The organism is Streptomyces sp. NPDC053426 (genome assembly GCF_055585405.1).
Map to the genome: position 1 here is coordinate 1 of NZ_JBVJKE010000008.1, position 57,671 is coordinate 57,671.

Below are 57,671 nucleotides of genomic sequence, written 5' to 3' on the forward strand. Positions count from 1 at the left end.
CGCATCGACGTCCTCTTCGCCATGCTCCGAGACGGCACTTTCTACCAGCCACCTACTCCGGCCACCGCTTGACGAAAACCATAGGGGCACCTTTTAACGCCCTGACGTGGGAGGAGTCGACCACGCAGCAGGACCAGTCCAGCCGTGAGGCCGCGTTCAGCTCGGCGAGCAGGACTTCGTGCAGCCGCTGCCACACGCCTGCCTCGTTCCAGTCCCGCAGCCGCCGCCAGCAGGTCATGCCCGAGCCGAAACCGAGCTCCTGCGGCAGGTACTCCCACTGGATCCCGGTGTGCAGCACGTACAAGATCCCGCACAACACCTCCCGGTCCGGCAACGGCCTGCGCCCGGGATACCGGAACCTGCGCTCACGCTGCGGCAACAAGGGCTCCGGGCGGTCCCACAGTTCATCCGACACGTTCCATGGCGATGTCCCCACGCAGGTCTGAACGTTCAACTTCCGCCCCGGACACGGTCATCAACGCCGATCCACCTCTTTGTGTTAGCCGCTGTAAGAAGCTCGTATTCCCTTCGGGTAGTGGGCGATGTGCGCCGTATGACCAGAAGCCTGCCGACCCTGGCCGACCGAAGCGAACAGGCCAGAGTCATCCTGCTGCGCTGCAGGCTGCTCCGAAACGTCACTGAGTTATGAACCTGAACTGCATCGGTACGACGAGTCGGCCATGTTTCGTTGTCCCGTTTTGTCATGATCTATTGGCGTGCCTTATGGTGGCCGGCAGTTTAATTCGCGCCAGTGGTTGAATTTTGACATTTAGGGGAGCGTGGCGTCGAATACTCGCCAAGTGTCGGTAGCTGATTGACTCGTCTTTCATTCGTCACATAAGTTAGGTGAGCCAGTTCGACGTAGGGGAATCGAACCGAGAAAGTGAGAATCGAAGTGCGTCCAGCGATACGAATTTTTCTCGCAGTGCCTGCAGTAACGGGCCTGTTCTTCTCGGCGCCTTCTGTGGCCTCAGCTGCTGCTCAGGGCTGGCCGACGGGGTGTTCGTATGAGGTCGTCGACTCGAAAATGACTGTGGCGAGGTGCGCTCAATCTAATGGAGGGCACTACCGAGCTCAGGCCATGTGTAAAGATCCGGACACTGGAGCCTTCCGATTCTTTGAGGGTGATTGGCGGAATAATGGTTCGCATTCCAGGGCTTATTGTCAAGGGTCGACCAGAACTGTGTCTGCCGGTATAACGACCAAGGCGTCCTGAATTTTGCAGCCTCCGTGAGGGTGTGATCGACCGACTAGCGAAAGGGTGTAATTCAATGAAGAATAAGTCATTCCTGGTCACAAGTGGTGTGATAGCCGCCCTTGTTCTTGGGATTCAGGGGGAAGCCTCCGCGGCGCCCACTGGAGCCCAAGGGTGGCCCACGGGGTGCACCTATCAGAGCAACTTTAACAACGGCGCGATGGCAATGTGCGATGAGAGCAACGGTGGTCACTACAAGGCTGCAGTTGACTGTACGCGCTGGGATGGTGGCGGTGTTGTTACCATGGAGGCGCCCCGATGGCGTACCAGTGGATGGTCGCAGGTCTATTGTCCGGCACAGACGACCTTCCGCTCTGCAGGGATTACGACCAAGGCCACGTGAGGAAACCTTCTGGAGTGGCCGAGTCGTTGCACGTTGAGATGCAACCTCGACGCTAAGCCAGGTCGGTTCTATATGACAACGGTCCGCCAACTCTGTTGACGGACCGTTGTGCGTTCTACGGCATTACTGACCTTGAATGCGTGATGTCGTCATGATGGTTTGCGCAGGCCGGTGCCAGCGAAACAGCCGTCGAGGACGTCGTGTCGGTACTGGAGCTGGCGTAGGCCGCGGCGGACGGCGGTGATCAGGTCGTCAGGGCTGGCGAAGGCCCGGTTGGCTGTGGTGGTTCGCCGCAGCACGGACCAGATGCCCTCGACCGGGTTGAGGTCGGGTGCGTACGGCGGCAGTTGGAAGACGGTGAGCCAGTCGCGGTCGGCGATGTAGCGGCGCATGTCGGCGGTGAGGTGGGTGTTCAAGTTGTCCCAGACCAGTACGATCGGTCCGACGAGTTGCTGGTGGGCGGTCTGGATGAGGTCGCGGTAGTCCTTCTATGAGAAGCTTTTGCGTCCGTCGGGCCGGACGTCGGGGCAGGGTCGATAGATCAGCCTCGAGGGTTCGCCGGCTTTGTAGCAGGCCAGGGCGGCGACCGATAAGCGGCGGCGGGAGCGGCCTCTGACGCGGATGACGGGGGTATGGCCGCGGCGGGACCAGGTGCGGGTGGTCGGCGGCGTCATCGAGAGGCTCTGCCAAGATTTCCGTGAAGCAGTGACGGAGAGTCATGCTGGGCTGGCGTGCACGGTCTGTGCTGTGCTGCGCCGGTCGGGGCAGCGGGACGCTGCGATCGTGTGAGGCGATGCTGCAGTAGCTCCTCCCGTACCTGGCCGCGGTGCTGGTGGAACAGGTGCGGGTAGAGGAGGGAAAGGTACTGATCGTCGCGTGGACCCGGGACGGCACGATCGTGCCCTGTCCCGACTGCGGTACGCCGGCTCGGCGAGTCCACAGCCGCTACCAGCGGCGCCTGGCCGATGCCGCCCTGGGCGACCGCCAGGTCGTCGTCGACCTGTGGGTCCGGCGTATGTTCTGCGACAGTGCTCGCTGCGCTCGTCGAGCCTTCACCGAGCAAGTAGCGGGGTTGACCGTGAGATACGGGCGCCGCACGGCCGCCCTCGTCGAGATCGTGCAGGCGATCGCTCTGGCATTGGCGGGGTGGGCCGGTGCCCGGCTCGCGGCCGTCCTTCACGTCCCGATCAGCCGGGCCACCTTGCTCAACGTGGTGAGGGCGCTGCCGGATCCGCCCCAACCTGCATTGCACGTGCTCGGCGTTGACGATTTCGCGGCCCGCCGGGGCCGACGTTACGGGACTGTGCTCGTCGCCCTGGACTCCCATCGTGTCGTGGATCTGCTGCCCGGCGGTGAGAAAGCACCCCTGGTCGCCTGGCTGGCCGATCATCCCGGCATTGAGATGGTCTGTCGGGACCGGGCTGGCGCCTACGCGGAGGCGGCAAGCGCCGGAGCACCCCAGGCCCGCCAGGTCGCCGACGCCTGGCACCTGTGGGACAACCTGGCCCACACGGTCCAGTGCACCGTGATAACCCACCGGTCCTGCCTGACGCCACCGCCACCGGAGCAGGCCGAATCTGTGTCGGCGAAGACGCCCGACCCCGCCCTCAACCCGGACACCGGCGCTGAGAAGTGGCTGGTCACCCGCACCCGGGAGCGCTACCGAGCCGTCCAGAACCTGCTGGCCCAGGGATGGACGATCAGTGCGATCGGACGTGAACTCGGACTGGCTCGCCACACCGCCCGCCGCTATGCACGCTGCGAGAGCCCCGAGGCCCTCGCCGACCGCGCCATCCGCACCACCCGGCTGGACGCCTGGCGGCCTTACCTGATCAGCCGCTGGAACCAGGGCTGCACCAACGCCTCCGTCCTCTTCCGCGAAATCCAGGCCCAGGGCTATCCAGGCCGCACACCGCAAGCCGTCCGCCGCTTCCTGCGTCCACTGCGTGACACCGCAAAGGCGGCGCCTGCACCGCCGCCCAAGCCTCAGGACCTCACCAACTGGATCACTCGTCACCCCGGCCGCTTACGAGCCGAGGAGGAACGACAACTCGACGAGATCCTCTCCTGCTGCCCCGAACTGGCCGCACTGCGCACTCACGTCCACACCTTCGCCCGCATGATCTGCGACCGCACCGGCACCGACCTCCCCGCCTGGATCTGCGCGGCCCGCGCCGACGACCTACCCCAGCTGCACGTTTTCGCCGACGGACTCGAACGCGACTGGGATGCTGTCCTGGCCGGACTCACCCTGCCCTGGAGCAGCGGTCCGGTCGAAGGTCACGTCAACCGGATCAAAATGTTCAAGCGACAGATGTATGGAAGGGCCTCGCTTCCACTCCTACGCAAACGAGTCCTCCTCACATGACGTTCCGTCACCGCTTCACGAAAATCTTGGCAGAACCCATCGAGAAGCCGGCTTCGTCCTCGAAGACGAGCCAGGCGTCGAGCGCCGCCACGGTCCTTCCACCTGGGGTCAGGTCTCCTTCCCCCAGCCGGCCACTACGGCCTCGTCCCGCTCGATCGCGCGGCGGGCGGGGACCTGGCAGCTCCAGCCGTGCCGCTTGAGCAGGGCGGCGACGCCTTGCACGGTGTAGCTCTTGTGGAACCGGCGTCTGATCAGAGTCTTGATCCGTGACAGGGGCCAGGTCTGGTCCGGCCAGCCGTGTGCCATCGGACCCTTGAGCAGCTCACGCTCCAGCACGGCGAACAGGTCGTCGCTCAGCAGCGGCAGCGACGCCGGGCCCTTCGAGGCCAGGGCCCTCGGCCCGCCCTGTGACCAGGCTTTGCGCCAGCGCTGCACTGACCGGGCACTGACCCGTAGGTCGTGCGCGATGACCGTGTTGTCGTCGCCGTGCCGGAACCGCTCGGCCGCCTCCAACCGCAACTTTTCGCGAAAGGCCCGGCGTTCGTCGGTCAGGCCACCGCCCTGGGCATACCTCATCTACTCGGGATACCGCAGGGATCATGGGCCGTCAGCCCTCCGACACCACGCTTTGAAGGTCAGTAGGTTGATCTGCTGCAGCGGCTGCTCCAATGATGTGGCGTGATCGGCAGGCGAAGAAGGACGGCGGCGAGGTTCTTTTCGCCGACCAGGTCGGTATCCGGTCCGACCAGGTCACCGGTCGTACCTGGAGTGAGAAGGGGAAGACCCCTGTGGTGCGTCGGAGCGGAAACCGGTTCTCGGTCAATGCGATGTCGGCGATCAGCACTAAGGGCCGGATGCACTTCATGGTCTTCACCGAGCACTTCACCGTCGAGGTGATGTGCCGCTTCCTTCAGCGGATCGCCGGCCACTTCGACCACAAGGTCCACCTCGTAGTCGACGGGCACCCCGCCCACCGCTCCAAGAAGGTCCGCGACTGGCTCGCCGCCCACTCCGACGACGTCGAGCTGCACTTCCTGCCACCGTACTTGCCCGAGCTGAACCCCGACGAGGTGGTCAACGCCGACCTCAAGCACAGCCTGTCCAGGCAGCACCGGGCCCGGAACCAGGCCGAACTCGCCGCCGAGACCCGCCACTTCTTCCGCAGACGACAGCGACAACCGCACATCGTCCGCGGCTACTTCGGCGGTCCACACGTCCGCTACGTCCTGGACGAGAACCCCATGAGTTTCTGATCAATAGTGGGCGCAACGTATATTCATTCCGCTTCCGGCTCGAATTTCTTCACTTCTAGGGCTGGCAGTAGCGGTGGCAACAGTTGGGGAAGGATCGCGTCACTCACCCAACACAAGCTGGCTGATATTCGCTTTCTTGTGTCCCTTTCCTTTAATATGGTTGTGGCCCGCCGAGAATCGGCGGGCCACAACCATGCAGAGCTTTAGGCGCGCGTCACTTCTCCGCACCGGTCCCGAACGTGCCACCGACCTCGGCCGCGTTGAGGTCGTCGACGTCCTCCACGCCGAGCACCGCGCCCGTGCTGCGCTTGCTGCGGCGCAGCCGTCCCTCGAGCCAGGAGGCGAAGGAGGTGAGGATGAAGTTCAGGACGATGTAGATGACCGCCACCACGATGAAGCTCGGGATGACGTTGGCGTAGTTGGCCGCCAGCGTGCCGCGAGAGTTCAGCAGCTCGGTGAAGCCCAGCATCACGCCGCCGAGCGCGGTGTCCTTCACGATGACGACCAGCTGGCTGACGATCGCCGGGAGCATCGCCGTGACCGCCTGCGGCAGCAGGATGCTGGTCATCGTCTGGCTCTTGCGCAGGCCGATCGCCTGGGCCGCCTCCGACTGCCCCTTGGGCAGGGCGAGGATGCCGGCCCGGACCACCTCGGCGAGGACCGAGGCGTTGTAGAGCACCAGGCCGGTGACGACCGCGTACAGCGGCCGGTCCTCGCTGGTGACGTCCGTGGAACGGGCGAAGAACTCGTTGGCGAACAGCATCAGCAGCAGCACCGGGATGGCGCGGAAGAACTCCACCACCACGGCGGCCGGGATCCGTACCCACCGGTGGTCCGACATCCGGGCGATGCCGAGCACCGCGCCCAGCGGAAGCGCGATGACCATGGCCAGCGCCGCCGCCTTCAGCGTGTCCGCGAGGCCGGGCAGCAGATAGGTCGTCCACGCCTCGGACTGCGTGAACGGCTTCCACAAGGACCACTCGAGCTGGCCCTTGTCGTCCATCGTCTTGTAGACCCACCACAGCAGGAGGGCCAGGAGGGCCACGAAGACGACCGAGAGGATGACGTTGCGCCGCTTGGCCCGGGGGCCGGGGGCGTCGTACAGAACGGAGGTCACCGCTTCACCGCCAGTCGCTTGCTCAGCCAGTTGAGGATCAGGCCGGTGGGCAGGGTCAGCACCACGAACCCGAAGGCGAAGACCGCGCCGATGAGCAGCGTCTGTGCCTCGTTCTCGATCATTTCCTTCATCAGCAGGGCGGCCTCCGCCACACCGATGGTGGCCGCCACCGTCGTGTTCTTGGTCAGCGCGATCAGTACGTTCGCGAGCGGTCCGATGACCGAGCGGAACGCCTGCGGCAGCACGACCAGGCTGAGGACCTGGGTGAAGTTCAGCCCGATGGCGCGGGCTGCCTCGGCCTGCCCGACCGGCACGGTGTTGATGCCGGAGCGCAGCGCCTCGCAGACGAAGGCCGCGGTGTAGGCGACCAGACCGAGCACCGCGAGGCGGAAGCCCTGGAGCGCGAAGTCGTCCGGCGCTCCCATGGTCATGCCGAAGATGTCGGCGAGACCGAGCGAGGTGAAGACGATGATGACGGTCAGCGGGATGTTCCGGACGATGTTCACGTAGGCGGTCCCGAACCACCGCATCAGCGGGACGGGGCTGACCCGCATCGCCGCCAGCAGGGTGCCCCAGATCAGGGAGCCGACGCCCGAGAACACGGTGAGCTTCACCGTCATCCAGAACGCGCCCAACAGCGTTGGGTCGTCATAGTCAGAAATAAAGTCGAACACGATCTCCCGCGCTTCCGGGTGTGTGGCCTACGGGGCGGACGCGGCGCGCCGCCGTCCTGATCGCGACGGACGGCGGCACGCCTTCTGGACCCGCGTTGCGGTCCTGGGCTTACTTGACGATGTTGCCGATCTGCGGGGCCGGCTCGTTGTTGTACTCGGCCGGGCCGAAGTTCGCCTCGACCGCCTTGTCCCAGGACTTGTCGCTGACCATCTTCTCCAGGGCGTCGTTGATCTTGTTGACGGTCTCGGTGTCGCCCTTCTTGACGCCGATGCCGTAGTTCTCGTTGCTCAGCTTCAGGCCGGCGAGCTCGAACTTGCCCTTGTACTGGTCCTGCGCGGCGAAGCCGGCGAGGATCGAGTCGTCGGTGGTCAGCGCATCCACGGCGCCGCTCTGCAGTGCAGCGACGCACTCCGAGTAGGTGCCGACCTGCTTGAGCTGGGCGTCCGGAGCGAAGTCCTTCTTGACGTTCTGCGCCGACGTCGAGCCGGTCACCGAACAGAGCTTCTTGTCGTTCAGGTCGGTGGCCTCGGAGATGTCCGAGCCCTTCTTCACCAGCAGGTCCTGGTGGGCCAGCAGGTACGGGCCGGCGAAGTCGACCTTCTCCTTGCGCTCGTCGGTGATCGAGTAGGTCGCCGCGATGAACTTCACGTCCCCGCGCGAGAGGGCGTTCTCGCGGTCGGCGCTCTTGGTCTCGACCCACTCGATCTGGTCGGGCTCGTAGCCGAGCTCCTTGGCGACGTAGGTCGCCACGTCCACGTCGAAGCCGGAGAACGAGCCGTCCGGCTCCTTCAGACCGAGACCGGGCTGGTCGTACTTGATGCCGATCTTGATCTTGTCGCCGCCGCCCCCGGAGGAGCCGTTGTCACTGCTGTCGTCGCCGCCACAGGCGGTGGCGGTCAGGGCGAGGGCGAACACGGCGGCCGAGGCGGCGGTGACCTTGCGGAGCTTCATGGTGCACATCCTTTGACTGGTGAAATGGTGCGCCCGGTCAATGGCCGGTGACGCAAGTCGTCGGGGCGCGGGGTGCGCCTCAGTGGTGAAGGATCTTCGACAGGAAGTCCTTGGCGCGGTCACTGCGCGGATTGCTGAAGAACTGATCCGGCGAAGCCTGTTCGACGATGCGACCGTCCGCCATGAACACCACGCGATTTGCCGCCGAACGGGCGAATCCCATCTCGTGCGTGACGACGATCATGGTCATGCCCTCGCGGGCGAGCTGCTGCATGACCTCCAGCACCTCGTTGATCATCTCCGGGTCGAGAGCCGACGTCGGCTCGTCGAAGAGCATGACCTTGGGCTCCATCGCCAGGGCCCGCGCGATGGCGACACGCTGCTGCTGACCACCGGAGAGCTGCGCGGGGTACTTCTCGGCCTGCGCGCCCACGCCGACCCGGTCGAGCAGGGCACGGGCCCGCTCCTCGGCCGTCTTCTTGTCCTTCTTGCGGACCTTGACCTGGCCCAGCATCACGTTCTCGAGCACGGTCTTGTGCGCGAAGAGGTTGAAGGACTGGAAGACCATGCCCACGTCGGCCCGCAGCCGGGCGAGCTCCTTGCCCTCGTGGGGCAGGGGCTTGCCGTCGATGGTGATCGACCCGGAGTCGATCGTCTCCAGACGGTTGATGGTGCGGCACAGGGTGGACTTCCCGGACCCGGAGGGTCCGATGACCACGACGACTTCGCCACGGGCGATCGTCAGGTCGATGTCCTGGAGTACGTGCAACGCGCCGAAGTGCTTGTTGACGCTCTTCAGGACGACCAGATCGCCGGTCGCGGCCACATCTTCCTTGGCCACCGATACTTCGGTCATCGCTCTCAGGCTCCGTCCTCCTCGGTTTCGGAGGACAGTAGTAACCCGTTAGACCTGCGTCATTACATCTGAGGGGAATCTGAGCATCACGATCCGATAGCAATCGGACACCTGTCGTAGCACTTGTGAGCAGGGGTGATTTCGGCCGGGTAACGGTACGGAAGAGCAACCGGAACCCTCTTGACGCCGTCCTCGTTCATCGGCGTCACTGCAAGGTGCACGCGCGCGTGCACGCGTTTTCATACACATGGAGAGCGTACGGCCGATGAACCGAAGGGGGCCCTGGTGAGACTGCTTCTCGTCGAGGACGACAACCACGTCGCCGCCGCCCTGTCGGCGGTGCTGGCGCGGCACGGGTTCGACGTCACCCACGCGCGCAGCGGCGAGGAGGCGCTCCGGGCGCTCGTTCCCGAGGGTGACGGCTTCGGTGTCGTCCTGCTCGACCTGGGGCTGCCCGATCAGGACGGCTACGAGGTCTGCGGCAAGATCCGCAAGCGCACCAGCACGCCGGTGATCATGGTCACCGCGCGGTCCGACGTGCGTTCGCGCATCCACGGCCTCAACCTCGGCGCCGACGACTACGTGGTCAAGCCGTACGACACGGGGGAGCTGCTCGCGCGGATCCACGCCGTCAGCCGGCGCACCGTCCACGAGGAGGCCACGGGCGGTGCGGGCGGTACGGAGACCGGGCTGCGGCTCGGTCCGGTCCGCATCGAGCTGTCGACCCGCCAGGTCACCGTCAACGGTTCGGTCGTCCAACTGACCCGCAAGGAGTTCGATCTGCTCGCCCTGCTCGCCCAGCGGCCGGGGGTCGTCTTCCGCCGGGAACAGATCATCAGCGAGGTGTGGCGCACCAGCTGGGAGGGGACCGGGCGCACCCTGGAGGTGCACGTCGCCTCCCTGCGCGCCAAGCTCCGCATGCCCGCCCTCATCGAGACCGTGCGCGGCGTCGGCTACCGGCTCGTCGCGCCCACGGCGTAGCGGGGCCGGGTGCACACACGTCTGCTTCCGCTGCTCATCGTCCTGATGGCGGCCGTCCTGCTCGCCCTCGGCGTTCCGCTGGCCGTCAGCCTGGCCGGCGCGGAGCAGCAGGACGTCATCGTCGACCGGATCGACGACACCGCGCGCTTCGCGGCGCTCGCCCAGTTCGTCACCGAGCCCACCGACCCGACCGGCGTGGACATCAACGAGCGTCGTGAGACGCTCAGCAGCGAGCTGCACAGCTACCACAGGGTGTACGGCATCCGCGCGGGTGTCTTCTACCTCAACGACTCGCCCATGGCGCACGCCCCGGACGACTGGTTCCTGCCCCGCGAGGGCGAGGTGCGCGACGCCTTCGAGGAGTCGCTGCTCAGCCGCCGCAGCCACGACCCCGAGCAGGTGTGGCCCTGGCAGCGGCGCAGCCTGGTGGTGGCCTCACCGGTCATCCGGGACGGCGACGTCGTCGCGGTCGTGGTCACCGACTCGCCCACCGGGCAGATGCGCTCCCGCATCCTCCGGGGCTGGCTGGTCATCGCCGCGGGGGAGGCGGCCGCGATGCTGCTCGCGGTCGGCGCGGCGCTGCGGCTGACCGGCTGGGTGCTCAAGCCCGTACGGATCCTGGACGCCACCACCCACGACATCGCCACCGGACGGCTGAAGTCCCGGGTCGCGGCGGCCGGCGGGCCGCCGGAACTGAGACGGCTCGCCCGGTCGTTCAACGAGATGGCCGACAACGTCGAGAGCGTGCTGGAGCAGCAGCGCGCCTTCGTCGCCGACGCCTCGCACCAGCTCCGCAACCCGCTCTCGGCGCTGCTGCTGCGCATCGAGCTGCTCGCCCTGGAGCTGCCCGAGGGCAACGAGGAGATCGCCTCGGTGCAGGCCGAGGGCAAGCGCCTGGCGCAGGTCCTGGACGACCTGCTCGACCTGGCGCTCGCCGAGCACAGCGAGGCCAACCTCCAGGTCGCCGACATCGGCGCCCTGACCGCCGAGCGCGTCGCGGCCTGGTCGCCGACCGCCGAGGCCAAGGGCGTCCGCCTGACCGGCACCTGCCCGCCGACCACCGCGTGGGCCGACCCGGTGGCGCTGTCCAGCGCCCTGGACGCGGTCATCGACAACGCGGTGAAGTTCACGCCCGAGGGCGAGGACGTCGAGGTGACCGTCGCCTCCAACGGTGACATGTCCACCGTCGTCGTCACCGACAACGGCCCGGGACTGACCGAGGAGGAGCTGACCCGCGTCGGCGACCGCTTCTGGCGCAGCGGGCGGCACCAGAACATCAAGGGCTCGGGCCTCGGCCTGTCCATCACGCGGGCGCTGCTCGCGGCGGGCGGCGGCTCGATCGCGTACGAGCGCCACGAGCCGCACGGACTGCGGGTGACCGTGATGGTGCCGAGGAACGCCCCGCCGACGGGTGAGGCGGCGGCTCAGGGCTTGACGGACCGGTAGTACCGGCGGGCGCCCTCGTGCAGCCGGAGCGGGTCGGTGTAGATCGCGGTGCGTACGTCGACCAGCTGGGCGGAGTGGACGTGCGCCCCGATGTTGTCCCGGCTCTTGAGCACGATGCGGGTCAGCCACTCGGTGAGCCGGGGATCCGCGTCCGCCCGGGTGATCAGGAGGTTGGACACCGCCATCGTCGCGACGGGCGCGCTGGGCCGGCTGCCCGGGTAGGCCGACTCCGGCATGTTGGTGACGCGGTAGTGGCGCGTGGCGCCGCCCTGTTCGTGCAGCTTGGAGACGAGCTCGGCGTCGATCGGCACGAACCGGAGCGCGGACTGCTCGGCGAGTGTCCTCAGGCCGTCCGTGGGCAGTCCGCCGGACCAGAAGAAGGCGTCCAGGCCGTGCCCGAGCCGCTCCGGGCCGTTGTCGATGCCGTCGGAGGAAGGCTCGATGTCCGTCTCCGGGTCGATGCCGGCCGCCCGGAGCACCCGGTTGGCGATGAGCCGGACGCCCGACTTGGGCGGCCCTATGGCGACGCGCTTGCCCCGCAGGTCGTCGACGGTCTCGATGCCCGAGTCGGGCGCGACGGCGAGCTGCACGTAGTCGTCGTACAGGCGCGCCACCCCGCGCAGCCGGTCGGCGCCCGGCCGGTCGCTGAGCCGGTACGTCTCCACCGCGTCGGCCGCGGCGATCGCGAAGTCGGCCTCCCCGGTCGCCACGCGGCGCACGTTCTCCTGCGACCCGTCACTCGTCTTCAGGCGTACGTCGAGGTCGGGCATGTGCTTGCCGAGTGAGCTGCGCAGGAGTACGCCGTACTTCTGGTAGACCCCCGCGCGGGTGCCCGTGCTCAGTGTGATCGTCCCGCCCGGTGGTTCCTCGTCCCAGGGCGCCAGCCACCACAGCAGCAGTCCGAGTACGACGAGACCGGCGGCGGTGCCCCGCAGGGCCCGTCGCCTGCCGATCCGGGACAGCGTGTGGGACATGCGCGCGATCCTGCCAGTCGGGGTGGCCGCTGACCAGGGCGGAGCTCACAGCGGGCCGGGGAGTGTCCGTGGTGGCCGCTACAGTCGCGGGCATGAGTTCTTCGCCCGCCGATCTGGTCCGTGACTTCCACCGTGCCTTCGGGCTGGACGCCCGCGACATACCGTCCGAGGTTTCGCCGGAGCTCGGCGCGCACCGTGGTGAGCTGCTGGCCGAGGAGGCGCGGGAGGTGGCGGAGGTGTCGGTGGCGGGGCCGCTCGATCGGCTGGCGCACGAGCTGGCTGATGTGGTGTACGTCGCGTACGGGACGGCGTTGGTCCACGGGATCGACCTCGACGCGGTGATCGCCGAGGTCCATCGTTCCAACATGAGCAAGCTGGGGCCCGAGGGGGAGGTCAGTCGTCGTGCCGACGGCAAGGTGCTGAAGGGTGAGCATTACGAGGCGCCGGATGTGGCGGGGGTGCTGCGGCGGCAGGGGTGGGTGCCGGGCGGGGCGGCTTGAGCGGCGCCCCGGGGTACGTCGTCCGGCGTTGGTGCTGGGCGGGGGTGGGTCGCGCTGCCCGGCGCTTACGGGGTGCCTCCGCGCCCACCCGTGCCGCCCCAGCGGCACGACTGCCCGCGGTCATGCGGTGGTGACCACGCTGCGGCCTGTCTCGTGGGCGTAGAGGGGGGTGCGGTCGTGGAGGGCGGCGTGTACTGCCATGTGGGCGTCCCTGCGGCGTTGGGCGGGGCCGTCCGGGAGGTGGAGGATGCCCGCGTTGCCCCGTGAGCCGCGCTGGATCTCGGCGGTGCGCGGGATGCGCAGGGACTCGTAGCGGGCCAGGCGCTCCGGGATCTCCGGGGCGGGGGCGTCCGACAGGCAGGCGGCCAGGTCCATCGCGTCCTCGATCGCCTGGTTGGCGCCCTGCGCCATGAACGGCAGCATCGGGTGGGCCGCGTCCCCGAGGAGCGTGATGCGGTCCGTGGACCAGGTGCGCAGCGGCGGACGGTCGTACAGGGCCCACAGGTGGGTCGAGTCGACCGCCGCGACGACGTCCGCGACGAGCCCCGTCCAGCCGCCGAAGACCGCGCGCAGCGCGTCCGGGTCGCCCGGCCGGGACCAGGACTCGCGCGGCGGGGCGCCGGTGGTCAGCGGCACGGTCGCGGCGTAGCTGAGGTACGCGCCGGACGCCACGGGATAGCAGACGAAGTGCCCGCCGGGCCCGAGCCACAGCCGCACCAGCCGCTCGCGGGCCCCCGCCGGCAGCGCGTCCGCCGGGACCAGGCCGCGGTAGATGCCCAGGCCGGAGAAGACCGGTGCGTCGGTGCGCAGGGTCTCGCGGACCGTGGAGTGGATGCCGTCCGCGCCGATCACCACGTCCGCCTCGCGGACCGTACCGTCGTCGAAGGCGAGCCGTACGCCCGTACCGTCCGCCGTCTCCTCCGCCGCCCGCAGCCGTTCGCCCAGGCGCAGCCGGTCCCGGTCGGTCAGGGAGAGCAGCGCCTCGTGCAGATGCGCCCGGTGGATCGTCAGGTACGGCGCCGCGAACATGCGTTCGCACTCCGCGCCGAGCGGCGTGCGCGCGATGGGCCGGCCGTTCCAGCCGCGCACCTCCATCGCCTCGACGCGCACCCCGTGCTCCTCCAGCGCGGGTCCGAGGCCCAGCCGCAGCAGCGGACGGACCGCGTTGGGCGAGAGCTGCACGCCCGCGCCCACCTCGGACAGCACGCGGGTCTGCTCGTGGACCACGTACGGCGTGCCGTTCGCGGCCAGCGCGCCGGCCAGCGTCAGTCCGCCGATGCCGGCGCCGACGACGGCGACCCGCGGTCGCCGCTCCTGGCCCGAGACATCCCCGGCGTTCCCGGCGTACCCGGAGTCGCCGGGCCGCCGCCGCGCTCCGCTCTCGCTCTCCAACCGCACGTCTGGGACCGCCTTCCGCGTCTTCGCGCCACGCCCGTTCACCGTCGCGATGGGTGCGCGGCGTGAGCGCACTGTCATCGGTCGTGTGCCGAGCATGTGCCGCGCCGCATCGCGCGGCAACGGCCCGCCGGTCCGTCACTGACAACTGTCGCCGCTTGCGTGACGGACGTCATCGGTTCCCCCGCCGGCCCTGCTGCCGCACCCCCGGACGGACCTAACTTCCTCAAGGAGACAGCCGGTTACGCACGACACCCTTGGAGGCACGCGGTGACACGGGAACGACGACGGGAGCGACCGCGGTGACCGCGGTGGCCGTTGACGGCCTGCTCAAGAAGTACGGGGACCACGAGGCCGTGCGCGGCGTGGACTTCGCCGTCGAGGAGGGCGAGATCTTCGCGCTCCTCGGACCGAACGGCGCCGGCAAGACCACCACCATGGAGATCCTGGAGGGCTTCCGGCAGCGGGACGGCGGCAGCGTACGGGTCCTCGGCCGCGACCCCGGCGACAAGGCCGACGGGCGGTGGCTGCGCGGGCAGATCGGGCTCGTGCTCCAGGACATCGCCGTGGAGCCGTACCTGTCGGTGCGCGAGACCATCGCCCGCAACGCGGGCTACTACCCCGCCCCGCGCGACACCGACGAGGTCATCGACCTGGTGGGGCTCCGGGAGAAGGAGGGCGCGAAGGTCAAGGACCTGTCCGGAGGGCAGAAGCGGCGGCTCGACCTCGCCCTGGGCGTGATCGGCGACCCGAAGCTGCTGTTCCTGGACGAGCCGACCACCGGCTTCGACCCGGGCGCCCGCCGCGGCGCCTGGGAGGTCGTGCGCAACCTGCGCGACGCCGGTACGACCATCATGCTGACCACGCACTACATGGACGAGGCGCAGGCGCTCGCCGACTCGGTCGCCGTCATCGCCGGCGGGCGGATCGTCGCCTCCGGCACCCCGGACACCCTGGGGGGACGCGACAGCGCGCTGGCCCGGATCCGGTTCGCGCTGCCGGCCGGCGCCGCCATCGGGGACCTGCCGATCCCGGTCAGCGACGCCGAGGACGGCCTGGTCACGGCCGAGGCCGAGGAGCCGACCGCGGTCCTGCACCGGCTCACCTCCTGGGCGCTGGAGCGCGGCACGCCGCTGGAGCGGCTGACCGTGGAACAGCCCACCCTGGAGGACGTCTACCTGGGGCTGACCAGTTCGTACGCACAGCAGGACGCCTCGTCCCCGTCCGCCGAACGGGGCCAGGCCCCCGCCCCGGCGGCCCGCGGGCGCCGTGGGCGCCGACCCGGACGGAGCAGCCGATGACCAGCACCCTTCCTCCCACGACCACCACACCCGGCCGGCGTTCCGCGCGCCCCGACACCGAACGGCCGGACGAACGGGGCTCCTTCGCCCTGCTCGCCCACCAGATCCGCTACGAGCAACTGTCGTTCTGGCGCAACCCGCAGTCGATGGTGTTCACCTTCGTCCTGCCCGTCGTGATCATCGCGATCTTCGGCGCCGTGTTCGGCGGCGGCCAGGGCGAGGACTTCTTCTTCGGCATGAGCGGCATGCAGTACTACACGCCGACCATCGCCGCCGTGTCCGTACTGGGCGCCTGCTACGGCCAGTTGGCGATCGTGCTCGCCATGCGCCGGCAGACCGGCGTCCTCAAGCGGCTGCACGCGACCCCGCTGCCCGCCTGGGTGTACTTCGCGGGCCTGCTGGTGCACTGCGTCGTCGTGAGCATCGTCGACGTCGCGCTCGTCATCGGCATCGGGCGCCTGTACGGGGTGCCGTGGCCCACCCAGTGGGCCGCGCTCGCGGTCACCCTGGTGTTCGGCGCGGCCAGCTTCTGCGCGCTCGGCGTCGGGGTCGCCTCGCTCATCCGCAACTCCGAGGCGGCGCCCGCGGTCGTGCAGTTCATCCAGTTCCCGCTGGTGTTCATCTCCGGCAGCTACTTCCCCATCCACTCCGGCGTCCTCAACGAGATCGCGGGACTGCTTCCGGTGAAGCCCTTCAACGACGCCATGCTGGCGTCGTTCGCGCACGGCGCCGGCTTCCAGTGGAAGGAGCTCGCGGTGCTCGCGGCCTGGGGCGTCGTCGGCGCCCTGATCGCGGTGCGCCGCTTCCGCTGGGACCCGCGCCCCGAGTAGAGCCGGACGACCGCTCCGGACCACCACATCGAGGGGGCCTCGCAGAGGCCCCCTCGCGGCTCTCCAGAAACCCCCACGACGTCGAAAGGACCCCCATCATGTCCACGACCCACACCACCCACCCGCGGACCGTCGACGCCCCGGCCGGCAGCTGGCACCTCGAACCCGCGGACTCCACCGTCGAGTTCACCGGCCGCCACTTCTTCTTCCTGCCCGTACGCGGCTCACTGCCCGTACGTTCCGGCCGCGCCGAACTCGCCGCCGACGGCACCCTGGCCGGCCTGGAGGCCGCGGTCGGCGTCGCCGGCTTCGAGAGCGGCGACCCGCGGCGGGACACGGCCGTGCGCGGCCCGCGGTTCCTCGACGCGGAGCGCCACCCGGAACTGCGCTTCACCGGCGAGCGTCTCACCGCAGGGCCGGGCGTCACCGGACTGCTGGAGGTCAAGGGCCGCAGGACGCCGGTGACGTTCACGGTCGACGAGCTGACCACCGACGGCGAGCGGGCCACCGTACGGACCACCGCCCGCGTCGACCGGCACGCGTGCGGTGTCGGCGCCCTGCGGGGCCTGGTCGGAGCGGAGCTCCTGGTGCGGGTGCGGGCCGTCTTCGTACGCCGGTCATGAGCCGTACGGCGCACGCACACGGAACGAGGCCCGGCCGGAGGGGGAATCCGGCCGGGCCTCTGCGTCGGCACCCACGGGGCGCGGGGGTCACCCCACGGGTGCCAGGCCGGCTGCCGGCTGCCGCACCGGGAAGACGTGGGACAGCCAGGCGTAGGTGCGCAGCTCCTCCAGCAGGCTCAGGCCCAGCCGGTTGTGCAGCATGTGGGCGTGGGAGAAGAGGATCATTCCGGGGTGGGTCGTCGCATGCCGCCGGACGTCGTCGGCATGGGCCGCCAGCGCCTCGTACCAGCCGGTGAACGGGCCGTGCGCCTCGGGCGTGACCCGTACCGCGTCCGGGTCCTGGCCGACGTGGGTGATCCGGTCGAGCAGGGCGTCGGGATGGCCCGCGTCGGACGCCCAGGCCCGCCAGGCGTCCAGGCCCCGCGCGAAGTAGTGGGCGCGCTCGACGGGACCGCCGAGGGCGACGGCGGCGGACAGGGTGCCGCGCAGCGCCAGCCGGGCGCGCCGCGCCTCGTCGGTGACGCCCGGGGCGAGCCGCAGCACGAGTTCGCTGGACAGGTGGAACAGGGACTCGGCGGCCGGCATGAGGGCGTGACCGCCGTAGCGTTCGAACTCGGGGTCGTAGTCGGCCCGGTGGACGCCGGGCGGCAGCAGCGCCCGGACGGTGGAGTTGACGCCGGTCTCGCCCGCGGCGGCGAGCCGGGCCGCGCTCTCCTCGTAGGCGTCGGCGGCCAGCGGCTCCTCCCCGGGCGCGAGCCGGCCCGCCGTGGCGAGCCGGTCGCGCAGGGCGTCCTCGACGTCCGCGCGGGCGTCCGGGGCGAGGTCCGCGATCCGCAGCCGCAGATGAGGACCCGACTGCCAGTAACGGATGAAGAACCACTCGGTGCCGGGCGGCAGTGCGCGGACCGTGGGTCCGATGACATCGGTGAGGACGCGGTCGTGGGCGCCGCGGGCGGTGGTGGCGAGGTGGAGGTGCCAGGCGCTCCAGCGCCGCGGTGTGGTGGTGGGCTCGGTCATGGGCGGGTTTCCTTGTCGTCCGGAGGGCGTGCGGAGGATCGGGCTCAGGTACGCAGGTCGAGCTGGTCGCCCCCGGTCTCGCGCGGTACCCCCACCACCGCCGACAGGACGATCGTCTCGTCCTCGGCCAGGCCGATGACCTCCTTCGTGGGGATCTCCTTGAACGCCCGGACGGGACGGGCGAAGAGACCGGCCGCTGCCGCCGCCAGGCACAGCCCGTGGACGGCCCAGCCGCAGGCGGTCTGCGCGGCGCCCCAGCCGGTGGGGCCGAAGCGGGCGAACAGCTCGCGGGGGCGGACGGAGAAGAAGACGGTGAGCGGGGCCTTGGCGATGCCGCAGCCGTTGACGGGCGACAACCCGTAGCCGTAGTTCGCCTCCAGCCCCGCGGGGGCGGTCGGATCGGCCTTCCGCAGGTGCGCCGCGCCCTTCTCGAAGCGGTGCACCCCGGCCGCGTACCCCTCGACGTGCTGCACCACGGCGGTGACCGTGACCGCGTCGAAGGCGGCGGCCAGCACCGGGTGCGGTGGCGGGACACCGAGCCAGGCGAGGGCGGCGGCCAGGTGCCGGGCCGGGACCGGGGCGGGGCGCGGTGCCGAGTCCATGCCGTGCAGGGCGCGCGGCATACGGCCGGAGTGGCGCCGCCACAGCAGCTCCGCCCAGTCGGGCACGACGGGGCTGTCCGGCAGGCCGGCCGGGACGGCCGTGGTGAGCGGTGCCGCGCCCGCCGGGTACGTCTGCTCCCGGTTGGCGCGTACGACGTCCGTCAGCGAGGGGTCGCCGTCGGGCACCGGCGCGTCCCGCCCGGCCCTCGCCACGGGACCGGGCTCCGCCACGTCGACGAACCAGGGCAGCGACCACTCCCAGGTCCGCTCGAGACCCAGCTCGCGCAGCGGCCCCGCCCCGCCGCCGGCCGGCGGGGTGAGCACCGCCGGCACCCCGAACAGTTCGAGGCCGAGGCTCAGCGCCCGCAGCACCATGCCGATCTCGATGGAGACGAGCGATCCGCGGAACCACTGGTACGCCACCGGGATCGCGGTGTAGCGGCCGGTGAGCGCGACGCGGGTGGGCGGCGCCCCGGTGTCCGGCCCGGTGAGGGCGTGGCGGGCCGGCTCCAGCAGCCGCCACGCCGAGCCGTCGCCGCCGCCCACGAAGGCGTGGACGGGGAAGAGGCAGCGGGGCGAGGCGTACGGCCGGTGCTCGTTGTACGGGTTCTCCGGTTCCCGGCGCACGGGACCGAACGTCGCCGTCAGGGCGTGTGCCAGGGCGTCCGGCGCCGCCGGACCGGAGGCGGCGGGGACCCGCGGATACGCGAGCGCCGACAGCCGCTCGGTGGTGCCCGTCGGCAGCACCCTGCCCGGTCCCGCCGGGCGCGGCGGCTCCGGCGGTACGTGGCTGTCGGGCGGGGGCGTCTCCGCCCAGGTCCAGGGCGGCGGCTCCGGGCGGTCGTCGCCCGCGCCGTACGCGTACCAGAGCGGTTCGCGCGCGATGCTGTTGTCGCCCTCGGGGCCCGGCAGGTCGACCGGGGCGCGCCGGGTCCACTCCGGGGCGGGGGCCGTCACGGGAACGGGTGGGGGTCGTAGGGGATCGCCCGGTGCTCCTGGTCCGTGCCGCGCAGCGCGGCACGGAGCCGGGGCAGTCCGTCCAGGCGCTGCTGGGCGTGGCCGAAGCACATCGGCACGATGCCGGGGACGACCGCGCGGGCGACCGCGATACCGGCGTCCGCGTGCTCCCGGCTGGTCTGGTCGACGACGACGATGCGGTCCAGGCCCGCGTCGGCGAACAGCGAGGCGACGTACTCGAGGGTGCCGCGCACATCGCCGCCCGCGGCCCGCTCCAGCCGGCCGGGCCAGTCGGGGAAGGCCTCCTCCAGGGTGACGGCCGGGCCGCCGAGCCCCGCCAGGGCGCGGTCGCGGGTCTCGGGGATCGAGGAGAACCGCACATGGTCCTCCAGCTCCTCCACCAGCCACGGGTCCTCGGCCATCCGCTCGGCCTGCTCACGGGTCCAGTCGACCGGGTTGGTGACGAGCTGGGCCACCTCGCGCAGCGCGCCCCGGATCGCCGACTCCGGCTCCGCACCCGAACCGGCGGAGGAGAAGGTGGCGGGGAACGGGTTCTTCTCGTTGACGGCGATGACCCACACCACCGGCAGGCCGATGTCACGGGTGGCGACCAGCAGGTGGACGTCGAAGCCGCGCGCCCGGATCAGCTCGACCATGGCCCGGCTGGTCGGGTCGGTGAGGGAGGCGACCGGGACGTGGGGGAGCGGCGCCGCCCGGTACCAGGACGTCAGGAACGCGTCCCGCTCGGCCAGTTCGAACAGCGAGTGCAGGGCGGCCTCTTCGTAGTTGGCGCCGACCGCGCAGCCGCTGGAGCAGTCGAAGAAGTAGTGCCGCCGGTTCGCGGCACCCGCCACGCGCGCCGCCCGGCGGTCCCGGCGGAACGCGTACTCGTACTGGTAGAAGGCGTGGTCCGCCGGGACCAGGAGCGGACGGCCGTCGGCCAGGTCGTGCCCCCAGGCCCAGTCCATCGGGGTGTCGGCCGTGAACGGCGTCGCCCTGCTGGTCGGATGGGCGAGCTGCTCGGCGGTGTAGCGGCCGAGGCCGTCCGGGTCGACGGCGTGGCCGGCGACCTCGCGGTAGGAGCGACGGGTCACCAGGGGGATGTCGTAGGGGTAGCCGCCGAGCCGTTCGTAGGCCTCCAGGACCGCGACCGGCTCGGTCTCGGCGAACGTACGGGCCCGGCCGTGGCCCATCGCCGGGGCGTCGGCGACGACGGCCATGCTCATCGCGAACGGGGCGTGGGACTCGCGCAGGATCGCCCGGACCGGTCCGAAGCGGTCGTCGACCAGGCGGTCGCGCAGGAAGCCGGGCTCGACGAGCCGGCTCGCCGCGGTGCGGGTGGCGTCACCGGGGACGGCCGGACGCGAGCGGAGGGTACGGGGCGGCGGGGCCCCGGTGCTGACCAGGTCCTCGGGGGCGGGGCCGCACGCCGGGCAGTGGAAGCTGCGCGCGATGCGGTGGCGGCGGGTGCCGCGCACGGTCACCGAGTACGCCTCGCCGGGGGCGAGGGGGTGGTCCGCCAGGTGTTCCAGGCCGGTGCGCAGGAGTTCGGGCAGCAGCGGCGCGGGGGCGGCGGGGACCCGCGTGGCCTGGGTGAGGTCGCCGACCAGCGGGTGGTCGAGGACGGTGCGTTCGCGCACCTCGGCGCAGGCGGCGCAGCCGGACGCGGTGCCCGGCACCCACAGCGGGCCGACCATCACCTCGTCGTCGTACAGACGTACGGAGAGGTGGGGGCCGTCCGCCGCGACGACCGGGCCGCGTTCCCAGGCGAGGTCCCAGCCGAGGTTGACGGAGACGGTCGCCCCGGTGGCACGGGCCAGTCCCGCGAGGGCGGGCAGCCAGTCGTCGTGGGCCGTCGCGGGCAGCGCGGGGCCCGCCTGGACCGGGTTCTCGGTGGTGGTCGGGTCAGTGGTCGGCATCGGTGGGCTCCTGGGCCGTCCGGGCGGTCACCGGGCCGTGCCAGAAGGGGAGTCCGCCCAGCACGGGGTCCGTGCGGCGGGCCTGTCCCCGGATCGTGGCGAGCGCGGTGAGCTGCCTCCTCAGTGCGGTGCGGGCGGTGTCGTCGGCGGTGAGCAGGGCGTCGGTGGACAGGGCGGCGACGGTGCCGTCGGCCTGGGCGGCGGCGAGTGCCGTGCACAGCGCGGCGTACGTCGCGTCGGCGGCCGTGGGTCCCCAGCCGGCGCCGAGCGGCCGGCCGCCGGCGGTGACCTCGGCCAGCGGCCAGTCGACTCCGGCGGTCCGGGCCAGGGCGAGTACGGGAACGGCCGGCCCGAGCCGCGCGCGCAGGGCGGCGAGGATGCGTTCGCCCTCGGCGTGCAGCGGGGGAGCGGTGTCGGTGAGCTGCTCGAACCGGTCCCGGCGCTCGGCGAGCCACCGCAGCGCGCCGTCCAGCAACCAGTGTTCACGGGTGAGGCCGGCGGCACCGCCGTCGTGGTCGCGCAGGGCGGCCAGGGCGGCGGCGACGGTCGCCGTCTCCTGGTGCGCCGCCCAGGCGGTGACCGTGTCCGTGCGGTCCGTGCGGTGCTCCGCCGCGCGCAGGGCGAGGGGCATCTGCGGCAGGTGCTCGCCCTGCGCGGAGGCGAAGAGTCCGGTCCAGCGGGCGGTGAGGGCGGCGGCCTCCTCCAGTGCGGCCGCCGGTTCGGGGAGGGGTTCGGCGGGGGCGTCGTCGAGCCGGACCACGACCGCTTCGTCCACGGGGCCGCCCGTGACGGTGACGCGGTCGGCGGTCAGATCGGGGCCGTGCACGACATGGGCCTCGCCGGGCTCCGCGACACCCGTGAGGGTGTCGGCCAGGAGCTGGGCGGCGAGGGCTCCCGCGAGGGAGTGGGCGACGGGCCCGGCCGCGGGCTCGACGCCCTCGGCACCGGCCCAGACCCTGGCCCGGTCCCGGAACGCCTCCCAGGCGGCGGGCGACACCCCGACCGGTCCGACGAGGACCGGCCCCGGGCCGAGCAGCACGGGCACGTGAAGCGTCCCGTGTCGTTCGGTCCAGGTCCCGTCACCGGTGAGGAACTCGATGACGGCACGGGACGGACCGCCGGCCTCGGGGAAGTCCACCGCCGGGCCGCCGACGGGAACAACTGCCTGGTCCCTGCACACCGTCGGGTCGCCGACGGGAATCGAGGGTTTGCGCACCGTCGGGTCGCCGGCGGGAGTCGAGGTTCCACGTACCGCCGGGTCGCCGGCGGGGGTGAGGGTTTCGGACGTGCGCGCCGCCGGGTCGCCGGCGGGGGTCGAGGGTTCGTGCACCGCCGGGGCGCCGGCGGGGGTCAGGAGGGCGGGGTCCGCGTACATCGCCGGGTCGCAGACCGGGACGAGGGGGGTCGCCGTTCCGGTGGCCGGTGGCGTGGTGGTCACGCCGGCCCGGTGCAGGCCGCGGCGGGCCGGGGCCGTCGCCGTGGCCGGGCCACGGAGCTCCACCCGGGCCCGGCGCAGGCGGGCGAACGCCGCGTACGGGTCGTCGAGGCGGGCGGTCAGGCGGGCCAGGGTGTCGGCGTAGCGGGCGCGCACCCCGGCCGGGGGCTCCGGCTCGGTGAACGCGGCCGGGTCGAGCAGCAGGCCGTTCTCCCGCAGCCGGGCGACGAGATGCCGTACGGCCGGCCGGGCACGCTCCGTGCCGAACTCGGCGACCAGGGCGTCCTCCGTCGTCCCCGCCTCCAGCAGCGGTACGCAGCCGTCCGCCACCGCGTACATGAGGTCCGAGCCGCTCAGCACGAACTGCCCGCGCGTGCCGCTGAAGTACACGCCCCCCGGCACCGGCGCGTAGTGCAGCCCGGGCCGGGCCCGCAGCGGGGTGTCCGTCCCCGGAGCCGTCGTGGCCGGGGCCCTGTCCAGATCGGTCACCGTCACGACCGAGCTCCTTCCGCTTCCGTGTGGTTGGACGGGTCGTACACGAACCGTCCGCCGGCCGTGCGCCCGACTTCGAGCACCCATTCCGTCGCGTGCGTGCCGTCGGTGACGCCGGGCAGCGCCTCCTCCAGGTAGCTCGCGCCCGCCCCGCGGCGCTCCAGCATCCGCGGCAGGACCCGCACCGCGAGGGCGCTGGACAGGTCCACGTACTGCGGCTTCTGCTGGAGGCGCTTGGACTGGACGTCCGGTGCGCCGACCGACAGCGGACCCTCGTCCTCGGGCGCCGACTTGATGACGACCTCGTCGGGGACCCCGTGCCGGGCCCGCCACGCCGTCAGCGCGAGCAGCCGCTCGTGCTCGTCGGGCCCGGCGGCCACCGCCGTGTCCAGCTCGGCCCCGCCGTACCAGCGGCGGCGGCCGACGAGGACGTCGCCGACCGCCATGCGCGGCGCGGTGCGGGTGTGCTCGCCGTCCCACGGGGTGGCCGCGTGCCAGGAGTTCGGCAGGCTGTTGAAGAGCCGGCCGCTGATCGCGAGGCCGGAGGCCACCGACAGCGGGGGCGGGAACAGGCCCGGATGGCCCGTGCCGAGCGGCAGCACCCTCAGGGGCGCGCCGTCCGCGTCCTCGACCCGCAGCGAGTCCGTCTCCGGGTCGTGGGCCAGCCGCAGCGTGAACCAGTCCTCCGGGGTGAGACCGCCCGGCAGCACCGGCGCGTGCGCGTTGACGTTGAGGCGGTGCAGACCGAGGTCCTCGGTGACCCGGGCGCCGTCGTGACCGTAGAAGCGCCGCAGGTGGGCGGCGAGCCGGGGCAGCGCCCGGCCGCCCTGGCGGCGGTCGGCCTCCAGGAACCGCGCGTACAGCATGCCGTGGCCCGGCAGGCCGTCGTTGAGGACGAGTTTGCCGCCGGCCTGCTGGAGCAGCACGCCGTAGATCAGCGGGTCCCGGCGGAAGCGGTCGGGCAGCGACCGGGTCAGTTCCGCGACGTCCGCCGCGGTGAGGCTCAGGGTGTCCTCGCCGGCCCGGGCGGTCTTGGTGAGGAGCGCGTGCACCTCCTCGGACAGCTCGCGGCGCAGCAGGTACATGCGCTCCAGCGAGCCGTCCGCCGGGCCGATGCCGGTCAGCGCGGCCGGCTCGCCCGAGCCCTGCGGCCCGTACACGGCGGCCATCGCGGCGGCCCGCCGGGAGACCTCCCCGACGACGAACGGCGCGTGCTCGGCCAGCGGCACGTTCGCCCCGGCCCCGAACCGCTCCGTGAACGCGGCGGTCATCAGGACCCGTACGTCGTGCAGCCAGTCGAAGACCGACAGCAGTTCCACGGCGGGCCCGAGGTCGGTCAGCGGGGCGTGCCAGTCGGAGGTGGCCACCTTCAGCGGCGGCATGACGTAGTCCTCCTCGACCGTGATGTGCGCCGGGCGGCCCACGGCCTGGCTGAACCGGCCGAGGTCCCCGCGCAGTCCGGCCAGGACCGCGCCCCGCTCCCCGGCGGGCGCCCCGGCCACCCGGGGCAGTCCGGCACGGACCCGCTCCGCCAGCTCCCCGGCGGCGGTGTCCCGCCCCGTCGGGAGCAGGTCGTCGTAGTCGGCGGAAGCCGCGCGCTCCTCCGGCCGGGTGAAGGTGCACAGCACGCCCTGCCCGAGCGCCTGCCGTACGCGCCGGTCGGCGTCCTCGGCCGGGCAGCCGGCCCGCGCGGCGACGTGCGCGACCACGGCGGGGAAGCGGCGCGGACCCATGGACAGCGCGTCGAGCAGGTCGGCGACGGGCCCGTCGAGCGGCAGCGCGAGCCGGTGCATGCCCTGTTCGGAGAACTTCAGGAAGAACAGCTTGCCGCTCTCCGGGTCGGGGGCCGAGGTCGGCGGCAGGCCCACCCACAGGTCGGTGAGGTCGGCCTCGTCGGCGGTGGGCAGGCCGCCGAGCACGTAGTGCAGCATCACCCGGTCCAGGCCCGGTACGGCCAGCGCGCCGGTGAAGGGCACGTCGCCGGGGCGTACGGCCTCCGGGTCGCCGGCGGGGGCGGGTTCGGCGATGCCCACCGCGGTGAACCGGGAGAGCGGGCTGGTGCGCACCATGGACCGGGTGACGTACTGGATCAGTCCGCGTTCCGACTTGCGGGTGCGGGCGTTGACCTTGCCGGGTCCCTCGACCGCCGCGCGGTAGCGCTCGGCCTCCTGGTGCACCTCGGGGGCGACGAGGGCGAGCGAGCGCAGCAGGTCGTCGTCGCCGAGCAGGCCCGCCAGGACGGTCCGTTCGCGGTCGGCGGCGGCCGGGTAGCCGGCGGTGATCGTGGCGCGCAGCCGCTCCCGCTCGGTCTGGACGGCCAGCCAGCGGGCCACCGACGGGAGCTCCGCCACGCGGCCCTCGGGGGCCTTGCGGGGCGCGCGGCCGTTGTGGATGGCCCGGCGCAGCGCGATCAGCTCGCGGCGCTCGGCGTCCGACTCCACGGCACCGATCCGCTCGTACAGCTCCTGCGAGCAGACCTCGGCGGCCTCGGCCAGTCCGGCCTCGGCGGCGGCGAGTTCACCGAGCAGCCGGCGCAGCTCCGGGTCGGCGAGGCGGGCCCTGCGCAGTGGGTTGACGCGCAGGAACCACTGGGGTTCGGGACTGGTCATCGCGGGGCTCCCGTCGGCTTCGTGGTGCGGGCGGTGTGCGGGCGTTCCAGACGCTCGCGCCAGCTGCTGCCGAGCACGTCGTCGACCGTCTCGGCGATCGCGAAGCACATGTAGTAGCGCTGCATCGGCGACACGGTGAGCAGGGGAAGCTGCTGGTAGAAGAGGTTGGTCAGCAGGCGGAACGCGGCGAAGAACGGCGAGGGCGTGCTGATCGCCCCGGACCCGTGCACGGTGCGGTGGAAGTCGGTGTCCGGCTGCTCGCCGCGCGGCACCGTGGTCACGGCCCCGGGCGGTCCCATCCGCCCCCGGTCGACGCCGTCGGTCACCGAGTCGAGCAGGCCGGCGGTGAGGGCGCCCGAGGCCACCGCGCTGTCCAGCACGCCGGCGCCGTAGGCGAACGCCGTGCGCCACCGGGCCGCCGCGGGCGACACCTCACCGCTCAGCCGCTGTTCGACCACCGCGCGGAGCAGCGGCGCATCCTTGGCGAGCCGCTCCCGGAAGACGGGCCGCATGTCCTTGCGGGGAGCCGCCCAGGCGAGGAACGCCTCCGCGTGCGACCGGGGGGAGAACACCCCGTAGCCGGGGCCGAGGGCGTGGGTGTCGGCGAGCGCGGCGAACGCCTCCGCGAGCAGCACCGTGCCGCTGCCGGGCTTCTCGGCCAGGCCCTCGATCATCGACAGCACCGGCACGGCGAGGGCGCCGTTCACGACGGTGCGCAGCGGATCGAGGCGCGGCTCGCGGGAGCGCAGGGCCGGGTCGTCGGGAGCGACGGGCAGGACCGCGCCGTGGTCGCGCAGCGGCAGGTACGGGGGCTCCACCGCCTCGAGTCGGCCGAACTCGCGGGCCTGCTCCAGGTAGGCCTCCTCGGTCAGCGCCCGCGCCGGGTCGAGGGGGCCCGCGTCGAGCCCGGCCGCGACCGCGGGCCAGTCGGCGGCGCCGGCGGCCGGGGCGAGCAGGTCGATGTGGGGTCCGTGCAGCCAGCCGCGGCGGACCTGGACGCCGGGCACGCCCCCTTCGCTCAGTTCGCGGGCGGCCGGTACGACGTACCGGGCCAGCCAGGCCGGCGTCACCGGCATCCGAGTGTGGAGTCGCACCCCCGTCAGGTCGGCGGAATCCGGCCTCACGGCACTACGCTCCGGAGCGTCAACCACCATGTCCTTCGCACCTTCCGAGACGAACGGGAAATGAATTCGGGAATGTGCTCCACATCATTGGCGCCCGGAATGCGCGGTGGAAGTGGAGAGGGGGCGACGGCTTACATACGTCACGGTTCTCGTGACACCGTGCGCCCTTTTCCGGGAAATCCGGGAGGCGCACGCTCCACGGCAAAGTCTCGGAATGGTCAATTCCGTTTGGGTCGGCCGACGGACTGGCCGAAAAACATCTGGCAGCCGCGGTGATCGTTGTACTCTCCGCCAATGACGACTGATCCCCCCACCACCGGCCCGATCCCGTCCGCCACGGACGCCGAGTGCCTGGAACTCACCCGGAAACTGCGGCGCCGAGGAACCCTCGTGCTCTCCGTCTTCGGCCTGCTGTGGGCCTTCGCCGGGGCCTCCGGAACCGGTTCCGCGACGGACGTCGTGCCGGTGTCCATAGAGGTGGCGGCCCTCGTGGTCACCGCGGCGGCCATCTACCTGGGGCACCGCAAGGACGCCGCGCCCTCGCCCCGAATGGTGAGCCTCCCGGAGAACTGGGCGCGCGGGGTGGGTGTCGTCAACGGCATCGAGGTGCTGGCCATCTTCGCCGTCATCGCCGGCTCCAACGCCTCCGGCCGCCCCGAGCTCATCCCGGTCGGCATCGCCCTCGTCGTGGGGCTGCACTTCTTCCCCCTCGCGCGCCTGTACGACCAGTGGCAGTACCGGTGGACGGCCGGGCTGATGACCGCCGTGGCGGTCGTCGGCGCGGTGCTGGTCGTGGCCGGCCTGTCGGACGAGAGCGTGCTGGTCGCGGTGGGCCTGGCCTGCGCGGCGGTGCTCTGGGCCTCCGCCTACCACCTGGCCGTGCGGGGCTGACGGCCGCCCGGCGGTACGGGGCCGGCGGGCCGTCGGGAACCTGTCGGGCCGACGGGCCGCAGAATCGACCGGGGCCGGCGGACCGCCCCGGAAACGAACGCAAGGATGTGCCGACCGGCCAGGGGGCCGGCGGCGCATCCTTGTGCGTTCACACGGTCGTGCTCAGGCGCTCACGCGCGTTCAGCAGGCCGAGCAGGTGCTGGACGAGGAGGACGAGGTGCCGATCGAGCCGCTGGAGGCGCCCATCTCCGGCAGCGCCACGCCGTCGGCGACCTCGAGGGTCTCCAGCTCGTCGGCGTCGAAGCCCTCGAACGCGTTGTCGGCGTCGTTCTTGATGTCCTTGGCGGTCATGTCGTGGTCCTTCCGGGATCCGTGGGTGGAGTGGTTCAGCAGGCCGAGCAGGTGCTGGAGGACGAGGAGGAGGTGCCGATCGAGCCGCTGGAGGCGCCCATCTCCGGCAGCGCCACGCCGTCGGCGACCTCGAGGGTCTCCAGCTCGTCGGCGTCGAAGCCCTCGAACGCGTTGTCGGCGTCGTTCTTGATGTCCTTGGCGGTCATGTCGCGGTCCTTTCATCGATTCGGGATTTCCCTGAACGGAATTCCCGGGGATTCATGCTCGGGATGATTCCCGGGCGCCTTCCGGAAGGTTTTTCCTTTTCCGTCCGGCTGTGACATCAATATTGCTCGGCCGTCCGCCCGTGCGCCACCCCCTGCGGACGTCGGCTGACATTTATCACGGCCCGGATGACGTTTTCCCGGTGCCCGGCTTTTCGTCGAGGGCGACCGGAAGCGCCCATTCGGGGCTGTTCACCATGTGCCATTCCTCGCCCGGCTCGGCGGGCATCGCGGACCCGGGCGCCGGCGTGCCCAGCAGGAAGTCGCCGACCGAGGACTCCCGCAGGTAGTCCAGGCCCAGCACGCGGGCGGACAGATCGGCGTCGCCGTTGCCCAGCCCGCAGGGCGCCAGGCCCATCGCCGTCGCCACCAGGTACATGGTCTGGTAGAGCACACCGGTGTGCCGCAGCGTCGTCGCGTACGCCATCGCCCGGTACTTCCACGCCATGCGCTGGAACCGCGAGGTCACCGTGAGGAGCACATCGGGGCGCACGTCGAACCCGACGGAGCGCGACGCCACGCCCAGCAGCGCCCTCCGGTCGTCCTCCACCTCGCTGACGAGGACCAGGCGGTGCGCGTACGAGTCGTAGTGGTAGACACCCGGTGCGAGGCTCTCGCAGCGCAGCACCGTGACGTACAGCTCCAGCTCGTGGAGCGAGCCCCCGGCCGGATAGGGCCGCGAGACCACCTCGTCCTCCCCGGGACCGGGCGTGTGGTGGACGCGCACCCGCTGCACCCGGTACAGGAACTCGCCCAGCTCGCGCGCCGTCAACGCCCTCTCCCCGAAGACGCGGTGGGAGCGGCGGCCCTCGACGGCGGCGGTCAGGGACGGGTCACGGGCGTCGATGTCCGCGCGCCGGGGACGGTACAGCTCCGTCACGGGGCCGTCCGGCGCCGGCTTCACGGCGGGCAGCGGGTCGATCTGGCCCCGGTACGGGTAGGCCGCGCCGAAGGTCTCGTCGAAGCGGCCGGACCGCACGCGCGAGTGGAACAGCAGGTCGTGGAAGTCCCACTGGCGCAGCACCGGCTCGGTGTCGGACGCGAAGGTGCCGTCCGGCGCGGCGAGTTCGACGAAGCCGGTGCCGACGAGATGGGCCAGGACCGTGAGCGTCTCCGCCTCGCTCAGCCCGGTGCCCTCACCGGCCCGGACCGCAGGACCCGGCTGCCCCAGCGCGGCGGCGAGCTCACGGGCGGCCCGGTCGGCGAGCACGGCCCGGAACTTCACCAGCGGTGACTCCAGTACGAGCACGCCCCCGCGCGTACGGCAGAGGGCGAACCGGGACAGACGCACCCGCGCGCCGGCGGGCACGGCCGCCGTACGGTGCTCGGCGTCCCGGGCCGTCGGCTCCAGCCGCACCAACTCCCGCCGCGGCGGCGGCCCGTCGTGCGTGAGCACGCTGTACGCCAGCAGGTGGCCGGCCCGCGCCAGCGCGGCGTCGGCCCGCTCCCGCGCGGCGCCGTCGAACCCCTCGTACAGCTCCTCGTACGGCACCGGGCCCCCGGCCAGCCGGCGCAGTACGGTGCGCAGGCCACCGCGCACCGGGCGCAGCACGAGTGAGCTCTCGGGGCCGCGCAGCACCGCCGTGTCCGCGGTGTCGTCGAACGTGATCCGCACGTCCGTACGCAGCGCGCGGGCCGCGAACTCGGGTGGTTTCTCCGTGGACACGGGAATCATCAGGGCCTCCGTCAGAGGGATTCACTGGAAGAACTCGACGAAATCCACTCTGACGCCCGCTACACCCTCTCCGCCCCGGCCGGCCGCACCGCATGACAGTCACCATTCCTGTTCGTGACCGAGGTCATGGAATGCGTGACACATGACAGGGACGGACCGTCTCCGCTCGGACAATCGACGCCCGAAGCGCATCCTCGGAACAGGAATTCAACGACCACCGCCCCAACGACAGAAGGACATTCTCGTGCTCACTCGTCGACATGCGATACGTCTCGGTATGACCACCGGCGCCGTCGGGGCGGTCGGCGCGGCGGGCGGGCTGTTCAAGACGCTCACCGCGGGCGGGCCGGCCACCGTCCCCGTCGCCGCGACGGCGGCCCCGGCGGCCGAGCCGTTCGCGGTGCCGCTGACCGTGCCGCCGGTGCTGGCCCCGTACCGCAGAACCAGACACGCCGACTACTACCGGATCACCATGCGCCGCGCGAGCGCCGAGATCCTGCCCGGCACCCGCACCGACGTCCTGACGTACAACGGCTCCTTCACCGGCCCCACCATCCGCGCCCGCACCGGCCGCAGGACGGTGGTCCGGCACGTCAACGCGCTGGACATGCCGACGTCCGTGCACCTGCACGGCGGCAACAACCCGGTGGAGCACGACGGCGGCATGATGGACACGATCGCGCCGGGACGCAGGCGCACCTACGTGTACGAGAACCGGCAGCCCGGCGCCACCCTGTGGATGCACGACCACGCCCACCACATGGAGTCCGAGCACGTCTACCGGGGGCTCTCCGGGCTGTACCTGCTGCGCGACCCCGACGAGGACCGGCTCGGGCTGCCCTCCGGGAAGTACGACATTCCCCTGGTCCTGCGGGACGCGGACTTCGACGACAGCGCCGCCATGGTCTACACGATGGACGACGCGCAGAACCGCACGACCATCCTGGTCAACGGCCGGCCCTGGCCGTACCTCGAGGTCGAGGCCCGCAAGTACCGCTTCCGGCTGGTCAACTCGTGCAACCTGCGCATCTTCGTCCTGGCCCTGTCGGACGGCTCCGCCACCCAGCACCCCGTGCAGCAGATCGGCACCGACGGCGGGCTGCTCGCCGCCCCCGCCGAGACCCCGGTGCTCGTCCTGTCGCCCGGCGAACGCATCGACTTCGTCGTCGACTTCTCCAAGTACGCGCCCGGAACGCGGCTCACCCTCGCCAACATGCTGGGCCCCGGCCCCACCGAACTCGTCGGCCAGGTCATGCGGTTCGACATCGGCGAGCGGACCCCCGACCGCAGCCGGGTCCCGGACACCCTCGCCACGCTGCCGCCCCTGCCGAAGCCCACCGTCGAGCGCACCTTCGAACTGAACATGGACGAGCCGGGCACCGGAGGCCACCGGGCGTACATCAACGGCAGGACCTTCGACCCGGACCGCATCGACACCCACGTCGAGTGGGGCAGCACCGAGGTGTGGACGGTCACCAACAAGAGCGTCACCGTTCCGCACAATTTCCATACGCACCTGGTGCAGTTCAGGATTCTCGAACGCGACGGGCAGCCGCCGTATCCGGCCGAGACCGGATGGAAGGACACCGTGCTGCTCTTTCCCGGACAGACGGCGAAACTCCAGCTCACCTTCGATTCGCACCGCGGCGTCTATCCGTATCACTGCCACATGATCGACCACAGCGCCATGGGAATGATGGCGCAGATGAAGATCGCCTGACTTCCCCGGCTAATTGTCGACCAATTCCCGACGAGTTCCCGACGAACCCCCACGACTTCCCGACGAACGGAGAGGAGGACCATGACCACCACCGGAACCCTCGCACGCCCCTACGTCCGCCGGCTGCTCGCCGCGCTGGAACGCGACCCCACCCGGGTCGTCGTGCACCGGCCCGACGCGGCCGTGACGGCGGGGGAGCTGCGCGCGTCCCTCGTGGGCAGCGCCGCCCTGCTGCGCTCCCTGCGGGTCGGACCCGGCACCACGGTGGCGATCCTGACCGGCCCCAACCACCCGCTGATGCTCAGCGCCCGCTACGCCGTGCACCTGCTCGGCGCGACCTCGGTGTACGTCCGCTCGATGAACCCGCGCACGGACACCGAGACCTTCTCCCTCGCCACCCAGACCGAACTGCTGCGGGACCTCGCGGTGCCGCTGCTGCTGGTGGACGAGGAGGACGAGGAGAGCGCGGCCCGCGGCAGATGGCTGGCCCGCCGCCGGCCCGGACTCACCGTGCGGGCGATCCCGCGCACGGCGGACGGGCCCGGCACCGCGCCGCCGGCCGAGCCGCCCCGGCCCGACGACCTGGCCGTCGTCGACTTCACCAGCGGCAGCACCGGCCGGCCGAAGATGGTCGCGCAGCGTTACGGCACCCGCGAACACCTCGTCGGACGCCTCGCCGACGGCCTCGACCCACGGGGCCCGGCCACGCTGCTCTCCGTCACCCCGGTCAGCCACACGACCGCGCCGATGGCCGACGCCGTGCTGTGCGGAGGCGGCACGGTGGTGCTCCACGACGAGTTCGACGCCGACGCCACCCTGGCGGCCATCGCCGAACACCGGGTCACCGACGCCTACCTGGCCGTACCGCACCTGTACCGGCTGCTCGACCACCCGCTGGTCACGTCGTACGACCTGTCGTCGCTGCGCCGCATCACCTACAGCGGCACACCGGCCGCCCCCGAACGGGTCCGCGACGCGGTACGGCTCTTCGGCGACGTACTGATCCAGGTGTACGGCACCACGGAGGCCGGCGGCATCAGCAGCCTCACCCCGCTGGACCACCGGGAGCCCGAACTGCTCGGCTCGGTCGGCCGGCCCTTCCCCTGGGTACGGGTGGAGATCCGCGCACCCGGCACCGGCACCCCGCTGGGGCGCGGACAGAGCGGCGAGATCTGGATCGACTCGCCGACGGTGTCCGCAGGCTACCTGGACGACGCGGAGCTGACCGCCGGCACGTACCGCGACGGCTGGCTGCGCACCGGCGACCTCGGACACTGGGACCCGTACGGCTATCTGCGGCTGGACGGCCGGGTGGGCGACGTCATCAAGCACGGCGGCCTCAAGCTCGACCCGGCCGCCATCGAGGCGGCGCTGCTCCAACACCCCCAGGTGCGCCAGGCCGCGGTGTTCGGCGTGCGGGACGAGGACCTCGTGGAGCAGGTGCACGCCGCCGTCGAACTGCACTCGGGCGCCGGACACACCTCCTGCGACCTGCGGGGCTACGTCGCGGCGACGCTCACCCCGGAGCACGCCCCGGTCAGCGTCTCCGTCTGGCCCGAACTGCCGCTCACCCCGTCCGGCAAACCCGACCGGACGCGGCTGCGCGGCGCGACCGCACCGGTGCGCGTGGCACCCCCGCCCGCCGCCGAGACGCGCGGCACCGGCCCACCCGACCCCGGCGCCGAGGTGGACGGCCCGCCCGGACACCACGCCCGCCGGCGCACCGATCCGCGCAACAGAAAGGGCACTCCATGACCGGATTCGGGCATTTCGCCAGGTCACTGCGGCTGCGACGGCTCTACCGCCACAGCACGGCCGGCCTGATGATCACCCCTCTCGACCACTCGATCAGCGACGGGCCCGTGGTGCCCCGCGGCACGACCCTCGACCAGCTCGCCGGACAGCTCGCCGCCGGCGGCGCGGACGCGGTCGTCGTGCACAAGGGCAGCGTCCGCCACATCAGCCCGGAGCGGTTCGCCGCGATGTCGCTGATCATCCATCTCAACGCGTCCACCAGCCAGGCGCACGACCCCGACGCCAAGTACGTGGTGACCGAGGTCGAGGAGGCGCTCCGGCTCGGCGCGGACGCGGTGAGCGTCCACGTCAACGTCGGTTCGGACGACGAGCGGCAGCAGATCGGCGACCTCGGACGGATCGCCGACGCCTGCGACCGGTGGAACCTGCCGCTGCTCGCCATGGTGTACCCGCGCGGCCCGCGGGTCACCGACCCGCGCGACCCGCAACTGGTGGCGCACGCCGTCACCGTCGCCTCCGACCTGGGCGCGGACCTGGTCAAGACCGTCTTCCTCGGCTCGACCGCGGAGATGCTCGACCTGACCGCCGCCTGTCCGGTGCCGGTGCTGGTCGCGGGCGGTCCCGCGATGCCCACCGAGGAGGACGTCCTCGCCTATGTCCGCGACGCCCTGGCCGGCGGCGCGGGCGGGGTGGCGATGGGCCGCAACATCTTCCAGGCCGCCGATCCCCGGCGGCTCGCCGCCAAGGTGGCCCGGCTGATCCACCACTTCCCGGAGCAGCACTTCGGCGCGGTCGCCTTCCCCACCGGGGCCGGCGTCCACCGGGACGAACGGCTGACCCCCGACCACCTGGACGACCCGGCGCCCCTGGCGGCGTCCGGTGCCTTCCCCGAGAACACCCACCACCTCTCCGACCTTTCGCATCCGACAGGAGGTCCGCACCATGACGGACGCAAAACTGTGCTGGCTTGACATCCGAGGCGCCGGCAACGCCACCGAAGCCGTCCTCGAAGAGGCCCTGCACCAGCGCATCGACGGCATCGTCGCCGCCGACCCGGCCGCCTTCGCCGGCCTGCCGCCCACCGTCCGCAAGGTCCTGCTCTTCGAGGACGGCCTCGACGCCGTCCCCGCCGACCTCGGCGCCGCCGACCTGGTGGTCGTGCCGGGTCCCCGGGAGGAGCGGGCCGCGCTCCAGGAGGCCCACCCGGACGTCGAGTTCGGGCGGTACGTGGAGATCGTCGACGCCGACACGCTCGAGGACGCCTGCCTCGCGGCACGGCTGGAGCCGTGGAGCGTCCTCGACTTCCGCGACCCCACCAAGATCCCGCTCGAGATCGTGATCGCGGCGGCCACCGGCGCCCCCGGCTCCATCATCACCACCGCCTCCAACACCGAGGAGGCCGAGATCGTCTACGGCGTCCTCGAACTCGGCTCCGACGGCGTGCTGATGCGGGCCAACACGGTCGGTGACGCCACCGCGCTGCGCACCGCCGCCAGCGCCCGCGGCGGCGAGATCGACCTGGTGGAGCTGACCGTCACCCACACCACCCACATCGGCATGGGCGAGCGGGCCTGCGTCGACACCACGACCCACTTCCGCAAGGACGAGGGCATCCTGGTCGGTTCGCACTCCAAGGGCATGGTGCTGTGCGTCAGCGAGACCCACCCGCTGCCGTACATGCCGACCCGCCCGTTCCGGGTCAACGCCGGCGCCCTGCACTCGTACACCGTCTCGCAGGGCGGCCGCACCCACTACCTGAGCGAACTCCACGCCGGCAGCAAGGTGCTGGCCGTCGACACCAAGGGCCGCACCCGTCCGGTCAGCGTCGGCCGGGTCAAGATAGAGACCCGCCCGCTCATCTCCATCGACGCGGTGGCCCCGAGCGGACAGACCGTCAACCTGATCCTCCAGGACGACTGGCACGTACGGGTCCTCGGCCCGGACGCCGCGGTCCTCAACTCCACCGAACTCAAGCCGGGCGACACGATCCTCGGTCACCTGCCGACCGCCGACCGCCACGTCGGCTACCCGATCGACGAGTTCTGCCTGGAGAAGTGAGTCCCGTACGAAGTCCCGTACGACCTCGTACACCCGTCGCGCCCGTGCCCGTACGAGCGTGACGAGCAGGCGCACCATCCCGCCCCGCCCCGGCACCCACCGTGCCGGGGCAGGCGCGCGTCCGCTCACAACAGCCCGTGTTCCCCGGCGATGCGCGCCGCGTCGAACCGGTTGCGTCCCCCGAGCTTCTTGATGGCCGCCGACGTCAGATTGCGTACGGTGCCCGCCGCCAGGTACAGCTCTCCCGCGATCTCCTTCACGGTCGCCCCGCCGGCCGTCAGCCGCAGCACGTCCACCTCCCGCACGCTCAGCGTCGTCTCCCCGACCGCCACCGGCCGCAGCAGCGACGGATCGACGGTCAGACAGCCGCCCGCCACCCCCATCAGCGTCGTCACCAGCTGGGGCAGCCGGGCGTTCTTCGGTACGACACCGAGCGCGCCGGCCGCCACGGCCCGGTCCACCACCGACGGCGTGGCCGCCCCCACCATCAGCGCGACCCCGCACCTGGGATGGTGACTGCGTACGTCGGTGGCGGTGCGCAGCGCCTTGCCGGCCATCGTGGACTCGCCGAGCAGCAGGACGGTGGGCCGGTGCCGCTCCACCGCCGGCAGCACGGCGTCGCACGACGTGGCCAGCCCCACCACCTCCAGTCCGTCGACGCCGTTGAGCGTCTCGGCGAAGGCCTCCAGGACGAGTTGGTGATCACCTGCGACGACTACCCGTATCGACATGCTGAACCCCCGTGCGGACGAACGGTGAAGAAGACTCGTGGAAACCAGGCCCCAGGGCCTGCGTGCCGTGTGCGGCGGACCCTCGACCATCGCGGGCCGCCCATCACTGCGGACTGTCAATGACTCTCGTGCGAGCGGGCGAACCGTTCGATCAGCCGGTCCGCGACCGACTGCGCCGCCCGCTCGTGACCGGCGCCGTCGTGCCCCGTGTCGATCTCGATGTGCTCGGCCCCGGCCGGCAGGGCCGCCGCGACGACGGCCGAGACGGCGCGGAAGTCCCGGGCCAGGTCCCCGCTGCCGGGACCCGACGGGATCACCACGACGCACGCGGCCACCGGGCCGAGGTCGCCGGCGATCTGACCGGGCAGGGCACGCAGCGTCTCCGGCCGTGTGACGTCCACCTGGTAGGGCAGCGCGACCAGTCCGATACCGGCCAGTTCCTTGCAGAGGAAGGCCGCGTTGGTGGCCGCGTCGTCGTCGCGTCCCGGATGCCCCGCGCCGACCACCGCCACCGCCGCGCCCGCCGCGCTCAGCCGGGTGGCCACACTGCGGCCGGCGCCGGTGGTCGCGTCGATGACGAGCACGACACAGCCGTTCAACGGAGGGACGACAAACGCGACTGTGTGCGACACCGGAACTCCTGAGCAGGTAGCGTGGCGAGAACGTGAAGGATCTACGGGGGATGCTTCGCCGGGCGTGCGGTGCCTCCCCCGTGCCGCGCCGCAGACGTCCGACCCGGTGTGGTGCCCGGTCCGGACATGTGGTTCAAGGGGGAAACACCACGTGGAAGACGTATCTCCACTCGACCAGCGAACGCTTGCCGTCTACCGCGCGATCCTGTTCCACAAGGAACACGATCCGGCCAGACTCGCCGACCTCCTCGGCATCGCCGCCGACGAGGTGCAGGAGGCACTCGCCCAGCTGTCCGAGCTGTCCCTCCTCGCCCCGTCCCGGGACTCGCCCGGAGCGCTGCGCGCGGTGAACCCGTCGCTGGGCCTGAAGGTCCTGCTCCAGCGGGAACAGGACGAACTGGCCTACCGGCAGCAGCGCATCGAGCAGAACCGGGCGGCGCTGGCCGCGCTCGCCGCCGAGTACACGGCGTCGAGCCGGTCCGGTCCCGACGGCACCGAGGAGCTCGACGACGTCGACGACATCCGCATCCGCCTGGAGGCCCTGGCCGAGGGGTGCCGGCACGAGGCCCTGGCGTTCCACCCCGTGGGCGGACTCACCGCGGAGTCGATCGAGGCGGCCCGCCCGCTGAACGAACGGGCGCTCGCCCGCGGGGTCCGGTTCCGTTCGATCTACCTCGACAGCATCACCAACGACCGGGTGACCAGGGAACACGCCCAGTGGATGGCCGACCACGACAGCGAGATCCGTACGTCCCCGACCCTGCCGATGCGCCTGCTGATCGTCGACACCACCACCGCGGTGGTGGCGGGACTGCCCGGTCAGACGGGCCCCTCGGCGCTGCTCTTCAACAGCCCGCCCGTGGTGCTCGCCATGCGGGCGCTGTTCGAGGCGTACTGGGAGCACGCGACCCCGTTCCATCAGGAGTCCTCCGTCAAGGACGACGCCCACGGGCTCACCCCGCAGGAGCGCAAACTGCTCCAGCTCCTGGCCACCGGCCTCACCGACGAGGCGGTGGCGCGGACGCTCGGGATCGGGGTGCGCACGGAGCGGCGGATCATGGCCGAGCTGATGGACCGGCTCGGCGCCTCCAGCAGGTTCGAGGCGGGCGTGCAGGCGGCTCGCCGGCAGTGGGTCTGAGGCGCGGCGCCCGGCGCCCGGCCCGGCAGGGCGGTCACGGCCGGACCGGCGGCGCGGGCCACGTGAAGTCGTCCGGGCGGGGCGCGGGCGGCGCGGGCCAGGTGAAGTCGTCCGGGCGGGGCGCGGGCGGCGCGGGCCACGTGAAGTCGTCGGGCTGGTTGGCCTGCGGGGCGGGCCACACGAATTCCTGAGCGGTGGCCGCCGACTCCCGCCCGGCCGCGTCGGCGGCCTGGGCGGGCACCGCCCAGGCGACGGTCGCCAGGACGGCGGTGGCGAGGACGGCGGCCGCGGTACAACGGTCGGTACGGATCATGCTGGTCTCCATTCCATGCGTAAGTCAGTGCCGTTGCGACGATGCGCATGGAGCCAGTGGTGCCTTCAGCTCCCCCGGGCCGGTCCGCGTTCCCCGCGCTTTCCGGCCGCTGCTAAGAGAGAACCATCACGCCACCCCCGCTGTCCGCATCCGGCCAGGCCAGGAAGCTGCCTGGCAGGGAGTTGCCCACGCGGCGGAGGCGGTCCGCGGCACCGCCTACCCTTAGGGGCATGAGCAGCATCGACCGGAGCCAGTCAGTGGGCGGCACACGCACCTATGAAGTACGCACCTACGGGTGCCAGATGAACGTCCACGACTCCGAGCGGTTGTCCGGGCTGCTGGAGGACGCGGGCTACGTCCGCGCCCCCGAGGGCTCCGACGGCGACGCCGACGTCGTCGTCTTCAACACCTGCGCCGTCCGGGAGAACGCCGACAACAAGCTGTACGGCAACCTGGGCCACCTCGCCCCGAAGAAGGCGAGCCGCCCCGGCATGCAGATCGCGGTCGGCGGCTGCCTCGCCCAGAAGGACCGCGACACCATCGTGAAGCGCGCGCCCTGGGTCGACGTCGTCTTCGGCACGCACAACATCGGCAAGCTGCCGGTCCTCCTGGAGCGCGCCCGCGTCCAGGAGGAGGCGCAGGTCGAGATCGCCGAGTCGCTGGAGGCGTTCCCCTCCACGCTGCCGACCCGTCGCGAGAGCGCGTACGCGGCCTGGGTGTCCATCTCCGTCGGCTGCAACAACACCTGCACCTTCTGCATCGTCCCGGCGCTGCGCGGCAAGGAGAAGGACCGCCGCCCCGGCGACATCCTCGCCGAGATCGAGGCCCTGGTCGCCGAGGGCGTCTCCGAGATCACCCTGCTCGGCCAGAACGTCAACGCCTACGGCTCCGACATCGGCGACCGCGAGGCGTTCAGCAAGCTGCTGCGGGCCTGCGGGAAGATCGACGGCCTGGAGCGCGTCCGCTTCACCTCGCCGCACCCGCGCGACTTCACCGACGACGTCATCGCCGCCATGGCCGAGACGCCGAACGTCATGCCGCAGCTCCACATGCCGCTCCAGTCCGGCTCCGACCCGGTGCTGAAGGCGATGCGCCGCTCCTACCGGCAGGAGCGCTACCTCGGGATCATCGAGAAGGTCCGCGCCGCCATCCCGCACGCGGCGATCAGCACCGACATCATCGTGGGCTTCCCCGGCGAGACCGAGGAGGACTTCGAGCAGACCCTCCACGTCGTCCGCGAGGCCCGCTTCGCGCAGGCGTTCACCTTCCAGTACTCCAAGCGTCCCGGCACCCCGGCCGCCGAGATGGACGGCCAGATCCCCAAGAAGGTCGTCCAGGAGCGCTACGAGCGTCTCGTCGCCCTCCAGGAGGAGATCTCCTGGGAGGAGAACAAGAAGCAGGTCGGCCGCACCCTGGAGCTGATGGTCGCCGAGGGCGAGGGCCGCAAGGACGGCACCACCCACCGCCTCTCCGGCCGCGCCCCCGACAGCCGCCTGGTGCACTTCACCAAGCCGGAGCAGGAGGTGCGCCCCGGCGACGTGGTCACCGTCGAGATCACCTACGCCGCCCCGCACCACCTCCTCGCCGAGGGCGCGGTGCTCGACGTGCGCCGCACCCGCGCGGGGGACGCCTGGGAGAAGCGGAACACCGAGAAGGCGGCACGGCCCGCGGGCGTGCTGCTCGGCCTGCCCAAGGTGGGCGTGCCCGAGCCGCTGCCGGCGGTCACCGGGGGCTGCGCCGTCGACTGACCGGACCGTGACGGGGGGACGCACGGCCCGTCGGGCCGTCGTGGAGGAGCCGCCGCGCGGCACACTCCGGCCGGTCGCGCGTCGCGAAGGCACGCCGCAGGCCGTACGGGACGGTGCGTGCGCGCACTGGTTCTCCGCAGGGCCGATGCGACGGCGTCGCGAGGTGTACCGCGTGGAGGACGACGCGTACCACGTGGAGACCGCGGGCGGGCCGGGCGTCCGCCGCCTGCGGCACCGCCTCGCGGAGCGCGTCCGGAGCGCGGACGACCCGTGAGGCGGGGGTGCCGTTCCGGGCCGCCGCAGTAGGCTGTCGATCATGCTTGTCGCCGCCGCAGTCTGCCCGTGTCCGCCGCTGCTCGTGCCGGAGGTCGCCGCAGGGGCCGCCCCCGAGCTGGACACCGCGCGGGCCGCGTGCACGGACGCGCTGGGCGTGCTCGCCGCCGCCCGGCCGGATCTGCTCGTGGTCGTCGGACCGGGAGACGGTGCCGGGCCCGAGGTCTACCCGGAGGGCGCCCCCGGATCCTTCCGGGGCTTCGGCGTCGGCCTGGACGTACGGCTGGGACGGGGCGAGGGCACACCCGGGCGGGAACTCCCGTACGGGCTGGCCGTGGGCGCCTGGCTGCTGGACCGCACCGGATGGGCGGACGCCCCCGTGGAGGGACTGGCCGTGGGGGAGTCCCTCACGGCCGGGCGGTGCGCCGAGGCGGGGGAGGCCCTCGCCGGCCGGGCGGAACGGGTCGCGCTGCTGGTGATGGGCGACGCCAGCGCCTGCCGCACACTCAAGGCACCCGGCTACCTCGACGAACGCGCGGCCCCCTTCGACACGGAACTCGCACGCGCGCTGGGCACGGCCGACACCGCGGCCCTGCGAGCGCTGGACACCGCACTGGCCCACGAACTGAAGGTATCCGGCCGGGCCCCCTGGCAGGTACTCGCCGGCGCGGCAACCGGAAACCCGACCCTGAAGGGCACGCTGCTCCACGAGGACGCCCCCTATGGGGTCGGCTACCTCGTGGCCACCTGGGCGTAGGCGGGCTGCCGCCGGGAGAACGCGGCGGACGGCCGGGGGGCTCGGACCTGGAAGGCACGCTGCTCCACGAGGACGCCCCCTATGGGTCGGCTACCTCGTGGCCACCTGGGCGTGGGCGGGTTGCCGCCGGGAGAACGCGGCGGACGGCCGGGAGCCCTTGGTGTGCTCCGCGGCCGCCCGCCGGTGTGCCGCTCAGGAAGTGGGCGGCGGCCCGGCCGGCGGCGTGGTCGTGCCGCCCGCGCCCGAGCCGGGGTCGTTCTTGTGCGCGAGTCGGTCCACGGCGCCCTTGGCCTTGCCCGTGCCCGTCTGGATCCGGTCGCTGTACTTGCCCTTGGTCCGCTTGTCGACGGTCCGCGCGGCCTTGTCCAGGCCGTGCTGGATCTTGTCCTCGTGCTGGTGCGCGAGGTCGGAGACCTTGTTCTTGGCCGGGCCGAGTCTGGCCTTCAGATTGTCCAGGAGACCCATGATGCACCTTTCCTCGCGGCCGTCTACGTGCGGGCGCCCTCACCGGTCTCGCTGCCGGCCGCCTCGGCGGACTGCTGCTTGGGGATCTCGACGGTGTCGGTGCCGGTGACCTCGCCGGTCTCCTTCTCCGCCGGCCCGGTGGTCTCCGGCACCTCGGCCGACCCCTTCGGCTCCGCGGCCCCGGCCGCGCTCTCCGTGCCGGCCCCGGCCGCCGCTTCGCCGGCCCGGACCTCGGCGGTCCGTGTCTCCTCCGCGGCCTTCGTCTTCCGGAAAATCCGTGCAAAAACGCCCATATTCACTCCATACGTTACTCGTGCGGGCGAAATCCCGCGTCGCCCGGTGCGTCCGTTCGCGTGACCCGGGCCGCCGCCCCCGTGATCCGGCGGCAAGAACCTCGCAACGGGCAACGACCCGGTGACCGTCGCGTCACGTAACCCGTTCGAGGGCCGGACGGGAGGTTTGCGAGACTGGATCAGTGAGCAGCGCACCCCTCGCCCCCCGCGTCATCGCCGTCGTCGGCCCCACCGCGGCCGGAAAGTCCGATCTGGGCGTATTCCTGGCCCAGCGACTCGGCGGCGAAGTCGTCAACGCCGACTCCATGCAGCTCTACCGGGGGATGGACATCGGCACCGCCAAACTGACGCCCGAGGAGCGCGGCGGCGTCCCGCACCACCTGCTCGACATCTGGGACGTCACCGTCACCGCGTCCGTCGCCGAGTACCAGCGGCTGGCCCGGGAGCGGATCGACGCGCTGCTCGCCGAGGGGCGCTGGCCCGTCCTCGTCGGCGGTTCCGGCCTCTACGTCCGCGGCGCCGTCGACAACCTGGAGTTCCCCGGCACCGACCCCGAGGTCAGGGCACGCCTGGAGGAGGAGCTCACGCTGCGCGGCCCGGGGGCGCTGCACGCGCGCCTCGCCGTGGCGGACCCGGAGGCCGCGCGGGCGATCCTGCCGAGCAACGGCCGCCGTATCGTCCGCGCGCTCGAGGTCATCGAGATCACCGGAAGGCCCTTCACGGCCAACCTCCCCGGCCACGACTCGGTCTACGACACCCTCCAGATCGGCGTCGACGTGGCCCGCCCCGAGCTGGACGAGCGGATCGCCCGCCGGGTGGACCGGATGTGGGAGGCCGGCCTCGTGGAGGAAGTGCGCGCATTGGAGGCGCAAGGGTTGCGCCAGGGGCGTACGGCGTCGCGCGCGCTCGGCTACCAGCAGGTGCTCGCGGCGCTCGCCGGGGAGTGCACCCTCGAAGAGGCGCGGTCCGAGACCGTCCGTGCCACCAAGCGCTTCGCGCGCCGTCAGGATTCATGGTTCAGGCGCGATCCCCGGGTGCACTGGTTGAGTGGGGCCGCGGCGGACCTGAGGGAACTTCCGCAGCTCGCGTTGTCGTTGGTCGAACGACCGGTTACAGCCTGATCACGTCCTGGCATCGGGACGCCCAGGCCGTCATCCGGGCCTGTGACACCGTGCCATCATCGAGCTTCGATCGACCAGTGGAGTCCTAGTTGGGAGGGCGCGTGGCGATGGAGGCCGGCCCTCGCGACACCGCACACGGCACCGAACACCTCACCACCGAGCGGGGTGTCCCGGAGCAGGAGACGACCGACCGCCTCAGTCCGGACGGACCGGACGAGACGCAGGGCGGCGTGACCGACGACGGCCCCGAGCCGGACGAGATGTTCGCGGGCGGTGACGAGGTCGAGGTCGAGCTGCGCCCGCAGCGCCGGCTGCGCATCTGGCAGCTCGCGCCGATCGTCGGGCTGGCCGCGGTCGGCTCCCTGATGTTCGCCTTCCCGCTCGCCTTCGACTTCGGCGACAGCGGCGCCGTGATCGCCATGCTGGGGCTGCTGATCTGCTCCTGCGCGGCCGGCTGGGGCATGATGGCCGCCCGCAGGGTGGGCTCCACCTGGCCGGGCCTGCCGGCCCGCGGCTCCGGCCGCAGACCCGACTGGCGGGTGGTGGCCGCATACGCGGTGATGGTCGCAGCGGTGGTGGCCCTGGCGGTATGGCGAGTAGCCCGCCTCCGCTGACCAGCGCCCCTGGGGGTGCGGGGATGTACCGATGTGCGGCTCCGCCGCGTGGGCGCGACCAGCCCCCCACCGGGCCCGCACGGAACCACAGCCTCGCGGCGCCGCCGGCAGCGCGTTCTCGTAGGATCGAGACATGCTCGCCTTCCTCAAGGGCCACGGCACGGAGAACGACTTCGTGATCGTCCCGGACCCCGAGAACGCCATCGACCTCTCCCCGGCCGCCGTCGCCGCCCTGTGCGACCGCCGCGCGGGCATCGGCGGCGACGGACTGCTGCACGTGGTGCGGTCCGCGGCCCACCCCGAGGCACGGGCCATGGCCGCCGAGGCCGAGTGGTTCATGGACTACCGCAACGGCGACGGCTCGATCGCGGAGATGTGCGGCAACGGAGTGCGGGTGTTCGCGCGCTACCTCCAGCGCGCCGGACACGTGTCCGCGGGAGACACCGCGATCGCCACGCGCGGAGGGGTGAAGACCGTCCACATCGCCAAAGACGGTGACATCACCGTCGGCATGGGCCGGGCGCTGCTCCCCGAGGGCGACGTCACCGTGAGCGTCGGCGGGCGCAGCTGGCCCGCGCGGAACGTGAACATGGGCAACCCGCACGCCGTGGCCTTCGTGGACGACCTCGCCCACGCGGGCGACCTGTACACCCCGCCCCCGTTCAGCCCGGCCGCCGCCTACCCGGACGGCGTGAACGTGGAGTTCGTCGTCGACCGCGGCCCGCGGCACGTGGCGCTGCGGGTGCACGAGCGCGGGTCCGGGGAGACCCGCTCCTGCGGCACGGGCGCGTGCGCGGTCGCCGTGGCCACCGCCCGCCGCGACGGCGCCGACCCGAAGGTCACCGGCACCCCCGTGACGTACACCGTCGATGTGCCCGGCGGCACCCTCGTGATCACCGAACGGCCCGACGGCGAGATCGAGATGACCGGTCCGGCGGTGATCGTCGCCGAGGGCGTGATCGAGCCCGAGTGGCTGGAGAACGCCCAGCGCTGAGCGGAGCGCCGGCTCGGTATCGCAGCTTCCGGCCTGCCGGACGGAAAGATCCGCAGGGCCGGAAGATCGCTCGCCTTCAAGATCATGGAGGGTCCCCGGTCCGATGGCGTGAAAAGGACCTCCGGTCGACCTTCCCTCGATGGGGTGATCCGTTTCACGCTCGGCCGGAGGCGGGCGGCCCGAGGGGGTCCGGCTCGGTAGCATCAAGCACCGGCCCGGACGGGGGGCGAACGCCGTCTCCCGAGCCCGAGTCCGCCCTGGGGCACGCCGTCCGCCGGTCCACGCAGCCGGAGGTGCCCATGAACGCGGAGGCCGTGAACCCTGCGACCCCAGGCCCTGTGACATCTGGTCACGTCACGCCCACGGGGTCGCGCAGGAAGTCCCGCCCCCGGCTCGACCTGCGCCGGCTGGGCCGTGCCGCGCTGCTCGGCCCCGCCGCCCGCGACCGGCTCCCCGACGCCATCGGACACGTGGTGGACGCCCACCGCGCCCACCATCCCGACGCCGACCTCGAACCCCTGCGCCGCGCCTACCTGTTGGCCGAGTCCTCCCATCGCGGCCAGATGCGCAAGAGCGGCGAGCCGTACATCACGCACCCGCTCGCGGTGACCCTGATCCTCGCCGAACTCGGCGCCGAGACGACGACGTTGACCGCCTCCCTGCTCCACGACACCGTCGAGGACACGGAGGTGACGCTGGATCAGGTGGGCGAGCAGTTCGGCGAGGAGGTCCGCTACCTCGTCGACGGCGTCACCAAACTGGAGAAGGTCGACTACGGAGCCGCCGCCGAGCCCGAGACCTTCCGCAAGATGCTCGTCGCCACCGGCAACGACGTCCGCGTGATGTCGATCAAACTCGCCGACCGGCTGCACAACATGCGCACCCTCGGCGTGATGCGCCCCGAGAAACAGGAACGCATCGCCAAGGTGACACGTGACGTCCTGATCCCGCTCGCCGAACGGCTCGGCGTCCAGGCGCTCAAGACGGAACTGGAGGACCTGGTCTTCGCGATCCTCCACCCCGAGGAGTACGAGCACACGCGCGAGTTGGTCGTCCGCAACGCCGCCCGCGCGGACGACCCGCTCGCCGAAGTCGCCGACGACGTGCGCAAGGTGCTCCGCGAGGCCGACATCACCGCCGAAGTCCTCATCCGCCCGCGCCACTTCGTCTCCGTGCACCGGGTGTCCCGCAGACGCGGGGCACTGCGCGGCGCCGACTTCGGCCGTCTGCTGGTGCTGGTGAACGAGGACGCCGACTGCTACGGCGTCCTGGGCGAGCTGCACACCTGTATGACGCCCGTGGTCTCGGAGTTCAAGGACTTCATCGCCGTACCGAAGTTCAACCTGTACCAGTCGCTGCACACCGCCGTGGCCGGTACGGACGGACAGGTCGTCGAGGTCCTCATCCGCACCCACCAGATGCACAAGGTCGCCGAGGCCGGGGTCGTCGCCCTCGGCAATCCCTACGCCGCACCGTCGGAGGAGCAGTCCGCGAGCGACGGCGAACGCGTCGACCCCACCCGGCCCGGCTGGCTCTCCCGGCTGCTCGACTGGCAGCGGGCCGCGCCCGACCCCGACACCTTCTGGTCCACCCTGCGCGAGGACCTCGCCCAGGACCGCGAGATCACCGTGTTCCGCCCCGACGGGGGCACACTGGGCCTGCCCGAGGGGGCGACCTGCGTGGACGCCGCCTACGCGCAGTACGGCGAGGACGCCCACGCGTGCATCGGGGCCCGGGTCAACGGCCGGCTGGCGACACTGAGCACCGTCCTCAAGGACGGCGACACCGTCCAGTTGCTGATGGGCCAGGACGTGGCCTCCGAGCCCTCCAGGGAGTGGCTGGAGCACGCCCACACCCCCGCCGCGCGGATCGCCATCCAGCGGTGGCTGACCGCCCACCCCGCACAGGACGAGGCGTCCGGGGCCGTACCGGAGGAGACCGCCCGGCCCCTCACCGGCGACCCCGCCCCGTCACCGGCTCCGGACGCCCCGGCCCCCGGTCGTCCCACGGCCGCCCAGGTCCTGGCCGACCGGGCCGGCGCGACCGTACGGCTCGCCGGCTGCTGTACGCCCGTACCGCCCGACGAGGTGACCGGCTTCGCCGTGCGCGGGGGAGCGGTCACCGTGCACCGGGTGGAGTGCGCCGGGGTGGCGCGCATGAAGAGCGCGGGGCGCGCGGAGGTCGGCGTGCGCTGGGGGGAGGGCGCCGAGTGCCGGGTCACGCTGGTCGCGGAGTCCTTCGTCCGGCCGCATCTGCTCGCGGACCTCACCGAGGCCATGGCCCTCGAGGGCGCCGAGATCGTCTCCGCGACCGTCGAACCCCCGGACCGCCAGCAGGTGCGGCACACCTACACCGTGCAACTGCCGGACGCCGCCCACCTGCCCGTCCTCATGCGCGCGATGCGCAACGTGGCCGGTGTGTACGACGTGAGCCGGGCCCAGCGGCAGGCGCCGGGCGTCTGACCGAGGCACGGAGCGTCCGAGCGGCGGTGTGATTACCCGATCGGGTGGGCCGAAAGCGCGCCGTCACCACAGCACACGCGCACGCTGATAGCCGTGGTGAATGCTCACCCCCCACGCTCCTGTCCCACACGGCCGCCCACCCGTCGACCACGCCCCCCGGCCCGAGACACCCCACAGCCGCCCGCCCCGGACCCGGACGACGCCCAGCCACGCCCCGCACGGCCAGCCACCCCCGGCCCACGGCCCCCGGCCCGAGGCCCCCGACGGCCACGTGCCCCCTGACCGGACCACATCCAGCCAGACCCCGCACGGCCAGTCACCGCCCGACCACGGCCCCCGGTCCCAGGTGCCTGACGGCCACGTGCCCCAGGGCCGGACGGCGCACAGCCACCGCCCCCAGGCCCAAGCACCCCACAGCCAGGCAGCCCGAGGCCGGGACGCCCGTGCCGGGGGCGGTCACGCGCGGCGGCGTCGGGCGGTCGCCGCGTCGCTCGCCTCCGCCGTCTCCGTCTGTCTGGTCGCCGCGAGTGCCCCCGCCGTCCCGCTCGGCATCGGTGACCGGCTCTTCCCGTACCTGGGCAACCCCGGCTACGACGTGCTGTCGTACGACATCGCCCTCGACTACCCGGGCCGCAACGACCGGCCGCTCGAAGCCGTCACCACGATCGACGCCCGTCTCACCGCCGGCCTGGACCGGATCAACCTCGACTTCGCCCACGGCACGGTCCACTCCGTCGAGGTCGACGGGGCTCCGGCCGGCTTCACCAGTGCCGGAGAGGACCTGGTGATCACACCCGAGGGCCATCTGGACGAGGGCGAGCGGGCCCGGATCACCGTCCGGCACACCAGCGACCCCGTGGCCGCCGAGGACCGCGAGGGCGGCTGGGTGCGCACCGCGGACGGCCTCGCCATGGCCAACCAGGCCGACGCCGCCCACCTGGTGTTCCCGTGCAACGACCACCCCTCGGACAAGGCGGTGTTCACCTTCAGGGTCACCGCCCCCGACGGCCACACGGTCGTCGCGGGCGGTCTGCCGGCCGGCGTCGACCGCACGCGCGGGGACACCACCTGGACGTACCGGACCCGCCACCCCATGGCCACCGAACTCGCGCAGGTCTCCATCGGCCGTTCCACCGTCCTGCACCGCGCCGGCCCGCACGGACTGCCCCTGCGGGACGTCGTGCCCACCGCGCACCGCGCGAAGCTCGGACCATGGCTGGCGAAGACCCCCGCCCAGATCTCCTGGATGGAGGAGAGGGCCGGCCGCTACCCGTTCGAGACCTACGGTCTGCTCCTCGCCGACGCGTCCACCGGCTTCGCGCTGGAGACCCAGACCCTCTCCCTCTTCGAACGCGACCTGTTCACCGATCCGTCCCTCCCCGCCTGGTACGTCGAGTCGGTCATGGTGCACGAGCTGGCCCACCAGTGGTTCGGCAACAGCGTCAGCCCCCGCACCTGGTCCGACCTGTGGCTCAACGAGGGCCACGCCACCTGGTACGAGGCGCTGTACGCGCAGGAGCGGGGCGGCAGAACCCTCGAGGCCCGGATGAAGGCCGCCTACGAGGCGTCCGACGGCTGGCGCGCGGCCGGCGGACCGCCCGCCGCGCCCGAGCCCCCGGAGCCCGGCCGGAAGGCCGACATCTTCCGGCCGAGCGTCTACTCCGGCGCGGCCCTCGTGCTGTACGCCCTGCGCGAGGAGATCGGCCGCACCGCCTTCGAGCGCCTGGAGCGCGACTGGGTCACCCGTCACCGCGACGGCACCGCCTCCACCTCCGACTTCGTCCGGCTGGCGTCCCGCACCGCCGGACGCGACCTGACCGGCTTCCTGCGCCCCTGGCTGTACGGGGCCACGACCCCGCCGATGCCCGGCCACCCGGAATGGAAGTCCGAGGCCCGGTCCGCGGCACCCGCACGGCGGCCGGTCACGCCCGCGCATCGACCGGGCGCGGGCCGGGAATAACACGGTGACGAGACGAGCCGTACCGTGCGACCATCGTCAGGTCCGCACAGCACGGGACACGGGAATCTCCCGGGCCCCCCGGACGTTGTGGACAGTGACGGAGGGTCCCACGGACCGGCTCCGTCGCCGCATACGGTTACCCAACGACGTAAGGACCCAATGACCTCCTCTTCTTCCCCTTCCCAGGACACCAAGCGCTTCGCGCACACCTACCCCGAGGGTCTTCGGGCCGATGCCCTGATGGAAGAGGACGTCGCCTGGAGCCTCGATGTCGACGGAGAGCGGGACGGCGACCAGTTCGACCGCTCCGAGCGCGCGGCCCTGCGCCGTGTCGCGGGCCTCTCCACCGAGCTCGAGGACGTCACCGAGGTCGAGTACCGGCAGCTCCGCCTGGAGCGGGTCGTGCTCGTCGGTGTGTGGACCTCGGGAACCGTGCAGGACGCGGAGAACTCCCTGGCCGAGCTCGCCGCCCTCGCGGAGACGGCCGGCGCCCTCGTCCTCGACGGTGTGATCCAGCGCCGAGACAAGCCCGACGCCGCCACCTACATCGGTTCCGGCAAGGCGCAGGAGCTGCGCGACATCGTGCTCGACACGGGCGCGGACACCGTCATCTGCGACGGTGAGCTCAGCCCCGGCCAGCTGATCCACCTCGAGGACGTCGTCAAGGTCAAGGTCATCGACCGTACGGCCCTGATCCTCGACATCTTCGCCCAGCACGCCAAGTCCCGCGAGGGCAAGGCGCAGGTCGCGCTCGCGCAGATGCAGTACATGCTGCCGCGACTGCGCGGCTGGGGTCAGTCGCTGTCCCGGCAGATGGGCGGCGGCAAGGGCGGCGGCCTCGCCACCCGTGGCCCCGGTGAGACCAAGATCGAGACGGACCGGCGACGGATCCGCGAGAAGATGGCGAAGATGCGCCGGGAGATCGCGGAGATGAAGACCGGCCGCGAGATCAAGCGCCAGGAGCGCAGGCGCCACAAGGTGCCGTCCGTGGCCATCGCGGGCTACACCAACGCCGGCAAGTCCTCGCTGCTCAACCGCCTCACGGGCGCGGGCGTCCTGGTCGAGAACGCCCTGTTCGCGACCCTCGACCCGACCGTGCGCCGGGCCGAGACCCCCAGCGGGCGGCTGTACACGCTGGCCGACACCGTCGGGTTCGTCCGGCACCTGCCGCACCACCTGGTCGAGGCGTTCCGCTCCACGATGGAGGAGGTCGGCGACGCCGACCTGATCCTGCACGTGGTGGACGGTTCGCACCCGGTCCCGGAGGAGCAGCTGGCCGCCGTGCGCGAGGTGATCAGGGACGTCGGCGCCACCGACGTACCCGAGATCGTCGTGATCAACAAGGCCGACGCGGCCGACCCGCTGACCCTTCAGCGGCTGCTGCGGACGGAGAAGCGCTCCATCGCGGTCTCGGCCCGTACCGGCCGGGGCATCACGGAGCTGCTCGCGCTGATCGACAACGAGCTGCCCCGCCCGTCCGTGGAGATCGAGGCGCTCGTGCCGTACACCCGCGGCAAGCTGGTCGCCCGCGCCCATGACGAGGGCGAGGTGATCTCCGAGGAGCACACCCCGGAGGGCACCCTGCTCAAGGTCCGGGTGCACGAGGAGCTGGCGGCGGAACTCACGCCGTACGTTCCGACCCCGGCCGGCTGATCCCTCACGGCAGAGCGAAGGCCCGCCCCCTGCTCACGGCAGGGGACGGGCCTTCGTCATGTGCGGGACGTGCCGGTCACTGACCGCCGTAGGTCTTGCTCATGTTCTGGTACAGCGCCTCGGCGTCCTCACCGAGCTGCGGGCCCGCCAGCCAGGTGTTGTCCATCGGGCCGATCGAGGTGTTGGAGACCAGCACCGTCTTGCCGTTCAGCACCCGGAACCAGCCGCCGCCGGACGAGCCGCCGGTCATGGAGCAGCCGATGCGGTACATCGTCGGCAGGTCCGCGCTGAGCGAGAACCGGCCCGGAGCGTCGAGGCACTTGAACATCTGCAGGCCGTCGTAGGGCGGCGCGGCCGGGTAACCCCAGGCGCCCATCTCGCCGGCCTCCGCCGCGGACGGCGCGGAGAAGTCCACGTCCAGCGCGGCGCCGACCGTCTCCTCCAGGGACTTGGCGCCCTGCTCCGGCTTCACGTGCAGCACCGCGTAGTCGTACGCCGCCCCGTCGCCGCCGGACTGCGAACCGCCCTGGATCCAGCCGTTGGACGTCGAGGCCCAGTCCGCCCACCAGTTGCCGTAGGGGGCGATCTCGGTGGCGCTCGCACCGCCCAGGTCCGCCGCGGACTGGCCGAGGTCGTTGTAGGCCGGCACGAAGACGAGGTTGCGGTACCAGCCGCCGTCGCCACCGGCGTGGACGCAGTGTCCGGCCGTCCAGACGAGGTTGGACTTGCCCGGGTGGTTCACGTCCTTGATCACGGTGCCGGAGCAGACGGCGGGGCCCTCCGGGGAGTCGAAGAACACCTTGCCGACCGGGGCCGCGTTCTCGTGGTACGGCGTCTTCTCGGCCTCCGCCCGGACCTGGTCCGGCTCCGGGTCGCTGACGCCCTGGGCCGCCGTCGCGTCCTTGACCGAGACGGTCTTGTCGGCCTCCTTCGCGGACCGCATCCGGTCGGGCTTCCACAGGCCCTCGATCACCGGGTTGACGAAGTCCTCGGCCTCACTGAGCCACTTGTCCTTGTCCCAGTCCTTCCAGGCACCGTTCTTCCACTTGTCGACGTCGATCCCGTGCTCCTCGAGCCGGTCCGCGATGTCGGACGGGATCTTCACCTCGCCGCCGCTGTCGGCGGCCTGGGAGGTGGTGGCGTCGGGCTTGTCGTTCGCCTTGTCCTTCTCGGAACCGCCGCACGCGGTCGCGGTGAGCGCCAGGGCGGCGACCAGCCCGACGGCGGTGAGGACGGTGCGCCGGCCACGCCCGAGCGGCGCGGACGTACGTGTGGAACCCATGGTGCGATGACCCCCGTTGAAACGAATGAATGTCGTACCGCGTGTTGATCTCCCGCCCGGTCCCGCGCACGGTGGCACGCGGGACCGGGCACGCCGGTCACTGCCCGGCGAACTTCCCGCTGACCGCGTCGTACACGCCCTTGGCCTCGTCACCCAGTCGCGGACCGGCCAGCCAGCCCGACGTCACCGGGCCGATGGAGGTGTTGGACACCAGCGCCGGCTTCCCGTCCGAACCCGTCGCGACCCAGCCGCCACCGGACGAACCGGCGGTCATGCTGCACCCGATGCGGTACATCGTCGGGTCCGACGCGCTGAGCGACAGCCGGCCCGGCTCGTCCTGGCAGTCGTACAGCGTCTGGCCGTCGTACGGCGGGGCGGCCGGGTAACCGATCGCCGTGATCTCCTCCACCTCCGGCACCGCGGGAGCGTCGAAGTCCACCGGCAGCGCCGAACCGACCGTCTCCTCCAGCGACTTGCCGTCGCCGCCCTTCTCCGGCGTCACATGGATGACCGCGAAGTCGTACGAGGCGCCGTCACCGCCCGTGGAACCGCCCTGCTCGATCCACTGGTCCGAGGTCTGCGCCCAGTCGCCCCACCAGACGCCGTACGGAGCGATCTCCTCCTTCGTGGCGGTCTCCAGCTCCTTCGCCGACTTGCCCGCGTCGTTGTACGACGGCACGAAGGCGATGTTGCGGTACCAGCCGCCCTTCTTGCCCGCGTGCACACAGTGGCCCGCCGTCCACACCATGTTGGACTTGCCGGGGTTGGCCGGGTCCTGCACGACCGTGGCCGAGCAGACCATCGTGCCCTCGGGGGAGTCGAAGAACACCTTGCCCGCCGTGGGGGCGTTGGCGTGGTACGACGGGGCGATGGCCTCCGCCTGCACCGGTTCCGGGATCGGGTCCGTCACGCCCTGGTCACCGGAGATGTCGCTCTCGTCGACCCCCTGGTCCGGCTCCTCCGCGTCCCGCATGCGGTCCGGGTCCCACAGGCCCTCGATGATCGGGTTGACGTAGTCCTGCGCCTCGCGCAGCCAGTCGTCCTTGCTCCAGTCCTTCCAGGCGCCGTTCTTCCACTTGTCGAGGTCGATCCCGTGCTCCTTGAGCCGGTCCTTGATGTCGTCCGGGATCTTGAGCTTGCCGTCGTCGGCGGCGGTCGCGGAGGTCTCGGCGCTCGCGTCGGTGTCTCCCGACTCGCAGGCGGTGGCGGTGAGGGCGAGCGCCGAGGCGAGCGCGACAGCGGCCAGGACGGGGGAGGTCCGGCGCGCTCTCCCCCCTCGGCGAGCGGTGGACGACGGCCGTATGGATCGCATGATCTGACTCCCCCTGGAATGAACGGACTTGGTGCTTCGGCCGTGGTCCCGCCCCTGGTCCGCACGGAGTTCGGGGACGCTCCCACGGCCTTCGGGAACGGCACCACACACTATGCGCTCGCTGTGGGGGACGTCCGACGGAACGGCAACGGTTCGGCTACAAGCCACCTGACCTGGTCGATCGTCCGGAGATGCGCCGATTTGAGGCCGGCGGGCTCCGAGTCGCCGACCCAGGGGGCCGGTGATCCCGGAGCAACCCGTAACCCGGTGGGTGGTCCGCGGTTGGTAGCGGTGGGAGGTCCGCTGCCCGCACGCGGATGCCCCGTGCCGTGGTTCGGCGGGAGCACAGGGGAGGACGGAGGACGGTGGCGGAAACCGCGTACGAGGGGCGGGAGCCCGGCGCCCTGCCGGTCGTCCCGGTGCGGGCGCGCGGGATGACCGTCGAGGGCGCGGACGGCCGCCGCTATCCGGACTGCCTCTCCGGCGCGGGGGCCCTCGCGCTCGGGCACAACCACCCCGTCGTGCTGGAGGCGATCCGCGGCATCATCGACTCGGGCGTGCCGCTCGACGTCCCCGGCCTGGCGACCCCGGTGAAGGACGCCTTCGTCACCGAACTGTCGCGCACCCTGCCACCCGGTCTCGCCGAACGCGCCCGCGTGCGCTTCTGCGGGCCGGGCCGCGACGACGTGGTGGCGACCGCCCTCCGGCACGTACGGGCGGCGACCGGACGGGCCGCTGACGGGCGCGGAGCCGAACCCGCCGTCCGCCGGATGGAGTCCGCGCTCGACGACACCGCGCCGGATGCGCGCCGTCCTGCCGGGATGCTCGTGGAGCCGGCGCCGGACGCCCGGCCCGTCCCCCTGGTCGCCGACGAGACACTCACCGGCGTCGGACGGACCGGCACCTTCTGGGCGGTGGAGCGCGGCGGCACCGTCCCGGACACGATGGTGCTGTCCGGGGCCGTCGGGGGCGGTCTGCCCCTGGCCGTCGTGGTCCACCGTGACGACCTCCACCTGCCCGGCCTCCCCACCCACACCGGCAACCAACTCGGCATGGCCGCGGACACGGCGACCCTCGCCCACGTCCGCGAGAACGGCCTCGCCGGACACGCCGCCGCCCCGGGCGCCACCATGCTGGACCGGCTCCGAACGCTCGCCGGTGAACTCGCCTGTGTGCGGGACGTACGAGGTCGGGGGCCGCTGATCGGGATCGAGGTGGTGGCCCCGGAAACACCGCCCGACGCCCCACACCGGTACCGCCCCGCCGCACCCGGACTCGCTGCCGCCGTACGGAGGGAGTGCCTGCGGCGCGGTCTGATCGTCGACCTGGGCGGCCCCCGCGCGAGGGTCGTACGTCTGCTCCCGCCCCTGACGATCACGGAGGAACAGGCGGCCGCGGTCCTGGACCGGCTCGCCGACGCCCTGCACGCGGCGGCTCGCGACCACCCCGCCCGCCGCCACGACACGCACGAGGAGTCCGGCATCCCCGAAGGCCGTCCCGCCCGGACGGGCTGACCCCGCTACCGCACCACCCCCACGAGGATCCGCCTTGCACACGACCCCCGCACCCGCCGACCGCCCGAGCTCCCTGGTACCCCACCAGCACCGGAAACTGCCCGACACCGACTGGCTCAGAGGCACCGGCGCCTGCCCCTTGGACCATCCCGACCCGCGCAGGGCGGCCCACGCCGCGGCCACGGAGAACCTCCTGCGCTGCTGGGTGCGCGAAACCGGCGTCCGCGCTCCGGGCAGTGACATCCTGTGCCTCCCTCTGCCGGCCAGTGGCACGGCCCTCCTCGTCCCCGTCCTGTACTGGTCCCTCACGGGCTGGCACCGCTTCGGCCTGCCCTATCTGGCCGACGCCCCCGACCCCGCCCCGCCCGTCGACGCCGTCCTGCTCGCCGCCCTCCTCAGCAGGGAGAGCGCCGGCATTACGGCACCGGCACGGCCGCCGGCCGGTGACGGCACCGATCTGGTCGCGCGGGTCGCCGACTCCGTACGGCGTGCCGCCGCCTTCGTCGGCGAGCGACGGACGGACACGGCCGACGACCCCGACCTCTTCCTCGCCGCCGAACAGTCACTCGTCCTCGGCCATCCGCTGCACCCGGACCCGAAGAGCCGCGAGGGCCTCTCCGACGCCGAGGCACGGCGGTACTCGCCCGAGTCCCGCGGCTCCTTCCCGCTGCACTGGATCGCCGTCGCCCCGTCTCTGCTCGCCGCCGACTCCGCCTGGACCGAGCGCGGACGCCCCGTCACCGCGGCCCGCCTCACCGCACGTCTCGCCGGCCCCGGACTGCCACTGCCCGACGGCTACGCGGCTCTCCCCGCGCACCCCTGGCAACTGCGCCAGGTCCGCCACCGTCCCGAGACCGCCGCACTGCTGGACGCCGGACTGCTCCGAGACCTCGGCGGCCACGGCGACCCCTGGTACCCCACATCCTCCGTACGCACCGTCCACCGGACCGACGCCCCGGCCATGCTCAAGCTGTCGCTGGGCCTGCGCATCACCAACTCCCGCCGGGAGAACCTCCGTAAGGAACTCCACCGAGGGGTCGAGGTCCACCGGCTGCTGCGCACCGGACTGTCCCAGCGGTGGCGGGCCGCGCACCCCGACTTCGACATCGTCCGGGACCCGGCCTGGATCGCCGTGAACACACCGGCCGGTGACCCCGTGCCCGGCCTCGACGCGGTGATCCGGCACAACCCGTTCCGGCCGCACGACGACGTCGCCTGCGTCGCCGGACTGCTCTCGCCGCGGCCCCGCCCCGGTGGCCGTACGGGATCCCGGCTGGCCGAGATCGTCACCCGCCTCGCCGCTCGCACGGGGCGGCCGTCCGGAGCCGTCGCCGCCGAGTGGTTCCTGCGGTACCTGGAGCACGTGGTGCGGCCCGTGCTGTGGCTGGACGGAGAGGCCGGCATCGCCCTGGAGGCGCACCAGCAGAACACCCTGCTCCTGCTGGACGCCGACGGCTGGCCCGCGGGCGGACGTTACCGGGACAACCAGGGCTACTACTTCCGCGCGTCGCGACGCGCGGAACTCGACGCCCGGCTGCCCGGCATCGGCGAGCACAGCGACACCTTCGTCTCCGACGAGGTCACCGACGAACGCTTCGCCTACTACCTGGGCATCAACAACGTCCTCGGTCTCATCGGTGCCTTCGGCTCCCAGCGCCTGGCCGACGAACGGCTGCTGCTCGCCGCCCTCCGCCGGTTCCTCACCGGAGTCTCCACCGGACCGGCCCGGACGAGCAGCACGCTGCCCGCCCGTCTGCTGGACTCACCCGCCCTGCGCTGCAAGGCGAACCTGCTGACCCGGCTGCACGGCCTCGACGAACTCGTCGGCCCGGTCGACACCCAGTCCGTCTACGTCACCATCACCAACCCCCTGCACTCATGACGTCCGCCCCCATCGGTGACTGGGGTCCGGCCAGGACTCCCGCGGGCCTGTTCCGACTGGTCCCCGTCCGTGTCGAACGCGATCTGCTCCTTCTGTCACGGTGGATGAACGACCCCACCGTCGCCCTGTTCTGGGAACTCGCCGGACCGCCGGCCGTGACGGCCGACCATGTGCGGTCCCAGCTCACCGGTGACGGACACAGCGTTCCGTACCTCGGCGTTCTGGACGGAACACCGATGAGCTACTGGGAGATCTACCGCGCGGATCTCGACCCCCTGGCCCACCACTACCCGGCCCGACCGCACGACACCGGACTCCATGTCCTCATCGGTGCCGCCGGCGACCGGGGGCGGGGCCTCGGCAGCATCCTGCTCAGGACGGTCACCGACCTCGCCCTCGCCAGGAGGCCCGCCTCGCCACGTGTCGTCGCGGAGCCCGACCTTCGCAACATCCCCTCCGTCACCGCCTTCCTCAACGCCGGCTTCTACTTCTCGGCCGAGGTCGATCTGCCCACCAAGCGGGCCGCCCTCATGCTCCGGGACCGGTCCCTGTGTCATCTGATGTAGCGCTCCGTCACCGCGCTCTCGTATGTGGTACACCGCTCACGCCGCAGCGGTTCCCATGCGCGCCGCGGCGATGTCCTGGCCGCGGGCCCGGGCACGATCCGTCCGTCCCGTGCCCGGCACGATCCGTCCGTCCCGCACTCCGGCGACTTCGCCCCCTCACACCGTCCGACAGAGGAGCCCCGTCTTGACCGCGTCCCCAGCCCCCGCCGTGATCGCACGAATGTC

47 protein-coding genes and 3 pseudogenes are annotated in these 57,671 nt (G+C 72.0%); 25 read left to right on the forward strand and 25 right to left on the reverse strand.

Going from position 1 to position 57,671, the window contains the following annotated elements; all coding sequences use genetic code 11:
• Positions 1-94 precede the first annotated feature (94 nt).
• Positions 95-436: pseudogene (locus ACZ62B_RS17675) on the reverse strand (transposase); the annotation flags it as partial.
• Positions 437-1,747: 1,311 nt separating this feature from the next.
• Positions 1,748-2,275 (reverse strand): annotated as a pseudogene (locus ACZ62B_RS17680) (transposase); the annotation flags it as partial.
• 140 nt (positions 2,276-2,415) lie between these two features.
• Here ACZ62B_RS17680 and ACZ62B_RS17685 point away from each other — a divergent pair.
• Positions 2,416-3,966, forward strand: a complete 1,551-nt coding sequence (locus ACZ62B_RS17685; protein ID WP_469691258.1) for an ISL3 family transposase — start codon at positions 2,416-2,418, stop codon at positions 3,964-3,966.
• Positions 3,967-4,003: 37 nt separating this feature from the next.
• Here ACZ62B_RS17685 and ACZ62B_RS17690 read toward each other — a convergent pair.
• Positions 4,004-4,542, reverse strand: a pseudogene (locus ACZ62B_RS17690) (winged helix-turn-helix domain-containing protein); the annotation flags it as partial.
• Between the two features lie 95 nt (positions 4,543-4,637).
• Between ACZ62B_RS17690 and ACZ62B_RS17695 the strand changes: the two are divergent.
• Positions 4,638-5,219, forward strand: a complete 582-nt coding sequence (locus ACZ62B_RS17695) for an IS630 family transposase (protein ID WP_469691260.1) — start codon at positions 4,638-4,640, stop codon at positions 5,217-5,219.
• A 214-nt stretch (positions 5,220-5,433) separates the two neighbouring features.
• Here the strand turns inward: ACZ62B_RS17695 and ACZ62B_RS17700 are convergent, their stop codons facing one another.
• The 4 genes from ACZ62B_RS17700 to ACZ62B_RS17715 form a co-directional block, all read right to left on the reverse strand.
• Entirely contained in the window at positions 5,434-6,336 is a 903-nt protein-coding gene (locus tag ACZ62B_RS17700) for an amino acid ABC transporter permease (protein WP_468886786.1), read from the reverse strand.
• A complete protein-coding gene (locus ACZ62B_RS17705; protein WP_468723035.1) occupies positions 6,333-7,010 on the reverse strand; it encodes an amino acid ABC transporter permease in 678 nt (225 codons plus the stop codon). Before ACZ62B_RS17705 ends, ACZ62B_RS17700 begins: the two co-directional genes overlap by 4 nt.
• Before the next feature lie 109 nt (positions 7,011-7,119).
• Positions 7,120-7,962 carry a glutamate ABC transporter substrate-binding protein gene (locus ACZ62B_RS17710; RefSeq protein ID WP_468723037.1) on the reverse strand — a complete coding sequence of 281 codons (843 nt, stop codon included), beginning with the start codon at positions 7,960-7,962 and terminating at the stop codon, positions 7,120-7,122.
• Between the two features lie 79 nt (positions 7,963-8,041).
• Positions 8,042-8,818: an amino acid ABC transporter ATP-binding protein gene (locus ACZ62B_RS17715; protein WP_344567143.1), complete on the reverse strand. Its 777-nt coding sequence runs from the start codon at positions 8,816-8,818 to the stop codon at positions 8,042-8,044.
• 285 nt (positions 8,819-9,103) lie between these two features.
• On the opposite strand from ACZ62B_RS17715, the gene ACZ62B_RS17720 reads away from it, so the two are divergent.
• Positions 9,104-9,799, forward strand: a complete 696-nt coding sequence (locus tag ACZ62B_RS17720) for a response regulator transcription factor (protein ID WP_344567129.1) — start codon at positions 9,104-9,106, stop codon at positions 9,797-9,799.
• Positions 9,800-9,808: 9 nt separating this feature from the next.
• Positions 9,809-11,245 carry a sensor histidine kinase gene (locus ACZ62B_RS17725; protein WP_344567127.1) on the forward strand — a complete coding sequence of 479 codons (1,437 nt, stop codon included), beginning with the start codon at positions 9,809-9,811 and terminating at the stop codon, positions 11,243-11,245.
• Here ACZ62B_RS17725 and ACZ62B_RS17730 read toward each other — a convergent pair.
• The gene (locus ACZ62B_RS17730) at positions 11,224-12,219 is read right to left on the reverse strand and encodes a TAXI family TRAP transporter solute-binding subunit (RefSeq protein WP_344567125.1); all 996 of its coding nucleotides are present in this window, start codon (positions 12,217-12,219) and stop codon (positions 11,224-11,226) included. The genes ACZ62B_RS17725 and ACZ62B_RS17730 overlap by 22 nt on opposite strands.
• Before the next feature lie 92 nt (positions 12,220-12,311).
• Between ACZ62B_RS17730 and ACZ62B_RS17735 the strand changes: the two genes are divergently transcribed.
• A complete protein-coding gene (locus ACZ62B_RS17735) occupies positions 12,312-12,719 on the forward strand; it encodes a pyrophosphohydrolase domain-containing protein (protein WP_073931447.1) in 408 nt (135 codons plus the stop codon).
• A gap of 120 nt (positions 12,720-12,839) precedes the next feature.
• On the opposite strand, the gene ACZ62B_RS17740 is transcribed toward ACZ62B_RS17735, so the two are convergent.
• The gene (locus ACZ62B_RS17740; protein ID WP_344567122.1) at positions 12,840-14,117 is read right to left on the reverse strand and encodes an FAD-dependent monooxygenase; all 1,278 of its coding nucleotides are present in this window, start codon (positions 14,115-14,117) and stop codon (positions 12,840-12,842) included.
• Between the two features lie 299 nt (positions 14,118-14,416).
• Between ACZ62B_RS17740 and ACZ62B_RS17745 the strand changes: the two genes are divergently transcribed.
• The 3 genes from ACZ62B_RS17745 to ACZ62B_RS17755 all read left to right on the forward strand — a co-directional run bounded on the left by ACZ62B_RS17745 (position 14,417) and on the right by ACZ62B_RS17755 (position 16,868).
• Entirely contained in the window at positions 14,417-15,415 is a 999-nt protein-coding gene (locus ACZ62B_RS17745; RefSeq protein ID WP_344567120.1) for an ABC transporter ATP-binding protein, read from the forward strand.
• Positions 15,412-16,245, forward strand: a complete 834-nt coding sequence (locus tag ACZ62B_RS17750) for an ABC transporter permease (protein ID WP_344567119.1) — start codon at positions 15,412-15,414, stop codon at positions 16,243-16,245. Before ACZ62B_RS17745 ends, ACZ62B_RS17750 begins: the two co-directional genes overlap by 4 nt.
• A 98-nt stretch (positions 16,246-16,343) precedes the next feature.
• Entirely contained in the window at positions 16,344-16,868 is a 525-nt protein-coding gene (locus tag ACZ62B_RS17755) for a YceI family protein (protein ID WP_469691005.1), read from the forward strand.
• An 87-nt stretch (positions 16,869-16,955) separates the two neighbouring features.
• Here the strand turns inward: ACZ62B_RS17755 and ACZ62B_RS17760 are convergent, their stop codons facing one another.
• The 6 genes from ACZ62B_RS17760 to ACZ62B_RS17785 are packed head-to-tail and all read right to left on the reverse strand — an operon-like array spanning position 16,956 to position 26,975.
• Positions 16,956-17,885 carry a thiopeptide-type bacteriocin biosynthesis protein gene (locus ACZ62B_RS17760; protein WP_468880983.1) on the reverse strand — a complete coding sequence of 310 codons (930 nt, stop codon included), beginning with the start codon at positions 17,883-17,885 and terminating at the stop codon, positions 16,956-16,958.
• 44 nt (positions 17,886-17,929) lie between these two features.
• Positions 17,930-19,444: a nitroreductase family protein gene (locus tag ACZ62B_RS17765; RefSeq protein WP_469691008.1), complete on the reverse strand. Its 1,515-nt coding sequence runs from the start codon at positions 19,442-19,444 to the stop codon at positions 17,930-17,932.
• Positions 19,441-21,363, reverse strand: a complete 1,923-nt coding sequence (locus tag ACZ62B_RS17770) for a TOMM precursor leader peptide-binding protein (protein WP_344567113.1) — start codon at positions 21,361-21,363, stop codon at positions 19,441-19,443. The genes ACZ62B_RS17765 and ACZ62B_RS17770 overlap by 4 nt, the downstream gene beginning before the upstream one ends.
• The gene (locus tag ACZ62B_RS17775) at positions 21,350-23,293 is read right to left on the reverse strand and encodes a hypothetical protein (RefSeq protein WP_469691011.1); all 1,944 of its coding nucleotides are present in this window, start codon (positions 23,291-23,293) and stop codon (positions 21,350-21,352) included. The genes ACZ62B_RS17770 and ACZ62B_RS17775 overlap by 14 nt, the downstream gene beginning before the upstream one ends.
• Positions 23,290-25,899, reverse strand: a complete 2,610-nt coding sequence (locus ACZ62B_RS17780) for a lantibiotic dehydratase (protein ID WP_469691013.1) — start codon at positions 25,897-25,899, stop codon at positions 23,290-23,292. The genes ACZ62B_RS17775 and ACZ62B_RS17780 overlap by 4 nt, the downstream gene beginning before the upstream one ends.
• A complete protein-coding gene (locus ACZ62B_RS17785) occupies positions 25,896-26,975 on the reverse strand; it encodes a hypothetical protein (RefSeq protein WP_468886768.1) in 1,080 nt (359 codons plus the stop codon). Before ACZ62B_RS17785 ends, ACZ62B_RS17780 begins: the two co-directional genes overlap by 4 nt.
• A gap of 342 nt (positions 26,976-27,317) precedes the next feature.
• Between ACZ62B_RS17785 and ACZ62B_RS17790 the strand changes: the two genes are divergently transcribed.
• Positions 27,318-27,914, forward strand: coding sequence for a DUF7010 family protein (locus tag ACZ62B_RS17790; RefSeq protein WP_469691015.1), 597 nt, complete (start codon positions 27,318-27,320; stop codon positions 27,912-27,914).
• 180 nt (positions 27,915-28,094) lie between these two features.
• Here ACZ62B_RS17790 and ACZ62B_RS17795 read toward each other — a convergent pair whose 3' ends face one another.
• The 3 genes from ACZ62B_RS17795 to ACZ62B_RS17805 form a co-directional block, all read right to left on the reverse strand.
• On the reverse strand, positions 28,095-28,265 hold the full coding sequence (locus ACZ62B_RS17795; protein ID WP_073930619.1) for a thiazolylpeptide-type bacteriocin: 171 nt from the start codon (positions 28,263-28,265) through the stop codon (positions 28,095-28,097).
• A 35-nt stretch (positions 28,266-28,300) separates the two neighbouring features.
• Positions 28,301-28,471 (reverse strand): thiazolylpeptide-type bacteriocin, encoded by a 171-nt coding sequence (locus tag ACZ62B_RS17800; protein WP_073930619.1) that lies wholly within the window; start codon positions 28,469-28,471, stop codon positions 28,301-28,303.
• 175 nt (positions 28,472-28,646) lie between these two features.
• Positions 28,647-30,203: a SagB/ThcOx family dehydrogenase gene (locus tag ACZ62B_RS17805; RefSeq protein WP_469691017.1), complete on the reverse strand. Its 1,557-nt coding sequence runs from the start codon at positions 30,201-30,203 to the stop codon at positions 28,647-28,649.
• Positions 30,204-30,447: 244 nt separating this feature from the next.
• Between ACZ62B_RS17805 and ACZ62B_RS17810 the strand changes: the two genes are divergently transcribed.
• From ACZ62B_RS17810 to ACZ62B_RS17825, 4 genes are all read left to right on the forward strand, one after another.
• The gene (locus ACZ62B_RS17810) at positions 30,448-31,923 is read left to right on the forward strand and encodes a multicopper oxidase family protein (protein ID WP_382055208.1); all 1,476 of its coding nucleotides are present in this window, start codon (positions 30,448-30,450) and stop codon (positions 31,921-31,923) included.
• An 81-nt stretch (positions 31,924-32,004) separates the two neighbouring features.
• Positions 32,005-33,678, forward strand: coding sequence for a class I adenylate-forming enzyme family protein (locus tag ACZ62B_RS17815; RefSeq protein WP_468886762.1), 1,674 nt, complete (start codon positions 32,005-32,007; stop codon positions 33,676-33,678).
• Entirely contained in the window at positions 33,675-34,649 is a 975-nt protein-coding gene (locus tag ACZ62B_RS17820; protein WP_344567097.1) for a 2-amino-3,7-dideoxy-D-threo-hept-6-ulosonate synthase, read from the forward strand. Before ACZ62B_RS17815 ends, ACZ62B_RS17820 begins: the two co-directional genes overlap by 4 nt.
• Positions 34,621-35,736: a 3-dehydroquinate synthase II gene (locus ACZ62B_RS17825; protein ID WP_344567095.1), complete on the forward strand. Its 1,116-nt coding sequence runs from the start codon at positions 34,621-34,623 to the stop codon at positions 35,734-35,736. Before ACZ62B_RS17820 ends, ACZ62B_RS17825 begins: the two co-directional genes overlap by 29 nt.
• A 125-nt stretch (positions 35,737-35,861) precedes the next feature.
• Here ACZ62B_RS17825 and ACZ62B_RS17830 read toward each other — a convergent pair whose 3' ends face one another.
• Positions 35,862-36,467, reverse strand: coding sequence for a response regulator transcription factor (locus ACZ62B_RS17830; RefSeq protein ID WP_344567093.1), 606 nt, complete (start codon positions 36,465-36,467; stop codon positions 35,862-35,864).
• A gap of 116 nt (positions 36,468-36,583) precedes the next feature.
• On the reverse strand, positions 36,584-37,099 hold the full coding sequence (locus ACZ62B_RS17835) for a hypothetical protein (protein ID WP_344567091.1): 516 nt from the start codon (positions 37,097-37,099) through the stop codon (positions 36,584-36,586).
• 151 nt (positions 37,100-37,250) lie between these two features.
• On the opposite strand from ACZ62B_RS17835, the gene ACZ62B_RS17840 reads away from it, so the two are divergent.
• Positions 37,251-38,237 carry a LuxR C-terminal-related transcriptional regulator gene (locus ACZ62B_RS17840; protein ID WP_344567089.1) on the forward strand — a complete coding sequence of 329 codons (987 nt, stop codon included), beginning with the start codon at positions 37,251-37,253 and terminating at the stop codon, positions 38,235-38,237.
• Positions 38,238-38,271: 34 nt separating this feature from the next.
• Here ACZ62B_RS17840 and ACZ62B_RS17845 read toward each other — a convergent pair whose 3' ends face one another.
• Positions 38,272-38,550: a hypothetical protein gene (locus ACZ62B_RS17845; protein WP_469691026.1), complete on the reverse strand. Its 279-nt coding sequence runs from the start codon at positions 38,548-38,550 to the stop codon at positions 38,272-38,274.
• 230 nt (positions 38,551-38,780) lie between these two features.
• On the opposite strand from ACZ62B_RS17845, the gene miaB reads away from it, so the two are divergent.
• Positions 38,781-40,298, forward strand: a complete 1,518-nt coding sequence (gene miaB / locus ACZ62B_RS17850) for a tRNA (N6-isopentenyl adenosine(37)-C2)-methylthiotransferase MiaB (RefSeq protein ID WP_344567085.1) — start codon at positions 38,781-38,783, stop codon at positions 40,296-40,298.
• Between the two features lie 316 nt (positions 40,299-40,614).
• Positions 40,615-41,328, forward strand: coding sequence for a class III extradiol dioxygenase subunit B-like domain-containing protein (locus ACZ62B_RS17855; protein ID WP_344567083.1), 714 nt, complete (start codon positions 40,615-40,617; stop codon positions 41,326-41,328).
• A gap of 192 nt (positions 41,329-41,520) precedes the next feature.
• On the opposite strand, the gene ACZ62B_RS17860 is transcribed toward ACZ62B_RS17855, so the two are convergent.
• Both ACZ62B_RS17860 and ACZ62B_RS17865 read right to left on the reverse strand, forming a co-directional pair.
• Positions 41,521-41,793, reverse strand: coding sequence for an antitoxin (locus ACZ62B_RS17860; RefSeq protein WP_468723069.1), 273 nt, complete (start codon positions 41,791-41,793; stop codon positions 41,521-41,523).
• A gap of 23 nt (positions 41,794-41,816) precedes the next feature.
• Entirely contained in the window at positions 41,817-42,086 is a 270-nt protein-coding gene (locus ACZ62B_RS17865) for a hypothetical protein (RefSeq protein WP_469691032.1), read from the reverse strand.
• Between the two features lie 182 nt (positions 42,087-42,268).
• Here ACZ62B_RS17865 and miaA point away from each other — a divergent pair, with 182 nt between their 5' ends.
• From miaA to hflX, 6 genes are all read left to right on the forward strand, one after another.
• Positions 42,269-43,207 (forward strand): tRNA (adenosine(37)-N6)-dimethylallyltransferase MiaA, encoded by a 939-nt coding sequence (gene miaA, locus ACZ62B_RS17870; protein ID WP_344567077.1) that lies wholly within the window; start codon positions 42,269-42,271, stop codon positions 43,205-43,207.
• A 107-nt stretch (positions 43,208-43,314) separates the two neighbouring features.
• Positions 43,315-43,821, forward strand: a complete 507-nt coding sequence (locus ACZ62B_RS17875) for a hypothetical protein (RefSeq protein WP_344567199.1) — start codon at positions 43,315-43,317, stop codon at positions 43,819-43,821.
• 133 nt (positions 43,822-43,954) lie between these two features.
• The gene (gene dapF / locus ACZ62B_RS17880) at positions 43,955-44,815 is read left to right on the forward strand and encodes a diaminopimelate epimerase (RefSeq protein ID WP_468723072.1); all 861 of its coding nucleotides are present in this window, start codon (positions 43,955-43,957) and stop codon (positions 44,813-44,815) included.
• 299 nt (positions 44,816-45,114) lie between these two features.
• Complete coding sequence (locus ACZ62B_RS17885) at positions 45,115-47,277, forward strand: RelA/SpoT family protein (RefSeq protein ID WP_344567073.1); 2,163 nt, start codon at positions 45,115-45,117, stop codon at positions 47,275-47,277.
• Between the two features lie 361 nt (positions 47,278-47,638).
• Positions 47,639-49,237, forward strand: coding sequence for a M1 family metallopeptidase (locus ACZ62B_RS17890; protein WP_469691036.1), 1,599 nt, complete (start codon positions 47,639-47,641; stop codon positions 49,235-49,237).
• A 159-nt stretch (positions 49,238-49,396) separates the two neighbouring features.
• A complete protein-coding gene (gene hflX / locus ACZ62B_RS17895) occupies positions 49,397-50,890 on the forward strand; it encodes a GTPase HflX (RefSeq protein ID WP_344567071.1) in 1,494 nt (497 codons plus the stop codon).
• A gap of 76 nt (positions 50,891-50,966) precedes the next feature.
• On the opposite strand, the gene ACZ62B_RS17900 is transcribed toward hflX, so the two are convergent.
• Entirely contained in the window at positions 50,967-52,172 is a 1,206-nt protein-coding gene (locus tag ACZ62B_RS17900) for a trypsin-like serine peptidase (RefSeq protein ID WP_468723079.1), read from the reverse strand.
• A 97-nt stretch (positions 52,173-52,269) separates the two neighbouring features.
• Positions 52,270-53,484 (reverse strand): trypsin-like serine peptidase, encoded by a 1,215-nt coding sequence (locus ACZ62B_RS17905; protein ID WP_344567067.1) that lies wholly within the window; start codon positions 53,482-53,484, stop codon positions 52,270-52,272.
• Positions 53,485-53,801: 317 nt separating this feature from the next.
• Between ACZ62B_RS17905 and ACZ62B_RS17910 the strand changes: the two genes are divergently transcribed.
• From ACZ62B_RS17910 to ACZ62B_RS17920, 3 genes are read left to right on the forward strand one after another with little or no spacing between them, the layout of a single operon-like run.
• Positions 53,802-54,998 carry an aminotransferase class III-fold pyridoxal phosphate-dependent enzyme gene (locus ACZ62B_RS17910; RefSeq protein WP_469691041.1) on the forward strand — a complete coding sequence of 399 codons (1,197 nt, stop codon included), beginning with the start codon at positions 53,802-53,804 and terminating at the stop codon, positions 54,996-54,998.
• A gap of 34 nt (positions 54,999-55,032) precedes the next feature.
• A complete protein-coding gene (locus ACZ62B_RS17915) occupies positions 55,033-56,880 on the forward strand; it encodes an IucA/IucC family protein (RefSeq protein WP_469691043.1) in 1,848 nt (615 codons plus the stop codon).
• Entirely contained in the window at positions 56,775-57,446 is a 672-nt protein-coding gene (locus ACZ62B_RS17920) for a GNAT family N-acetyltransferase (protein WP_469691262.1), read from the forward strand. Before ACZ62B_RS17915 ends, ACZ62B_RS17920 begins: the two co-directional genes overlap by 106 nt.
• The last annotated feature ends 225 nt before the right edge of the window (positions 57,447-57,671 follow it).

Coding starts and splice junctions, on each gene's coding strand:
- ACZ62B_RS17820 (WP_344567097.1), top strand. CDS start 33,675: ATGACCGGATTCGGGCATTTCGCCAGGTCACTGCGGCTGCGACGGCTC.
- ACZ62B_RS17730 (WP_344567125.1), bottom strand. CDS start 12,219: ATGTCCCACACGCTGTCCCGGATCGGCAGGCGACGGGCCCTGCGGGGC.
- ACZ62B_RS17805 (WP_469691017.1), bottom strand. CDS start 30,203: ATGATTCCCGTGTCCACGGAGAAACCACCCGAGTTCGCGGCCCGCGCG.
- ACZ62B_RS17875 (WP_344567199.1), top strand. CDS start 43,315: ATGGAGGCCGGCCCTCGCGACACCGCACACGGCACCGAACACCTCACC.
- ACZ62B_RS17905 (WP_344567067.1), bottom strand. CDS start 53,484: ATGCGATCCATACGGCCGTCGTCCACCGCTCGCCGAGGGGGGAGAGCG.
- ACZ62B_RS17815 (WP_468886762.1), top strand. CDS start 32,005: ATGACCACCACCGGAACCCTCGCACGCCCCTACGTCCGCCGGCTGCTC.
- ACZ62B_RS17695 (WP_469691260.1), top strand. CDS start 4,638: ATGTGGCGTGATCGGCAGGCGAAGAAGGACGGCGGCGAGGTTCTTTTC.
- ACZ62B_RS17710 (WP_468723037.1), bottom strand. CDS start 7,962: ATGAAGCTCCGCAAGGTCACCGCCGCCTCGGCCGCCGTGTTCGCCCTC.
- ACZ62B_RS17760 (WP_468880983.1), bottom strand. CDS start 17,885: ATGACCGAGCCCACCACCACACCGCGGCGCTGGAGCGCCTGGCACCTC.
- ACZ62B_RS17885 (WP_344567073.1), top strand. CDS start 45,115: ATGAACGCGGAGGCCGTGAACCCTGCGACCCCAGGCCCTGTGACATCT.
- ACZ62B_RS17830 (WP_344567093.1), bottom strand. CDS start 36,467: ATGTCGATACGGGTAGTCGTCGCAGGTGATCACCAACTCGTCCTGGAG.
- ACZ62B_RS17865 (WP_469691032.1), bottom strand. CDS start 42,086: ATGGGCGTTTTTGCACGGATTTTCCGGAAGACGAAGGCCGCGGAGGAG.
- miaB (WP_344567085.1), top strand. CDS start 38,781: ATGAGCAGCATCGACCGGAGCCAGTCAGTGGGCGGCACACGCACCTAT.
- ACZ62B_RS17735 (WP_073931447.1), top strand. CDS start 12,312: ATGAGTTCTTCGCCCGCCGATCTGGTCCGTGACTTCCACCGTGCCTTC.
- ACZ62B_RS17800 (WP_073930619.1), bottom strand. CDS start 28,471: ATGACCGCCAAGGACATCAAGAACGACGCCGACAACGCGTTCGAGGGC.
- ACZ62B_RS17770 (WP_344567113.1), bottom strand. CDS start 21,363: ATGCCGACCACTGACCCGACCACCACCGAGAACCCGGTCCAGGCGGGC.
- ACZ62B_RS17900 (WP_468723079.1), bottom strand. CDS start 52,172: ATGGGTTCCACACGTACGTCCGCGCCGCTCGGGCGTGGCCGGCGCACC.
- ACZ62B_RS17750 (WP_344567119.1), top strand. CDS start 15,412: ATGACCAGCACCCTTCCTCCCACGACCACCACACCCGGCCGGCGTTCC.
- ACZ62B_RS17910 (WP_469691041.1), top strand. CDS start 53,802: ATGCCCCGTGCCGTGGTTCGGCGGGAGCACAGGGGAGGACGGAGGACG.
- ACZ62B_RS17755 (WP_469691005.1), top strand. CDS start 16,344: ATGTCCACGACCCACACCACCCACCCGCGGACCGTCGACGCCCCGGCC.
- ACZ62B_RS17785 (WP_468886768.1), bottom strand. CDS start 26,975: ATGCCGGTGACGCCGGCCTGGCTGGCCCGGTACGTCGTACCGGCCGCC.
- dapF (WP_468723072.1), top strand. CDS start 43,955: ATGCTCGCCTTCCTCAAGGGCCACGGCACGGAGAACGACTTCGTGATC.
- ACZ62B_RS17855 (WP_344567083.1), top strand. CDS start 40,615: ATGCTTGTCGCCGCCGCAGTCTGCCCGTGTCCGCCGCTGCTCGTGCCG.
- ACZ62B_RS17715 (WP_344567143.1), bottom strand. CDS start 8,818: ATGACCGAAGTATCGGTGGCCAAGGAAGATGTGGCCGCGACCGGCGAT.
- ACZ62B_RS17845 (WP_469691026.1), bottom strand. CDS start 38,550: ATGATCCGTACCGACCGTTGTACCGCGGCCGCCGTCCTCGCCACCGCC.
- ACZ62B_RS17825 (WP_344567095.1), top strand. CDS start 34,621: ATGACGGACGCAAAACTGTGCTGGCTTGACATCCGAGGCGCCGGCAAC.
- ACZ62B_RS17860 (WP_468723069.1), bottom strand. CDS start 41,793: ATGGGTCTCCTGGACAATCTGAAGGCCAGACTCGGCCCGGCCAAGAAC.
- ACZ62B_RS17795 (WP_073930619.1), bottom strand. CDS start 28,265: ATGACCGCCAAGGACATCAAGAACGACGCCGACAACGCGTTCGAGGGC.
- ACZ62B_RS17790 (WP_469691015.1), top strand. CDS start 27,318: ATGACGACTGATCCCCCCACCACCGGCCCGATCCCGTCCGCCACGGAC.
- ACZ62B_RS17780 (WP_469691013.1), bottom strand. CDS start 25,899: ATGACCAGTCCCGAACCCCAGTGGTTCCTGCGCGTCAACCCACTGCGC.
- hflX (WP_344567071.1), top strand. CDS start 49,397: ATGACCTCCTCTTCTTCCCCTTCCCAGGACACCAAGCGCTTCGCGCAC.